Here is a 57,671-nt window from a genome sequence, read left to right as displayed (position 1 = left end):
AGTTACGAGATGCCGCCGCATGCGCGCATGAGCGTGTCGCAGCAGTTGCTTTTGCGGGCTTTGGTGGCGCATTTCTGGGAGAAACCGTATCGCGGTTCGCCGGTGAGATGGGGCACGGAGATTCATGATCGCTGGATGTTGCCGCACTTTTTGTGGGACGATTTCAGTGATGTGATGTCGGATCTTCAGGGCAGTGGATTCCACATGAAAAAGGAGTGGTTTGAGCCGCACTTTGAGTTCCGTTTTCCATTCATTGGTGAGTTTGTGCAAAGAGGGGTGCAGGTAGAACTGCGCAGTGCGCTGGAGCCTTGGCATGTGTTGGGGGAAGATTCCTCGGCCGGATCGGTGGTGCGTTATGTGGACAGCTCGGTGGAGCGTTTGCAGGTGAAGGTTTCGGGAATGATCGGCGACCGTTTTGCCATGATGGTGAACGGGAAACGTGTTCCTTTGCATCCTACCGGGATCAATGGCGAAGGGGTTTGCGGGGTGCGGTATCGCGCATGGCAGCCGCCGAACTGTTTGCATCCGCTGATCGGTGTGGATGCCCCGTTGACGTTTGATCTGGTGGATACTTGGAACCAGCGTTCGATGGGCGGTTGTCGCTATCATGTGGCGCACCCGGGTGGACGCAGTTACGAGACGTTGCCGGTGAATGCGTATGAGGCGGAAAGCCGTCGCCTGGCGCGTTTTGAATCCATTGGTCATACGGGCGGGCCGTTGGAAGTGCCTGCGGCGGTGAAGTCGGGCGAATTTCCTTTCACGCTTGATTTGCGCGAGTGAGAACTCTGGGCATGGGTAGTTGGTGATCTTGGAAGATGATGGCCTGATGATGCAACCCCCACCCGCCAATGTCAGTGTCGCGGCTTTGCTGGCGGCGTGCAGAGCGACCGGTTCGGGCTTCGATGAAGCTCGCGGCGCTGATGGACTGCCGCGTGCAAGCTGGAAGGGCTTTCTCGAGGGGCTGGCCCAGATGGAGGTCAGTGATCTGGCGGTGCGTCAGGAGGAGGCGAGTCGACTGCTGCGCGAGCACGGGGCGACCTACACCATTTATGATGATCCGCAGGCGGCGGACCGGCATTGGAAGCTGGACATTCTGCCGTTGGTGATCGGTGCCAAGGAGTGGGACTGGTTGGAGAAGGCGTTGAAGCAGCGTTCGAAGCTGCTGCGCATGATCGTGCGCGATTTGTATGGTCCGCGTCGCTTGTTGAAGGAGGGTTGGGTGCCTCCGGGGATGCTGTTTGCGAATCCGGGGTTTCTGCGGGCGGCCCATGGCATTGAGCCGGCGGGCGGGATGTCGCTTTTCCATCATGCGGTGGACATCGCGCGTGATTCGAGTGGTCGCTGGCGGGTTTTGGCGGATCGGACCCAGGCGCCATCCGGCAAAGGGTATGCTTTGGAGAACCGGGTGGTTTTGACGAGTTTGTTTCCGGATGAGTTTCGCGATCTGAATGTGGAACGTCTGGCGGGATTTTTCCAGATTGAGCGGGACAGCCTGCGGTCGCTGGCTCCGCAGAACAAGCATGATCCGTTGGTGGTGCTGATGACGCCGGGTCCGCTCAACGAGACGTATTTCGAGCATGCGTATAAGGCGCGGTATCTTGGGTTCACGCTGGTGGAAGGGGCGGATTTGACGGTGCGGGATCGTAAGGTGTTTTTGAAGACGCTCGAGGGGTTGCGTCAGGTGGATGTGATTTTGCGTCGGGTGGATGATACGTTTTGTGATCCTTTGGAATTGCGCAGCGAGACGTGGTTGGGGGTGGCTGGTTTGATGGAGGCCTGGCGGGCGGGGAATGTGGCAATTGCAAACGGAGTGGGCACCGGAGTGGTGGAGACGACGGCGATGCTGCCGTTTTTGCCGGGTCTTTGTCGACATTTGCTGGCTCAGGATTTGACGCTGCCGAATGCGGAAACGTGGTGGTGTGGGCAGCAGAAAGTGTTGCAGCAGGTGGAGGCCAATCTGGAACGTTATGTGATCAAACGCGCGTTTTTGAGTGGCGCAGGACGTCCGGAATTCGGGGCGAAATTGAGTGGGGCGCGGCGCGACGAATTGTTGTCGAGGATGCGGGCGTTTCCGCATGAATACGCGGCGCAGGAGTTGTTGAATCTTTCGACCGCACCGGTGTTTTACGGGGGCAGGCTGGAGCAGCGTCCGTTGGTGTTGCGTTGTTACATTGTGCCCAATGGCGATGACCTGGCGGTTATGCCGGGTGGATTGACGCGGGTGAGTCCGTCACCTCAGGGCATGGTGGTTTCGATGCAGAACGGCGGGGTGAGCAAGGACACGTGGGTGCTTTCGGATTCACCGGTGGAGCAACTGACCTTGATGTTGCCGCCGGTGGTGTCGATGCGTTCGGAGAAGAATGCGGGCGAGGTGCCGAGTCGGGTGGCGGATCATTATTACTGGCTGGGTCGGTATGCGGAGCGCTTGGAAGGGTTTGTGAGGTTGTTACGTGCCGTGGTGCAGCGGCTGGCGGGGGAGGGGAACGAGGATCAGACGCGTGAACTGGAGGCGATGGTGCCGTGGATGGTGGGCTTGGGCTATTTGCCGGATCGTTTTGGCAGTGGGCCAGTTGGCAAGGCATTGCTGGCTCGTTTGGCGGTGTTGATTTTGAGTCGGAAGAAGGATGGCGGGGTGCGTGATTTGCTCGGTCGTTTGCGTTACAATGCGTTTGCGTTGCGTGATCGGATTTCCGATGACACGTGGCGTTTGTGCAACCAGCTGGAGCAGGATTCGCAACCGCGTTCGCAACGCTTCAGTGTGCCTGAGGCGTTGCTGATGCTGAACAAGCTGGTGTTAGATCTGGCGGCGTTTTCGGGAATGGAGATGGAGAATATGACGCGTGGTCATGGATGGAGGTTTTTGGATCTTGGCCGGCGCGTTGAGCGGGCGGACAACTTGATGAGCTGGGTGAAGGCGGCGGTGCATCCTGGTCCGCGCAATGAGGCGGTGCTGGGTCCGTTGTTGGAGATTTGCGACAGTGCGATGACGTTCCGGCGTCGGTATCACACAAGGCCGCAACTGGCGCCGATCCTGGATTTGTTGATCGCGGATGAGACGAATCCGCGTTCGTTGATGTGGCAGTTGCAGCAGATGAGCCGTCATGCGTCGCAGTTGCCGCGTGATGGTCAGGAAGGGAACATCGGGGATGAGAAACGGCAGGTGGATGGGATGTTGTCGATCATTGCGAGCACGCATTTCCCGGCGCTGGCGCAGGCGGAGGATCGGGAGCCGGGCAATCTGTTGTCGCTTTGTGAACACATGAGCACGTCGCTTTCCAATTTTTCGAGATCGGTGACGCAGCATTATTTTGCGCATGCGTTGTCGCGGGTGAGGTGATTTAACTTGATGGAGGATTGACGGAATGATTTACGAGATTAGCCATCGAACGACCTATGTGTATGACGAGCCGGTGTCGATTTCGCATCACATGGCGAGGCTTTCGCCGCGGGCGATGGACACCCAGCGTTGTCTGGAGCATGAGGTGACGATTGAACCGCCGCCGACGGACCGGGCCGGGCATGTGGATTACTTTGGGAATCCAGCGTTGTTCTTTGCAATTCGCGGGGCGCATCGTCGGTTGACGGTGACGGCTCGCAGCAAGGTGGAGGTCAATGTGGGAGGATGGATCGATCATGCCAAGTCGGAGTCGTGGGAGGTCTTGCAGCAGCGTTGCCGGATGGATCGGTTGACCGAGGATGTGATGGCGGGTGAGTTCAGTTTTCCATCGCGATTGATTTATCCGTCGGAAGAATTTGCGGCTTATGCGAGGATCAGTTTTCAGCCGGGTCGCAGCATGTTGAAGGCGGCATTGGATTTGAATACGCGGATCAACAAGGAGTTTGCCTTTGATCCAGCAGCAACGGATGTGGCGACGCCGGTGGATGAGGCGTTCAAAAAACGGCGAGGGGTGTGTCAGGATTTTGCGCATGTGTTGATTGCATGTGTGAGGTCATTGGGGTTGCCGGCCAAATATGTGAGTGGCTATCTGGAAACGTTGCCTCCCCCGGGGAAAGTGAAGCTGGTTGGGGCGGATGCTTCGCATGCCTGGGTGAGTGTGTGGTGCGGGACGCAGTTGGGTTGGGTGGACCTTGATCCGACGAACAATTGCATTCCTGGAACGCGGCACATCACCGTCGCGCATGGTCGGGATTTTCGCGATGTGAGTCCACTGCGGGGGATTGTGATTGGGGAGGGCAGCCATGAGTTGTCGGTGGCAGTGGATGTGAATGCGGTGCCGACGTAAGCAGATCATTTTTTAATTATTACCCCCAATGAAAATCTGCTCCGTTGTTTCGCGTGGTTGGAGGGCTGGTTTGTTAATGATGCTGACGATCGCGGTGGGCGCGATTGGAGAGGAATTGCCTGAGCGCGAGAGCATCTCTGCGGAACAATTCGAAAAGTTCATCGAAGAGGCGATGAAGCGTTATCAGGTTCCCGGAGCGTCGGTGACAGTGGTCAAGGACGGCAAGTCGGTGTTGGTGAAGGGATTTGGATTTCGGGATTTGGAGACAGCGGCGCCGGTGGATGCGGACACGATTTTTCATCTGGCCAGTGTTTCAAAGGTGCTGACGGCCATGGCGGCCGGGGCGGTGGCAGACGCTGGAAAGCTCGGGTGGGATCAACCAGTGGTGGAGGTGTTGCCTGGCTTGCGATTGATGGATGAGCATGCCACCCAAGACGTAACGTTGCGGGATCTGCTGACGCATCGCACGGGTTTGGTGAGTTATGGATTTCCTCCCTACTGGCGGCATCTATTTCCGCGTGAGGAATTATTGAAGCGTTTGCGTTTCATTCATCCGGCTTATTCATTTCGTGATCACGCCGAGTATTCCAATATTGGTTACTTTCTGGCTGGCGAAGCGGCGGCTGCGGCATGGGGTTCGACTTACGAAAAGTTATTGTCGGAATCGGTGTTGGTTCCGGTTGGCATGTCGCGGTCGGGATATTGGGGGGATTTTGATGAAGATAAGAATGTATCGCGGCAATACAGGGTGGTCGACGGGCAGGCCAAGGCGGTGGAGGTGTCAATGCCGGACACCTACGCATCATCGAGTGGACTCAGTTCAACGGCGAATGATCTGGCGAAGATGATGAACGTGTTGCTGGCGAAGGGGAAAAGTGGAGATCGGCAGGTGCTGAAGGAGGAGACGGTGGAAACGATGTTTTCGCCAGTGTTGGCAAGTCAGATGGATTTTGCGGCGGTGCCGCCGATTGGAGCTGACACGGGTTTTTTCTTCAGTCCTGGTTGGAATGTCTATTATTCTGGAAATCGACGCGTGGTGGAAAAAAGCGGGGCGTTGGAGGGCATTCGAGCCAGTGTGATGCTGGTGCCGGAGGAGGAGTTGGGAGTGGCGGTGCTGGCTAATTTGCATCTCACCACGTTTCCTGAAGCCGTGAGGACCAAGGTTTTGCTGGAGGCAGTTGAAGGGGCAAATGGAGAGAAAGAAGATGGCGAGTCAAAGCAACTTCAGGAACGAATCTTCCAGCAGGGCGGCGAGATTGCCAAAATCCTTGCGAACAAACCCAAGCCACCCAGTGATGGCCATCCACCGCGATATGTGCCAGTGAACTATGCGGGAGTGTATGTGAGTGATCTTTTTGGGAAGTGGACGATCAAGGTCGATGCGGAGGCAAAAGGAGAATTTGTTTTAAACGTGGGAACGGAGTCCGGTCAGTGGTCGGGGGTGTTGCGTGGCTGGGATGGAGACACCTTGATGTTTGACTGGCCAGGCGCGCTGACATGGCCCGATCTAGCCGTTTTTAGGTTTTAGCAAGGTCAGAAAGAGGCGGAGGGATTTACGTTGGATGGGTATGAGTTTAAAAGAGTGAAAAGTGAAAAGTGAAATGCGTATCGGGGGCGGAATCCGGCATCTTGTGCCGGGTTTTATGAGTCGTCCAATTGGGACGGGGGTTGCTCAAAACTTCATGGTGATGCTGGCACTCATGTTGAAGGGTTGACCGGGAAGGACGTAGAGTTCGTCGTAGGAACCGACGAAGTGGCGCTTGTCCAAGACGTTGTTGAAGTTGATCTGGGCGCTGAAGTTTTTGCGTTCATAGTAGAGAGCGGCGTCCACGATGCCATAGGCGGGCAGATCAAAGGTGTTGTAGGCGGAGCCAGCCTGGGAGGTAAGATAGCGTCCGCCGATGCCCAATCCAAATCCGCGCAGGGGCCCACTTTGCACGGTGTATTTTAGCCAGGCATTGATGTTGTGATCGGGGACGCCAAGGGTGCGACCACCGACAGGCAGAAGGCTGTCCTTGAGGATTTCGGTCTCGGTATAGCTGTAGGCAAAGATAAAGTCCCAGCCAGGAGCGAGGTTGATGGCGCTTTCCAGTTCGACGCCGCGTGCTCTTTGTTCGCCAGCGGCAAAGGAGTCGAGCGGGTAGGGCGTGGAGAGATCGTCGGTGGCGGCGTTTTCGCGGGTGAGTTGATAGACGGCTAGGGAAGCGGTGAGACGTCCGTCCAGCAGGGACGTTTTGACTCCGGCTTCCCAGTTTTCGCCTTCTTCTGGATCGACGACGTTGCCTTCGGCGTCGGTGAAGGTCCATTGGGGATTGAACGATCGGCTGTAGCTGGCATACGCAGCGACGCCAGGGATGAACTCATAAGTCAAACCCACACGGGGTGTCGTGGCACTGTCTTTGGTGTGGCCGAGGTCGGTGTCATCGAGCGTGGTGGTGTCGTATCGCACGCCGAGGGTCAGGGTAAGCTTGTCGAAAAATTTTGCCTGCTCTTGAATGTAAAGGCCGAACTGATTGAACTCGGAGTAAGAGATGGTGAAGGGATCGGATGAGCGACGGAACGGAACTTGGTAGTTGGGGGAGAAGAGGTCGAAGGGGATGAGTTCGCCGTCGCCAAATCCATCGAGACCAAAACTGCGGTCGACATAATTATAGTCCACTCCGGTGGTGAGATGATGGTCGATCTTCACGGTGGTGAATTTAAAAGTCACGGCGGTGTCCACGGCGAAATTGAAGTGGTCATCAATGACGTTGACCGGTGGGATGAGATACAGGGTGCGTTGGTTGTCGTCGAGATAGGCGGGGTAGAGAATATCGATGCGATGCAGGTTGCTCCAACTGGCGCGCAGGTTCTGGCGCAGTGACACGATGTCGTTGAACTGGTGGTTGAACTCATATCCGGCGGTGCCGAGCCAGCCTTGCACACCCTGGGATTTTCCAGGGATTCCGATGAATCGGTCATGGGGAATCTGGCCGTTCTTGTTGGGGAGGACGGTGCCATGAGCCACCAAAGGAAGTCTGAAGATTTCGTCGGTGTATTTGTAACTGGTGAGGATGGTCAGGCTGGTGTCGGGTCCCATTTTCCAAGTGAGCGAGGGCGCGACGAAGATTCGCTGATATTCGACATGATCGACGAATGATTCGTTTTCCCGATAAAAGGCGTTCACGCGGGCGGACACGTTTTTGGAGAGTGGACGATTCACGTCGAGGCCACTGGTGAACAGGTTGTAGGAGCCGCCGCCGAGGGTGAATTCGGTGAAGGCATCGGGTTGGGGGCGTTTGCTGACCATGTTGATGAGGCCGCCGAGGGAAGCTCCGCCGTAGAGTGTTGAAGCGGGACCTTTGACTACTTCGACCCGTTCGAGGCCCCATAGTTCCATCGGCGAGGAGAAGCCGGTGATCTTTAATCCATCAAGATACGTGACGTCGTCAGCGGCAAAACCGCGGATACGGAATGAGTCCAACACGTCATAAAATCCTCCGGTGGAAACACCAGCGCTGTATCTCAACACTTCATCAAGTCGATGGAAATCGCGGTCTTTGATAAATGCGTCGGTAAGCACGGTGACCGACTGGGGCGTCTCCAGCAACCGGGCGTTGGACTTAAGGGCAGTGATGGAATCCGTGGCTTGGTATCCGTCGGAAGGAGCGGAAGCAGTGACCGTGACGGTTTCCATTTGAGTGCTGTCGGGTGGGGATTGGGCAAGGGCTGGAGAAACGATCAGCAGACTTTGAACGAGGGGGAGGCAATAACGAAGAGACATGGGAGTGAATCTTGATGGGAGGTTGTATTTAATGTTGAGCCGAGGCGGTAGTGTTTGGCGATGGAGCAGTAAACGGAAACAGAGCACACGCAACGAAATTGCGTGTGCTCCAGGATTTAAAAGCAAAGCTAAGTTGCGAGCAGGCGATCAATGGCGGGCCTTACCCGACTTTCATTTCCCATGATTAGCTTTGGCGGCGTCGTCTGAGGATGGCGAGGCAGCCTGCGACACCAATCAGCAGCGCACCCGAAGGTTCGGGAACGGGGATCGGGGCCAGCAACGCTTCGGAGATATCGGCGACGGATCCAAATCCTATAAAAGAACTAAGATCGACGATTTCAGTAATGCCCAAGGCAGCCTCAGTGCCACCTCCAGGGTTGGTGAATCGAAATAGCGATCCACTGTTTGAAAGTCCGTAGAGAAGATCAGCCGCGCCTAGTCCGGCAATCTGAACCACCCCAAATTCGTCAAACGAGAGGTCGTCATCCATAATAACTCCTGCTGCGAAACCTGTTCCATTTTCAATACCTGAGATGGTTCTGCGGATCAGACGGTTCTCTCCGTCGACCACGGTCGAAGTGTAGAGAGTTCCATTAGAAATGACAAAATCTCCGCCGCCATAATCCCCGAAAGGGGTAAGGTCAAAGTTGCTGAAGTTGTCAATGCTGGTGACGGCAGTTCCGCTGGCATTCAAGTTAAGTCGAGTCAGGCTGTCTGTGAGTTGTCCTCCTGTGTAGTAGCTGTTCGACACCGGGTCGAAAGCTCCACGGGGAAAGGCACCGCTGCCTGCGCTGTCTGAATCCGGGAGACCGCCAGCCAAGGCAGCAGTAATGGAATGAACAAGATCGACTTCCCAGACTGAGCCATTCAAATTTCCCTTGTATAGTTGAAACGTGTAGTTGCCAGCGGTCGCGCTAGCACTGTTGTCGTTGTAGGTATAGTTAAAATAAACGTCATTGGTGGTTATATCAATCGCGAGACCGTTGATGTATTCGCGGTAACGACCGGCGGCACCGTAGTTGGAAACATAAGATCCTAGATTTGCCACCCTAGTGCTTGATGTGACCGTGGATGCACCATACGGATTCGCGACGGCGAATTGCACCAAATTGAAATTTGCCGCGTCGGCAGCGCCAGATGTATTGTGCAAACCGTAAAGATAGTGGGTGGTCTGCGCTTTTATTGTCATTCCCGGAGACAGGACGGCAGCGAGGGCACCAAGGACGATGAAGATCGAACGAAATCGATTCGACGATGAGAGGGGTTTGTCGGGAGTTGGGGATGTCATGGCTATTTCAGGTTGATTTGTTTTGAAGCAACCGTCTTGGGATCAGCCGGGGATATGATCACAAGAACGGTTGTTTGGCTGCGATGTTTGTTGGGAGCATCGCGGAGGTTACTTGTGACTCTTCCAGTGGGGGACGGGGGATGGTGAAAGGGTCATAAGGCCAGCGAGCCCAGTAATGGCGGGAACTGGACCAATCACAAACCCGCATAGATTTCCGACATTTGGGGTCGATAATTGCAGGGGGTTTTCAGCTTAAATCGATTTTCTGCCGTGGGGGTCGATTTTTGTGCATGCGTGCGATGGCGATGCGAATTGTTTAGGCGCGTCAATTAGCTAAACTAATCAATAAATTGGATGATAGCACTGCATTGAGGGTTTTCGATTTTTCATCCATCCAGACCGATCTTAAGGAATCGTGGGGCAATTGCTTGGTTATCTCTGCAAGAGATTGATTTCCAATGCTATCTGATGGTTGGATGGAGAAAAGTTTTAGGGAATTGAATTGACGATTTTCACCCATTCATTAGTATATCTGAGCCATTGTCTCAGGAACTTGATGTCGCTTCTGGCATGGATTCTAGGATTTGGCATTAATCTTTTGCTGATGGTGGCATTTTCATGGCAACTGCAAAGTTAAAATCCCCCCCTGATCGATCCGAGGAAGCAGTCTTTTGGCGGTTGTTGGCGAAACACGCCTGCGAGAGATCTTCTAAAGTTGCCATCGATAAGACCTTGAGGTTGATGGGGCGATTGGTGAAGGCGGACAGGGTTTGGATCGCGAGATACAGTGATGACCTGACCCGTTTTTGGAATGTTCATGAATGGGCCAATCGAGGAGTGGAGCCTCATGTGATGGATTTGCAGGGGGCCTCGTCGCAAATGATGTCGTGGGGGCATCAACGGCTGGTGAATCGGGAAGTGATCGAAATTCCCGATGTGGACAAGATGCCGCGGTCGGCGAAGGGCTTGAGGGCAGAATTGAAGCGACAGAAAGTGGGGGCAACCCTGGTTTTTCCTTTGGTTTATCGAGGACGGCTGATTGGTTTCCACGGTTACGATCATCCAAGACCCGTCAAGGGGTGGAGCGCCCACCGTGTTGAGTTCAAGAAGAAAGTGGCGATGCATCTGGCGGGATTGTTGGCGCGGGAGAGAGTTCCCTCGGTCTCAGGAATTGATGCAAGCGCTGATATTGGTGCGGGTGGGCAGCCTGCGAACCTGTCGAGGGTGATCAACGTGAAAAGTGCAAAAACGAGGGTGTCGATCACGGAGGATGAGATCGTGATGTTGCGATCGTTTGGAGACTACACGTGGATTCACCTCATCAACGGGAAACGGTTCATGGAGTTGCGGAGTTTGCGGTCGTGGATTGCGTTACTGGGGCGGGATGACTTTGTCCGGGTGCATCAAAGGTTTGTGGTGCGGGCCGACCGGATTTTGGGGGTGGAAAAAGCAACCGGAGCGGGTTGGAACTTGGCGCTGAAGGGTTGGGCAGATCGGATACCCGTGGGGCGAACCTACCGGCATTTGATCCGGTCGAAGATGGGTTTCTGAGTGGTTGAAACGTTGCCAGCGAGGCCGGTTTGGGGGTAGGATGAGAGATGAAGTTTTTCGTGATTTTGTTGCTGTTGATGGTGGTGAAAACTTCGGCGGAGGATTCACCCTATTTTCGAGAAGAGGTGGGTGAGGAGCGGATGGTTCCGCCGACGGCGAATCGTGGTTGTGGGTTGATGGTGCCGCTGGGGTGGACAGTTGAGGACAAGGCCCGGTATCCGCTGGTGATTTACATGCATGGGGGTGGGTCAAAAGGAACGGATGGTGCGAAGCCGTTGAAGGAAGAGTTGCCACGGTTGCTGGCGACGCCGGAGTTGCGCGAGAAGTTCCGCTGTTTTGTGCTGGTGCCGCAGTGTCAGGATGGCGATGATGCCAGTGGGGAGCGACCCAACAATTGGGTGAAGTGGGACAATCAGCGGTTGAAGCCGCCGTTTTGGTTGAAAAGCGACGAAGAGGCGAGTGACCAGTTGTTGGGGGCGATGGCAGCTTTGGAGGATGTGCTGGCGAGATATCCGGTGGATGTTGCGCGGATTTATCTGACAGGGGTTTCGATGGGTGGCAGTGCCTCGTGGAACTGGGCGTCGCGAGATCCCGATCGTTTTGCAGGGATGGTGCCGGTGTGCGGACTAAGCGATGTGCGTCGCGCGAAGCCTGTAGCGATAGCGAAGGTGCCGGTGTGGACGTTTCATGGAGACCAGGATGATCAGGTGCCGGTGCAACGCACCAGGGACATGGTGGTGGCGCTGAAAAAGGAGGGCAGTGGGGTGAAATATACGGAGTATGCCGGAGGAGGTCACGGCATTGCGAAACGGGTGTGGGGTGAGGATGATCATGCGGCGTTGCGATGGTTGTTCGAACAACGCAAGGTGGTTGACAGGTGAGCGCAAACCATGGGAGGATGGGCCGCATGATGATCTGGAGTAAATTGACGTTGGTTCAGGCGATGATGGTTGGCGTGGTGAGTTCAACTGGTGCTAGTTTGATGGGGCAGACGCTGAAGCCGCAGGGCGAATACATGACGTTTGCCTTGAGCACGGTGGAATGGGGACGAGAGTGGGATTTGTTGCAACTCGTGGAGAGTTTGGAGACTGCGGGAGTCAAGCAGGTGGAGCTTGGCGCGGGACATGGCCATGGAGTGCTGCCGGTGTTGAGTCCAGAGGAAAGAACGGCTTTGCGGGAGCAGTTTGAAGAAGCAGGAGTTGCGGTGGTGGGCATGCGGGTGGATGTGGCGTTTGATGCCGTGGACAAGGCGGCACTGGCGACGGCGGTTGATCAGGTGAAACAGCATGTGCGGCTGGGGCATGATGTGGGCGGCAGCGGCGTGAGGGTTCGTCTTGGGGATCTTAAAGGCGATGAGGCATTGATCGAACAGACGGTGAAAATGCTGCGCGAATTGGGGGATTTTGCCGTGGGATTTGGTCAGGAGATCCGCGTGGAAGCGCAGGCGGGAACGGGAAATGTGGCGGATCTGATCGCGGTGTTGAAAGCGGTGGATCAGGACCAGGTGCGGGCCGCCTTCGGCGTGGGCAATGGCGCTCTGACGGCCAAAGGGGTGGAGGAGGAGTTCAAGCTGGTGCAGGACTATCTTGGATCCGTCGTCTTGGTGGATATGCAGGAAGAGGGTGATGTCGAAGCTTATGATGCGCTGGCGAAGTTGCTGGTGGAAGTCGATTTCGAAGGCCGGGTGTTATTGACCACCAAAGCCGAGGTCGGCGACGCCGTTACGGCAACCGGTCGGCAGAAGGTGTTGTGGGATCAGCGCGTGAAGAAGGCGCGGATGCCTTGATGGGGCACATTGCCAGCGCACGGCTTTGAACTTTCAGAGGGATCTGCAGGTTGTAGAGATTCGACAGAGAACTCGGTCGACAACGTTCCGCTCCTGCAGCCGTTGACCGATGGTTTTGGGGAATTGTGCGACCACGGATTCAATGCTGCTGTCGTGGAGAAGCAGGATTGCGTCGGCTATTCAAGAAGAGCATCCGAACAACGGAGATTGAATAACAATTGGTGGTTTATGCCTCAAAATATGCTGTTTTGTGAGGCATAAAAAGAGCGGCAATAGCTCATGCCTGAGAAATCTGAACTTCCTGATTGCCGAATTAAAATCTATGACCGTTTCGAGGGGCAGTTTAATGAACGTCAGGCAAAGGCCATCCAGCGTGTTCTGAGGGAAGGTCCATCAGGATTCGAGGGTGGTCTCAGTGCTGAAAAATACATTCGAATCACCGGTGCGTCGCGTGCCACAGCTACCCGGGATTTGAATGATCTGGTTGAGAAGAATGCCCTTAAGCGCAGAGGAGAGCTTAAGGGCACGCGGTATCATCTTGATATCGGTGCCAGGGTCTGAAGGGGAGGTGTCGGCGGGTGATCAGTTTTTTGCGGGCTGCCAGATCCCGAGCCGCGTGTTTCGGGGGAACGGATCGTGCTGGGGTCATAGTGATAGCTTGGCTGTGCACTTGTCGGGAAGAATGGCGGCCTGATTGTGGCTAGTTTGTGGCTCTTTTCTTTAGATTGATGAGGTGTTCGGATTGAAGAAGTTTTCCGTCTGCATCCCGGGCTGCGTTGACGAATTCGATGAATACGAATTTCCACAAATGATCGAATTCGGATGGAACTTGAGTATCTAAAAAGCGTGCGCCTTGGGTTAGCAGTTGGGGATTGCGAGCGACTGCAAGACAATTGATGAAACTGATGAAGAATGACTCGGTGATCCGGTTGATTATCTGATCTTTTTCGGTGGGCTTTCGATCACTTTTCGACCAGTCATTTGACCACGCTTCGTATTCGCCCATGATCCCCTGGGCCGAAATGCTTATCGAATTTAACAGAGGGTTCTTTTCCCAATCATGCGCGGTGTCGACGGGGGATCCGCGGACTGCGCCAAGAAGCAGGAAAGATAAAAGGAAGGTATATTGCAGGGATGATTTCATGGCCGATGGTTTCTGCTGAATCTCCCTTGGAGCTCACCTGATTGAACCTTCGGCTCATATGCTGCTCTTCACCAGCGCACGTTTTGGAATTCCCAGTCGGGGACTTTTTTGCGCATTTCTACGAGGTCGTCGCGGTGGGTTAGTCCGCAGGTGAGGAAGTTTTGGTGGAGCTTCTCCAGGGCTTCGTGGTCGAGTTCGACGCCTAGGCCGGGTCCATCTGGGACGCGGACGGAGCCGTTTTCGAAGGGGAGGCGGCCGCCTTTGATGATCTCGTCGGACTGCCAGGGGTAGTGGGTGTCGAGGGCAGAAGTGAAGTTGGGAAGGGCGGCGCCGAGATGGACCATGGCGGCGAGGGAGATTCCTAGATGGCTGTTGGAATGCATGGAGAGATCGCGGCCGATTTCCTGGCATTTGGCGGCGAGTTTCATTGAGGCGGTGAGGCCGCCCCAGAAGTGGTGGTCGCTGAGGATGATGTCTTCGGAATGGTGCTCGACGCTGCCGGGGAGGCAGGCGAAGGAGGTGGTGCACATGTTGGTGGCGAGAGGAGTTTTGAGGGCGCGACGGACGGTGGCCATGTCTTTTTGGCCGCGCACGGGGTCTTCGAGGTATTCGAGGTAGGGTTCGAGTTCGCGACCATACTTGATTGCGGTTTCGACGGTCCAGACGCCGTTGGGGTCGATGCGCAGGGGGGTGTTGGGGAAGGCTTCGCGCAGGGCGATGATGGCATCGACTTCCAGACGGGGTTCGAAGCAGCCACCTTTGAGTTTGAGGGATTGGAAACCGAATTCGGCGACCATGGCGTGGGCCTGGGCAACGATGCCGGCGGGGTCGAGGGCGGCGGCCTGGCGGGCGGCGGGCCAGCCGGTGGCGGTCGGGTCGATGTTGAATTCGAGCGGGCCGCCGGCACCTTCGTATTTGTAGAAGAGGTAGGCGGCGAAGGGGACGAGGTCGCGTTTTTTGCCGCCGAGGAGGTCGACGATGGGTTGGTTGGTGATTTTGCCGATGATGTCGAGGCAGGCGACTTCGATGGCGCTGAAGATGTGGACGAGTTTACGCTGGTCCCAGGGGGTGGCGCCGCGGTTGGCGATGGATTCCTCGCCGAAGTGGCCCTGGATGGCGGCCATGATGTCGGGAAGATTGGAGGGATCTTTGCCGAGGATGAGCGGTCGGGTTTCTTCGAGGGATTGGTTGATGGCAACGGTGCCGGGGATTTCGCTGATGCCGGTGATGCCGTCATCGGTGATGAGTTCGATGACGGTGCGCAGGGCGTAGGGGGCGTGGAGGCCGGCGGCGTTGAGCAGCGGGGGGTCAACGATGGCGATGGGGGTGATGCGCATTTCGGCGATTTTCGGGCCGCTCGTGATGGGGGTGCGCAGGTTGAGGTGAAAGGACATATCGAAAGGCGAAAGGATAAAGGCTAAAGGCGAAAGGATGAAGCGGCTCAGGCGGGGGTGATCCCGGAGAGTTGTTCTAGGAGGAGGGCGAGGGCGCTGTGGTCGAGTTCGCCGTGACCGTCGGCGATGAGTTGTTCCATGCGGGCGGTGACCTGGGCGCTGCCGTCGAGGGGGACTTCAAATTGTTTGCCGGTGGCGAGGGCAATGTTCATGTCCTTGCGGTGGAGTTTGACCTTGAAGCCGGGTTTGAAGTTGCGGTCGATGATGCGCTGACCGTGGAGGTCGAGGATGCGGCTTTGGGCAAAACCGCCGAGGAGGACTTCGCGCATTTTGACGAGGTCGACGCCGGCTTTTTGGGCGAGCGTGAAAGCTTCGGCGACGGCCTGGATGGTCATGGCGACGATGATCTGGTTGCAGGTCTTGGTGGTTTGACCTGCGCCGGGGGCACCAATGTGGACGATGTTTTTGCCCATGGCGGCGAAGAGGGGCTGGGCGCGGGTGAAGGCGTCGGCACTGCCGCCGACCATGATGGAGAGGGCGGCGTTTTGGGCTCCGACCTGACCGCCGGAGACGGGGGCGTCGAGGGCTTCGACGGATTTGGCGGCGAATAGTTGGTGCAGGGCGATCGCGGTTGTGGGGGCGATGGTGGACATGTCGATGAACAGGGAGCCGGGGCGGATGGTGTCGATGATTTGCGCGGCGACGGCTTCGACTTCGGGGGAGTCGGGGAGCATGGTGATGATGATGTCAGAGGCGGCGGCGAGGGAGGCGGAGTCGGGATGGGACTGGGCTCCGGCGGCGGTGAGGGTGTTGGCGGCGGCGCTGGTGGCGAGGACGGCGACAGGGTGGCCGGCTTTGATTAGGTTGAGTGCCATGGGTTCGCCCATGATGCCGAGTCCGATGAATCCGATTTTTTCCATGTTATTGTGTGTGAGTAAAAGTCTTAAGTGAAGGGAATTAGCGGGTGAGGAAGATGAGACGCAAGGGGAAGATGTCTGCTAGGGGAGCATAGTCCTTGTCGAAGGTGACCAGTTCGGCGTCGTGATGGATGGCAATGGCGGTAATGAGGAGGTCGAGTGCGCCGATGTTGATGCGCTGGTCGCGGCATTGCTGGCCGAGGCGGGTGGCGTCACGCCAGATTCGAGGCGGCGTGGAGAGGAGGGGGAGAGTGGCGAACTGGGCGTTGATTTGCGGGCGCTCCTCAAGCGTGGCGTAGCGCAGGATTTCAAAAGCGATGGGCTCGCAGATCGCGGCCTGGGTGTCGAGGATCCAGGGTTGGATGCGAGATTTGAGCGATGGCGGCGTTTTGCGGCGGGTGAAGTCCACCCAAAGGGACGAGTCGATCAATCGCGCCATTGTTCAGCGAGAGTGGTGGAGTGTTGGCGGTCGGCAACTTGTGCGGCTTCGTAGCCTTCGAGTTCGGCAGACCACTCGCCCGAGACGAATTTGGCGGCGATCTCGGCGCGGCGTTGCATCGTGAGGGTATCAGCGAGCAGTTTGCGGATGGCGGGGCCTTTTTTGGTGATGCCGGTGAGGCGGGTAATCTCCTCCAGTTCGGTTTCAGGAATATCGATGGAGATTTTCATGATTTCAAAATAGCATTGTCTGATTTATTGGCAAGGAAAGTCTGATTTGTGGGCGGTTTAAGTCTTAGATGAGAGGGAACAGTTTTGCGCCGATCATGATGACGAGGAGGCCGGCGAGGCCCATGATGGTGAGGAGGGGGGAGAAGGTTTTTAAGACTTCGCTTTCGGTGAGGTTGCTCATTTTGCCAACGATCCAAAAGCCGCTGTCGTTCATCCAGGGGATGAGTTTGGAGCCGCAGGCAATGGAGAGGGCGAGGTAGAGGGGGTGGTAGTCGAGGTTGGCGTCGGTGGCGACACCGGCGAGGATGCCGGCGGCGGTGATCATGGCGACGGTGGCGGAGCCTTGGGCGGTGCGGACGATGGCGGTGATGAAGAAGGAGAGGGGGATGAGGGCCATTTGATAGCCGCTGGTCAGATCGGCGATGCGGGTGCTGATGCCGGTCTGCTGAAGCATGCCGCCGAAGGCTCCTCCTGCGGCGGTGATGAGGATGATGACGCCGGCACTCATGAGGGAGGCGCTGACGGGTTCAAGGATATTGGTGCTGCTGCCGGAGCCTCGGTTGCGGAAGGCGAGGATGAGGAGGGCGGCGAGGGCTCCGCTGGTCAGGGCGGTGTTTTTTTCGCCGAGGAAGCGGATGAGGGTGAGGAGTGGGTGGTTGGCGTCGGCGTAGTAGCTGTCGATGGTGGCGCTGGCGCTGATGAAAACGAGGGGGATGAGGACGGGGAGGAGGGCGAGCCAGAGGTTGGGGAGGCGCGACTCGTCCTGGGCGGCGAGGGCGTGGATTTTTTCGAGGGGGGCGTCAATGGAGTCGCGCAGGGGGATGGGCCAGCGGCGGTTGGCCCAGACGGCGTAACCGTAACCGGCGGCGATGGTGAAGAGGCCGACGATGGTGCCGCCGATCATCATCATGCCGATGGGGATTTTCATTTCACTGACGAGAAAGAGCGGGCCGGGGGTGGGGGGGACGAGGGAATTGGACATGGCGGCACCGCCGGTGATGGCCATGATGAGGAGGATGTAGTTTTTGCCGAGCCGGGCGGCCATGGCTTTGGCTAGGGGGACCATGAGGTAGAAGACGGTGTCGAAGAAGACGGGGATGCCGAGGAAGAAGCTGCCGCCGAAGAAGGCGGCGGGGGCGTTTTTGGGACCGGTGAGGCGGAGGAGGGAGCGGACGATTTTTTCGGCGGAGCCGCTGTCGAGCAGGCATTTGCCGATGATGGAGGCCATGGCAATGAGGATGCCGATGGTGCCGACGGTTTTGCCGAAGGCTTCGGCGATGCGTTCGCCGACATGGCGGTCGGCCATTTGAGCAGCGGCCTGGGCGGACATGCCGCGGTCGATCGCGAACTGTTCGATGGCCGCAGCGGGCGTCATCATGGCGACGGCGAACGCGCCAAGGAGGAGGGCGAGGAAGGGATGGAGGCGCAGCCAGATGATGCCGCCGACGACGAGGATGACGCCGCAGATGATGATGACGATGGGGTCGGCGAGGAAGGGAGGCATGGCGGCTTTGATTTACGATTGAGGCACGTCGCGAGCGGACTGGAGCTTGGCGGCCATGGTGCGGGCGCTGTCGGCGACGAAGGTGGCGTCGGCTCCGCAGGCGATCATGCGGATGCCGAGGTTGTGGTATTTTTGGTAGTCGTCGGGATTGAAGAAGAGGATGCCGGTGGCTTTGTTGGCGTTGTTGGCGGCTTTGACGATGGCGTGGACGGCTTCGAGAAATTTGGGGTGGTCGAACTGGCCGAAGATGCCGAGCTCCATGGTGAGGTCGGCGGGGCCGATGAAGAGGACGTCGACGCCGTCGAGGGCGGCGATTTCATCGAGGTGGCTGAGAGCTTCGATGGTTTCGATTTGGATGACGCCGAGGAGGTTTTCGCGGGCGTCGCGGTAGTAGTCGGCAAAGTCGCGTCCAAAGGCGGTGGCACGCACCATTTTGGCGACGCCGCGGGTGCCGTGGGGTGGGTAGTGCATGCCGCTGGCGACGGTTTGAGCTTCGGCGGCATTGTTGACCTTGGGGCACATGATCCCCTGGGCTCCCATGTCGAGGACACGGTGGATGCGCTGACTGGCGGCGCTTTCAACGCGGACGATGGGGGTGGTGGGGGTGTGCTGGAGGGCCTGGAGCTGGGCGGCGATGTCGGTTTCGCCACCGGCACCGTGTTCGAGGTCGATGAGCACCCAGTCGAAGCCGGCGAGGCCGACGATTTCGGCGGTGAGCGGGGAGCCGAGGTTAAGCCAGCAGCCGTTGACGGTTTCGCCGGCTTTGATGCGTTGTTTGAGATTTTTCATGACGGGATCGAAAGGGTGTTGGGCGGAGAGAGAGTGAGAGCCTATCGGGCAGGCGGGGGATGCCAAGGTTTTTTTATGATGGCAGTCGAGAGTTGGCGTCGATCATTTGTCTTTGGCGACGACTTGTTTGAGCGCCTCTAGCAAGGTTCTGGCAGCGGTGGAGGTGCGGCCACGTTGGGTGAGGACGATGAAGTCCCAGCGTGCCTGTTCATCGCTGATGGGCACGAACGTGACGCCCGGGTGTTGGAACTGAAGGAAGTAGTCGGGCAGCAGGGTGACGGCGGATTCGGACACGACTAGGGAGAGGACGTTGGTGATGCCATCGACGATGGCGGCGAAGCGGGGTTTGAATCCGGCGGTGCGGCAGAGGGAGGTGAGCCAGCGGTTGCGACCCGGCATGTGGTGTTCATCAATGCCGATGAAGTCGCGTCCTTTCAGGTCTTTGAGGGTGATCCTGGTTTTTGAGGCGAGGGGATCGCTGTCGGAAAGAGCGGCGCAGACCCGGAATGAGCCGAGTTTGGTGCTGTGAAATTCGCTGGCGGCGACACTGCCTTCCTGGCCGATGAGGGCGAGGTCGAGTTCACCAGCACGAAGTCCATCGATTTGTTCGCGTGGCGAGAGGTCGTGCAGCAAAAGTTTGACGTCGGGATGGGCTTTGCGCAATCGGGTGAGTGCCGGGGTGAGGATGCTTTGAGCGGCGGAGATGAGATATCCCACGCGCAGTTCCGATCGTTCGCCGCGGGCCTGACGGCGCAGGTTGGCGAGGTTGAGGTCATACGCTTCCATCAGGGGACGCATGGATTTCATCAGCGTGTGGCAAAGGTTGGTGGGTTTGACGCCACCGGTTTCACGTTCCAGCAAGCGGCCGCCGATTTGTTCCTCAAGCGCTTTCATCTGCCGACTGAGGGCGGGCTGGGACAGGCGCAGGCGAAGGGCGGCGCGATTGATGCTTCCTTCTTCGATCACAACCAGCAATGCGCGGATGAGGTCAATCATGAGGCGGGAGGTTATGTTGGTGGTGCATAACCGCAACAGGAAAGCAGCATTACCCGTGAGGTTGGTGAGGGGGCATGATGGGTTTGTAACTTATAACTAATTTTGCCATGGCTGATCGATACATGCATACGGTGCTGACGCCTGCGGTTCTGGAAGCGGAGCGTCATTATTATGGTCGCACTTATCCCGACTTTGAAGGGGCTCCAAAGGTCGATGCGCTGACCGCATCGGAGGTGGCGTTTATTGAAGATCGCGACTCCTTTTACATGGCAACCATCACGGAAAACGGCTGGCCTTATTTGCAACATCGCGGTGGACGGAAGGGGTTTTTGAAGGTTACCGGAGAGAATGAACTGATGTTTGCGGATCATGGGGGCAACCGGCAGATGATCAGCGTTGGCAGTCTTGCGGTGAATGATCGGGTGAGTTTGTTTCTGATGGATTATCCTGCGCGGGAACGGCTGAAGATTCTTGGTCATGCGAAGGTGTTGGATGCGCGTGAACATCCCGACTTGGTGGAGCGCATTGCTCCGCCGGGAGGTCATGCGGCGAAGGTTGAGCGGATCATGGTGATCGATGTTTTGTCTTATGACTGGAACTGTCCGAAGTTCATCACGCCGCGATTTACGCCTGCTGAGATTGAAACGGCCATCGTGCCATTGAAAAACCGCATTGCGGAACTGGAAGCTCAACTGAAAACCTATCAATCCGAATCATGAACCCGCGCCCACCACTCCCTCCTTTTACTGAAGAAACCGCCATTAAAAAAGTTCAAGCTGCGGAGGATGCCTGGAACAGTCGTGATCCGCAACGGGTCTCGCTTGCCTACACGGAGGATACGGAGTGGCGCAACCGATCCCACTTTCTTCGTGGTCGGGCTGAGGTGGTCGAGTTTCTGACGCGCAAATGGGAGAGGGAACAGGACTATCGTTTGAAGAAAACGCTGTGGGCTTTCACGGGGAATCGCATTGCGGTGCGATTTGAATATGAATGGCATGATGACAGCGACCAGTGGTGGCGCAGTCATGGCAATGAAACTGGGAGTTTGATGAGAATGGTTACATGGCGCGGAGGTTTGCGAGCATCAATGATCAGCCGATAGAAGAGAAAGATCGCAAGTTTCGTTGGGAGCGTGTCGCTTAGTTGGTGATGGATGATTGGCGATTCAAATTTTTTGATCGATCTTGGAGGCCGGGTGGGTGTAGAACCAATGGGATGAGAAATCCGTGGTGGAGCTTTGGTGTCTTTGTTTTTGTTTGCAGTTCAGGCTGGGCGGAGGATGCGCTGGTGGAGCGGGCGGAGTGGGGGCGTTTTTTTGAGGAAGCGAAAGCGGAGGGGACGGTGGTGGTGTTGGATGAACGGGGGGAAGGTGGAGGAGCGTCGGGAGTTTATGATGGGGAGAGGGCGAAGAAGCGGTTGACGCCGGCTTCAACGTTCAAGATTCCGCATACGTTGTTTGCGTTGGACGCGGGAGTGGTGCGGGATGAGTTTCAGGTCTTTGAATGGGATGGAGAGCAGAGGCCGATTGAAACCTGGAACCGGGATCAGGATTTGCGTTCGTCGATGCGGAATTCGGTGGTTTGGGTTTATGAGAAATTTGCGCGGGAGATTGGGGATGAGGCGGAGATAGAGTATTTGAAGAAGGTGGGTTATGGGAATGAGGAGGTGACGGGAATGAAGCCGTTTTGGGTGGAGGGGGATTTGGCGATTTCAGCGGTGGAGCAGGTGGCGTTTTTGAAGCGGCTTTATCGGAATGAGTTGCCGTTCAAGGTGGAGCATCAGCGGTTGGTGAAGGATGTGATGATTGTGGAGGCGGGGAGGGATTGGATCTTGCGGGCGAAGACAGGCTGGAGCGGGGAGATTGGGGGGGGGGTGGGATGGGTGGAGTGGCCAACGGGGCCGGGGTTTTTTGCGCTGAATATCGACACGCCGGGGCGGATGGAGGATTTGCCGAAGCGGGAGGGGATCACGCGGGCGGTGCTGCGTGAGGTGGGTGCGCTGCCTTGATGGGGGTGAGAGGGGGCGAAACCGACGGCACGTCGGTGGTCCGACTTGGGGAGCGGCGGGAGAGGGTGCGTTGGGCGGATTGTGACTTGGTGGTGGGTTGAGACCGACGGAACGTCGGTGGTCCGATTTTGGGTTTTTGCCGACGACACGTCGGCACTCCATGGTGGGGGACGAATCGTTAGCGGGGGGAGTTTAGGAGGTCGGTGAACTCGGGCTCGGTGAGGGTTTTGACGCCGAGTTTTTTGGCTTTGTCGAGTTTGCTGCCGGCTTCTTCTCCGGCGAGGAGATAGGTGGTTTTGGCGCTGACGCTGCCGCTGACTTTGCCGCCGTGACTGCGGATGATTTCGGCGATGGTTTCTCTCGGTTGACTGAGGGTGCCGGTGATGACCCAGGTGGTGCCGGCGAAGCGGTCGGAGGCTTGTTCGGTTTGGGGGTTGGTGAAGTTGAGACCGGAATCGCGCAGGCGGGTGATGAGTTGCTGATTGGCTTCGTCGTTGAACCAGGTGTGGATGCTCTGGGCGACGATGGTGCCGATGTCGCTGACTTTTAAGAGGTCTTCGATGGAGGTAGTCGAGAGTTTGTCGATGCTGTCGAAGTGATCGAGGAGGCTGCGGGCGCTGGAGGCTCCGACGTGGAGGATGCCGAGGCCGAAGAGCAGGCGCCAGGGAGGCTGGGTTTTGCTTTCGGCGATGCCTTTGATGAGGTTATCGATGCTTTTGGTGCCCTGCCGTTCCATGCGGGCAAGGGAGAGTTCGTTGAGGTCGTAGATGTCGGCAGGGGTGCGGATGAGGTTGAGGTCGACGAGTTGGGCGATGTTCTTTTCGCCGAGGCTGCGGATGTCCATGGCACCGCGTTGGGTGAAGTGTTCGAGCCGGCGTTTGACCTGTTCAGGGCAGTTGGGATTGGGGCAGCGGATGGCGACCTGGACGGGGTCTTTGACGGCGGGGGTGTTACAGACGGGGCAGGTGGTCGGGACAGGGACGGGGGTTTCGTTGCCGGTTCGCGCGGTGGTGTTGACGGAGATGACGGCGGGGATGATTTCGCCGGCTTTTTCGATGGTGACGAGGTCGCCGATGCGGATGTCTTTGCGCTGAATTTCCTCGTAGTTGTGAAGGGTGGCGTTGGAGACAGTTGAGCCGCTGAGCAGGACGGGGGTGAGGCGGGCGACGGGGGTGAGGGCACCGGTGCGACCGACCTGGATGTCGACGGCAAGGAGTCGGGTTTCGGCTTGTTCGGCCTGAAATTTGTAGGCAATGGCCCAGCGGGGCGCTTTGCTGGTGGCACCGAGTTCGCGTTGTTCCGCGAAGCTGTCGACCTTGATGACGGCACCATCGGTGTCGTAGGGGAGGGATTTGCGTTGGGCGTCGATGGCGTGGGTGGCTTCGAGGACTTGTTCGAAGGTGTCGCATGGCCAGAGGAGCGGGGAGCGGGGGAGTTTGGAGTGGTCGAGGAGTTGGTGGATCTCGCTTTGGGTGTTGAGCTGGGTGTCGCCGGGGTCGCCGAGGCCGTAGAAGAGCACGTGCAACGGGCGTTTGGCAACCTGGCGGGAGTCGAGTTGTTTGAGGGTGCCGGCGGTGGTGTTGCGGGGGTTGGCGTAGAGGGGTTCACCGGCCTCTTCGCGTTCCTGGTTGATCTTGTCGAAGACGGTGCGGGTCATGTAGACTTCGCCGCGGACTTCGAAGGTTTGGGGTCCATCAGCGGGAATGCGCAGGGGGAGGCCGCGGATGGTTTTCATGTTGGCGGTGATGTTGTCGCCCACAGTGCCATCACCGCGGGTGGCGGCGTAGTTGAGGAGACCATTTTCATAGCGCACGGCGACGGCGACCCCGTCGATTTTGGCTTCGACGAGGCAGCGAATGTGTTCGCGTCCGAGGGATTTTTGGAGGCGGTTGTAGAAGTCGCGCAGTTCGGCTTCGGAGTAGGTGTTGTCGAGGCTCATCATGCGCACGGGGTGCGTGATTTGCGTGAAACCCTGGAGCGGGGCACCGCCGACGCGCTGGGTGGGGGAGTCGGGGGTGAGCAGGTCGGGGTGGGCGAGTTCGAGATCCTGGAGTTCGCGGAGGAGGGTGTCGTATTGCTGGTCGGTGATCTCGGGCTGGGCCTGCTGGTAATAGAGCTGGTTGTGGTGCTCGATTTCGCGGCGGAGTTGAAGGATACGGTCAGCGGCGGACATGTTACAAAAGGATGAAGGATGAGGGATGAAGGCTGAAAATTATCGGCTGAGTTTTTTGATGAGGGGGAGGAGATAGGGGCTGACGAAACAGGCGACCACGCCTCCGAGGGTGTCGGCGATCCAGTCGCCGAGATCGTTGCCGCTGCGGTTGGGGGTGAAGGATTGACGGAATTCATCGAGGGCTCCGATGCTGGCGCAGAATAGGATGACGAATAGGGAGATTCGGGCGTGGGTAAAGTGGGGTCGCGAAAATCGTAGGGCGAGATAGAGACAGATGCCGCCGAGAGCGAAGTAGGTCAGGTGCATGACTTTGTCGCGATGCATGAATTCGGGGACGGGGGCCTCGAGTTGGGATTGGGAGGAGAGGTAGAGCAGGGCGGCATACCAGACGACGACGGCGAGGAACCAAGAGAGGGGACGGGAGAGGATGGACATGAGAGAGAGGGAGCCCGGGTGGGTGAAAGTTGGATGAAGTCGGTATGAATTGTTGGTGAATTGGTCGACGGCGATAAGACGCTAAGAGATTCGTCGCGAGCATGAATGTTGGTGAATCGTCTGGATTTGGCAATTGAACGTTTGACGTTGCACGATTGGATGGCGAAGGGAGAAGCGGAGTTGTTGCATCCCTTCTCCGTAAAAAACCCTTATGAAATTAAGCGCCCCCACCCAGAAGTTGTTTGTCGTGTCATTGATCCTAGCGGTGCTGGGACTGATCGGTCATTTTGAGTCGGTCAAATATCTGAGCCAATACAGCTTCTGGCTGGTCGTCGGAGCTTATGCGCTCTTGACGATTGGATGCATGTTCCGAAAGGCCTGATTCAAAATTACCCAAATCAATCGATCGTGGAGCGGTGGTGTTGAGGAGCTGCAAAATCTTTGGAGTTCCAGGGTTTCGGTGCAGGCTTTGCGGCTTCGACTTGAGGAAGTCGATCAGGTGAATTTGGCGCAGAGGAGGGTGAAGTCGTCGGGGAATTCGCTGCTGCCGCAGAGGGCGGCGGCGTGATGGTGGAGGAAGTCGCATTCGCCGCTGGTCATGTTGGCGGTGCCGGCGACGGTGCTCACAAAACTGGCGCTGGTGCCGGTGGTGCCGTCGGCGAGGGGGAACTCGAAAACGCCATCGGTGTAGAGGAAGAGTTTGGCTCCGGGATGGACTTTGGTTTTGGCGGACTGGAAGGTGATGTCGGCAAGAGCTCCGAGGACGGGTCCGTTGGTGGTGAGTTCTTTGACCTGGCCGCGATCAAGGAGGATGGCGGGTGGATGACCGCCGCTGGAGTAGTGAAGCTCCTTTTTGGTGGTGTTGTAGATGCCGCACCACAGGGTCCAGGTGAGTCCACCGTGTTTTTCCATGGGAAAGGTTTGGTTGAGGTGGGTGAGCCAGTCGGCGGGGTCGCGAAGCCAGGGTTCTTTGCGCTCGATGCTGAGGCGGAGGTGGTTGATGAGTGAGACGGCGAGGAGGGCGGCTCCGATGCCGTGACCGGCGACGTCGACGACAAAAAGATAGAGGTGGTCGTGATCGAGCCAGTCGTAACCGAAGACATCACCGCCGAGTCCGCCGCTGGGCTGGTATTGCCAGTGGAGGTGAACAGGTCCAGTGGTCACGGGGGCGGGAAGGAGTCGGGAAAGGTAGCGGGTGGCCTGGGCGAATTCGACTTTGAGGGAGTCTTCGTGGAGTTGGAGGCGTTCGAGGTCCTGGGCGCGGCGGGCGTTGTCGAGGGCGAGGGAGAAAAGGTGGAAGCTGAGGTGGGCGGTTTGTTCGTCGAAGTCAGTCCAGAGCGCGTGGGGCGGGCGGGTGAGTTGGATTTCGCCGCCGGGGTGGGTTTTGGAGAAATGGGGAGTGGCGTGTTGGTAGACGGTGCCGGCGATGGCGGCGGGGTGAAGGGATTGGTCGGATTGGAGAATGGAGAGGGCGACGTGGGTTTCAGGTAGCAGGTCGGCGGTGTATTGGGCGATGAGGGGGAGAATGACGGGCAGGTCGCCGGTGTGCAGGGCGGGGGAGGAGAGCAACGCGCTGAGCTGGTGGAGATGGGTGGTGTGAGCCTTGAGGCTGGTTTGAAGATGGAGGTTTTGCTGGTGTTCGTCGGTGATGTCGTGGAGGGCGAGGAGGAAGGTGTTGGTGGCGTTGTCGCGTCGGAGGAGGGTGCGGAGATGGAGTTCGCGGGGCGGCGGGGATTGGAGGTCGATGCTGGTGGTTTGTTGGTTTTGCAATTGGTCGAGGGCGAGGCGGAGTCGGATGATGCTTTGCGGATCGATGAAGCTGGCGAGGTTGCTGCCGATGGTGAGGGTGGTGCCGAGGAGGGTTTGGGCGCTGGGGTTGAGGAGCTGGATCTGGAGCAGCGGGTCGATGGTGAGCAGGGCGACCGGGTGATTGGTAAGGGTGTTGGGGGAGGATTCTTGAAAGGTTTGACGAAGGCGCAGGTGAAGGGTGTGGATGGTGAGGTCGTTGATGGCGGTGAGGGGCACCGATTCTTCGGGCGTGAGGAGTTTGCCGTTGAGCCGGGTGGCGTTGCGGACGTTGGGGAGGACGGTGAGGTGCCAGAGGTTTTGGACGAGATCGACGCGAAGATGATGGCGGGAGAGCACGTCGCAGGTTTTGAGGGCATCAAGGGCGACGGTGCCGAACCGGCCAATGATGTCGCCAGATTGAAGGGGCCAGGATTGGGCGTCGATTTCAAGATTTAGGCTGCTGGACATGGGAGATGCGACGGGAGGAGGACAGATGAAGTTTTTTTGCAACGTTCCTGAAGCTTGATCATCCAAGGTTGTTGCCATGCTTGCTGTTTGGCAATCGTAAGGAAAATTTAAGCCATGTCTGAAAAATCATCCCCTCCCGATCAGCGTCATGATGCCACGATTTCCACGGTGGTGGACAAGGAACGTGAAATTGAGAAGAAATTAACGGGTCAGAAGGCGCTAAAGGCATTGTTGGAGCATGGGATATTGCTGCTGCAGATGGTGAAGGATTATTTCCAAGGGAACTATCGTGAGGTGCCGTATTGGGCGATTGGAGCAGCGGCGCTGGCCTTGTTTTATGTGTTGAATCCGGTGGATGCGATTCCGGACATCGTGCCGGGACTGGGGTATCTGGATGATGCGACAGTGCTGGCGTTTTGTTTGAAGCTGGTAGAGACCGAGTTGAGCAAATATCGGGAATGGCAGGCAGCGCGGAAGGGCAAAGGGGTGGAGGAATCCAAGAAGCAGGGTGCAGATTCCTGATTTCGACCTATTTTGCGGAAAGCCGCAGGGGGGTGAAGCGCGTAGTCCTATAAGAGGACGTGGCGCATGGGTTGCTGCCGCGGCTTTTCTGAATTGAATCGAAATGAAATTGCGTCGCCTGGTTACTTTTGTTGTTGTGAGTTTGTCTTCCGTGGGGATGGCGATGGTGAAACCTGTGTTTGCGGCGGGAGAGCTGCGTGGTCACCAGACGTTTGAAAAGAGTGTGCTGCCGGTGTTGCAGACCTTTTGTTACGACTGCCATGGGGATGGGATGGACAAGGGCGATTTTGCGATGGACGGGCACAAGGATTATGCGGAGGCGCTGAGCGACAAGAAGATGTGGGATCATGTGCGGGAGATCATGAGCACGCATGTGATGCCTCCGGAGGACAAGGATCAGCCGACATTGGAGGAGCGGAAACTGGTGTTGAAGTGGATTGAAGACGAGGTGTTTTGGGTGGACCCCACGAAGCCTGATCCAGGGCATGTGACGTTGCGTCGAATGAATCGCACGGAATACAACAACACGGTGCGCGATGTGTTGAAGGTGAACTCACGTCCGGCGCGTAATTTTCCGCCGGATGACACGGGTTATGGTTATGACAACATTGGGTCGGTGTTGAGCCTTTCACCGATGTTGATGGAGAAGTATTTGCGGTCGGCGCGCGAGGTCGCTGCGGAGGCGGTGTGGGTGCGTCCGGCGGGGCGTTTTGAGGATGAGTTGAGCGGGGATGAGTTCAAGGTGAGCAGCGGCAGTGGTTCGGAGCGCTATGGGATGATGGCACTGTTTGGCAATGGCGAAATGGTGGGAACGACGGAGATCAAAGAGCCGGGTTTGTATCGGGTGACGTTGTTGCTTTCGTCGAACAAATCGGGGGATGAAAACGCGAAGTATGCGGTGCTGGTGGATGGGAAGGAAGTGTTCAATGGCGAGGTGGAGAAGGAGTTTGATGGCAAGGACATTGATGGCAGCCTGGAGCGGGTGGCGTTTGATTTGAACTTGGAGAAAGGCAAGCGCAGTCTGGCGGTGCGGTTTTTGAATGATCATTTTGATGACAACGCGCCGGACAAACATCGTCGTGATCGCAACCTGTTGCTGAGGTCGGCTCATGTGGAAGGGCCGATCAAAATGAAGGCGGTGGCGCAGTCGCCATTTCTGGAGTGGCTGATGCAGGGCAAGAAGATTAGTCCTGCGCAGCTGGAGATTCAGGGTGACGACTTTGAGAAGCTTGATGGTGGCGGGGTGTTTTTGCAAAACAAGCGGGCGGTGTTCGCCAGCAATGGAAGCGTGAAGCGCGAGTTTGAGCTGCCGTCGGACGGTGAGTATCGGGTGATGTTGGTGGCGAATGCGAACCAGGCTGGGGATGAACGGGCGCGGTTGTCGGTGAAGGTGGGCGATGAGGTGCGCACGCTGGACATCACGGAGCCGGATGGCAAGAATCAAACGCTGTCATTCACGACGAAAAAACTGAAGGCAGGCAAAAACACCATCGTGGTAGGTTTTGTGAACGATTTTTATCTGAATGGCAAGGATCGCAATGCCTATTTGGAAGAGGTGTATATCGTGGGACCCACCGGCTCGGAGACGGCCCAGGTGTTTGAGCCTGCGTTTGCGCGCGAATGGATCAGCCGCATGGGATTGAAGATGTTTCGGCGTCCTGTTGAAGCGGGGGATCTCAACAAGCTGATGGGGCTGGTCGTGATGGCGCAGAAAGAAGGCGCTTCACGGCAGGAAGCGATCAGCCTGGTGTTGGAGGCGATGATGGGATCGTCGAAGTTTTTGTTCAATGGTGCCCCGGATGTGGCGGGACCCGTGGGGAAAGGATCGGCGTTGGTGAATGAGTTCACGCTGGCATCGCGTTTGTCTTATTTCATCTGGAGCAGTGCGCCTGATGATCAGTTGCTGGAGCTGGCGGGCAAGGGTCAGCTGCGGGCCAATTTGAAAGCCGAGGTCAAGCGCATGATCGGTGATTGGAAGGGATGGGCGTTGACGGAAAATTTTGCGGGTCAGTGGCTGCGGCTGCGTGACATCGAGTTGATGTCGCCCCATCAGCGGCGTTTTCCGGAATTTTACAAGGGCAGTCTGCGTCGCGACATGAAGAAGGAGTCGGAGTTGTTTTTTGATCACATCCTGCGCGACAACCGCAGCGCTTTGGAGATCCTCGACAGCGACTACACGTTCATGAACGAGACGCTGGCGAAGTTTTATGGCGTTGAGGGCGTGAAGGGTTCCAAGTTCCAGAAGGTGTCGTTGAAAGGCACGCCGCGTGGCGGGTTGTTGACGCAGGCGGGGATTTTGGCGCTGACGTCGCATCCAACAAGAACGTCGCCGGTGAAGCGGGGTCAGTTTTTGTTGGAGAACGTGCTGGGCACACCGCCGCCGCCGGCGCCTCAGAACATTCCAGAGTTTGGCGAGGATCGCGGGGCCAAGGTGGAGGGAACGTTGCGTCAGCGTTTTGAGGCGCACCGTGCGAATCCGAGCTGCTCCAGCTGTCACGCATTCCTTGATCCGTTTGGTTTCGCGTTTGAGAACTTTGATGCGATCGGACGCTGGCGCGATCAGGACAACAAGGAGGCGGTGGATGCGACGGGCAAGCTGCTGACGGGGGAGAAGTTCAACGGGGCGGCGGAGTTGCGCAAGCTGTTGGTGGATCTGAAACGCGATGACTTCACGCGGACCTTGATTGAGAATCTTTTGATTTATTCGCTGGGCCGCGGGTTGGATTATCCCGACAAGCTGTTTGTCAGGCAGTTGAAGGAGAAGGCGGCAGAGGGTGAGTATCGTCTGCAGGATTTGATTGTTTCGGTGGTGGAGAGTGTGCCGTTCCAGAAAATGCGGGCGACGGTCGCGGCGGCTCCGGCACCAGCAGCACCGACACCGGCGACTCCGTCGGCACCGGTGACTCCCGCTGCTCCGAAGCAGGAGACGGCGCAGAAGTAAGGGATGCGGAACTTGTAGTCTATGGTGTGATGTAGGCACGGAGACGCTCGGATGACAGGCAAAATGCCTGTCACACCCACAGGCTGCAAGCTGTGTCACGGGGATACACAAGGCCGTCAGTCGATTGATTCAAGTTGGTTGAAGGGGATTAATGGTTGATGGTTGGACCTTGGAGTGAGCATGAACGAAATTGAGACCGACTACATTTTGGGAATTGACCTTGGGACGACGAATTCGTTGGTGGGGGTGGTGGACAGTGGGTTTCCCATTTTGCTGGCGGATGCGGAGGGTTCACGATTGACGCCATCGGCGGTGTTTTATGATGGGGATGGGAACGTGATGGTCGGGGCGGCGGCGTTGCGGCGGCGGGCTTTGGAACCTGCGAGGACGGTGACTTCAGTGAAACGTTTTATGGGAAGGCGCGAAGGGGAGGTTGATCAGAATCAGGATGGCTGGCAGCCGGCTTATGATTTGAAAGCGTTGGGGGTGGATGCGGTGCAGGTCTCGAGTGAGATTTTGAAGCACTTGAAGGGCATCGCCGAAAGGGCGTTGGAGACCACGGTGAACCGGGCGGTGATCACGGTGCCGGCTTATTTTAATGATGCACAACGGCAGGCCACGAAGCAGGCAGGGGAACTGGCAGGGTTGAAGGTGGAGCGCATTGTCAGCGAACCGACAGCGGCGGCGCTGGCTTATGGATTGGACAAGATGGAGGAGCGTCGACGGATTGCCGTTTATGATCTGGGTGGCGGCACCTTTGATGTTTCGATTTTGGAAATGCGGGATGGCGTGTTTCAGGTGCTGGCGACGGCAGGCGACACGCGGCTTGGTGGGGATGATGTGGACCGCGCATTGGCGGCGTGGATCTGGAGACAGATGAAGGTTTCGGATGAAGAATTTGAGATGATAGGGGTGTCGAAACAGTCGCGATTGATGACAGCGGCGGAGGAGGCGAAGAAGCGGTTGTCGGTTCAGGATGAGGTGACCGTTGATCTGCCGTTTTTTGAGGGAGAAAAGAGTTATCAGGTGATCGTTAATCTGGCGGACTTTAACAAGCTGGCGACGCCGTTGATTGATCGAACCCGCGCTTTTTGTTTGCGGGCGATGTCGGATGCCGGAGTGAAGACGGAGGATTTGGACGAGGTGATTTTGGTGGGTGGTTCGACGCGAATGAGACTGGTGCGTGAGAAGGTGGCGCAGTGGTTTTCGCGGGAGCCGAATCTTTCGCAGAATCCTGATGAGGCCGTGGCGCTGGGCGCGGTGATTCAGGCGGGCATTTTGAGCGGAGCGCTGAGGAATGTGGTGTTGCTGGACGTGACACCGTTGTCATTGGGAATTGAGACGTTTGGTGGATTGATGAATGTGATCATTCCGCGCAACACGACGATCCCGTGCAAGGCGGGTGAGATGTTTACCAATGCAGTGAATTTTCAGGACGCGATGTTGATTCGCGTGTTGCAGGGCGAGCGCGAACTGGCGAAAGACAACTGGGAGTTGGGCAAGGTGGCGGTGCCGTTTCCGCCGGGTCCGAAAGGCAGTGCGCGGGTGGGGGTGCAGTTTGCTTTGGATGCGAATGGGATCTTGCAGGTGCTGGCACGTGACACGGCAACGCAGACGGATACGGTGCTGGAGATTCAAAGCGCGGCGGTGGATGTGGATGACGCGCAGGTGGAAAAAATGATTTCGGAAAGTGTGGATCATGCGTTTGAAGACATGAATGAGCGGGTGTGGACGGAGGCGAGGTTGAAGGCAGAAGAGTTGCTGGGGGCGGTGGAGGAGGCGCTGGGGTTGTGCGAAGGAATGGTGGAAGCCGACGAGGTGGAAGGGATTCGTCAATGCGCGGCAAATGTGGAAGCGGTTTTGAAGTCGGGGGTGCATGATGCGCGGGTGTTGAAGCAGGCCAACCAGGAATTGGATGATGCGACGCAGACGCTGGCGGTGATGTTGGTGGAGCGTGCGATGGAAGAGGCGATTGAGCGGAAGTTGAGTTAGGCCGGGTCCGTTGATGATCGCAGGGGCGATCTATTAACATGATCAATACCACCAACTCATCATTGCCTGAACCGCTTGGCCCGAATCCAGGCGATCCTGTGCCTACGCCACCACAACAGCCAACGCCACCTCCCGGGCAGCCTGAACCGACGGATCCTACTCCGGCACCACCAGCGCCTGCGCCTCCTGCACCAGCGGCGTGATGTTGATGAGGGTGGTTAAGTGACGTCCGGTTTTCGCGCGATCTGCGATTCATGATGAACCATCATGAAAACCTATCGTCGCACACCAGGAAGAAGTTCAGCAACCATGGCCGGACTGTTGGCCGTGTTAACCATAACAACCGTATCGGCTGAAGTGCTGACGGGACGTGCGGCCTTTGGAGACTGGACCTCTGATGCCCCGGGGGTGCGGCGCAAGATCACGGTCGAGGATTTGCCCAAGCCCCATGAGGTGCCTTCGAGCAAGAATCGTCCGAAAATGGTGGACCGGCCTGAAGACGCATGGCCCAAAGTTCCAGCCGGATTCAAGGTGGAACTATATGCAGAGAAATTGAAGGAGCCGCGGGTGATCGTGACGGCACCGAACGGAGACATCTTTGTGGCGGAGAGCAAGTCGGACAGGGTGAGTGTGCTGCGGGATGAAGATGGTGATGGCAAGCCGGAGTTGAACCAGGTTTTTGCAACGGACTTGAAACAGCCATTTGGCATTGCATTTTATCCTCTGGGAGACGATCCAAAATTCATCTACATCGCCAACACCAACGAGGTGGTGAGGTTTCCTTATAAAAACGGCCAGCTGAAAGTGGAGGGGAAACCGGAAGTGATCACGGAGTTGTCGAGCGGGGGCCAGTTGACGGGAGGAGGGCACTGGACCCGGGACATTGTTTTTTCCAAGGATGGCACGAAGTTGTTCATTTCGATCGGTTCGAAGTCAAACGTGGATGACAACGAGGAGGAGGCTGATCGGGCACGAATTTTTGAATGTGATCCAGATGGAAAAAACAAGCGGGTCTATGCGTGGGGCGTCAGGAATCCAGTGGGGCTGGCGATTCATCCAGAGACGGGTGATTTGTGGACCTCGGTGAACGAGCGCGATGAGTTGGGGGACAATCTGCCGCCGGACTATGTGACGAAGGTGAAGGATGGCGGGTTTTATGGGTGGCCGTGGTTTTACATCGGGGGAAATGAAGATCCTTCGCATGTTGGCAAGAAGGCGGAGTTGAAGGATCAGGTGATTGTGCCGGATGTATTGTTGCAGTCACACACGGCGTCTTTGTGCATGACGTTTTATGATGGAGCGATGTTCCCGGCCGAGTATAAAAATCATGCGTTTGCGGCGCAGCATGGTTCGTGGAACCGGGAACGGCGGACCGGTTACAAGTTGATTCGCATTCCGGTGGACGGTGGTAATGCAACGGGGGAATATGAGGATTTTATGACGGGATTTGTGACAGCCGATGGCGATGTGTGGGGAAGGCCGGTGGGAGTAACGGTTGCCAAGGATGGCTCAATGTTGGTAAGTGATGATGGAGCCAATTGCATTTGGCGGATCACTTACGAAGGTAACAAGTAATGGAGTTATCAGAAAGAGAGGTTGAATTAGCCGAGTCGAAGTTGCTTCGGCGATTTCAACTTTGTCGCGAATGGGCGGTGCTCTTGCTCGTGGGATGGATGTTTTGTCCTCAACTCGTTTATGGGCAGGAGCCGGTCATAGAGCTGGAAACTACCACCGTGGTTTCATCGAGATATCCGACGGTGGAAGAAGGGGGAGGTGGTTTTAGCACGACTTCAATAAATCAGGAGGAGTTGGGCTCGGCACCTCAGGCGCGCCTTGATGATGTGATCAGATCGATTGTTCCGGGCTTTAGTTTGTTCAGGCGCAGCAGCAGTGCGACGGCGAATCCTACGACGCAGGGGGCGAGTTTGCGCAATCTGGGTCCGAATGGCGCAGGGAGGACCTTGGTGCTTTTGGATGGGGTGCCGCAGAACGATCCGTTTGGGGGTTGGGTTTACTGGCAGCGGCTGCCGCCGGGTTTGCTTGGCAATGTGACGGTAGTTCAAGGTGGAGGAGCGGGATTGTTTGGAAACAATGCACTGGGCGGGACAATTTATTTGTCGCGTCGAAACGGACACACGGTGTCGGCGAGTTTGATGGGGGGCGAAAGAGAAACCGCAGAGGGGGTGTTGTTGTTGAGTTCTGCGTGGGGGAATTGGGAGGTGGACGCAGCTTTGCAGGCGCAGCACACGGGAGGTCATCCGGTGGTGAGGGAGGATCAGAGAGGTCCGGTTGATATCGATGCGGATTCGCGGTCGATGTTGTTTGAGTCGGGAGTGGCGACAACACTGGAGTCGGGAGTAAGAGTTTCTGTGCGGGCTTCGTGGTTTGAAGAGGAGCGCGGCAATGGAACGCCATTGACGGGAAATCGGAGCGAGGCGTTGGATCTGAGCCTGGGGATTCGCGGGCCTGAGGGCGAGGTGCAATGGGAGGGCTTGTTGTATTTTCAGGATCGGAGGTTTGAGAGCACGTTCAGTTCGGTGAATGAGGAGCGGACGATGGAGGTTCCGGCGTTGGATCAGTATGCGGTGCCAGCTCATTCGTTGGGGTTCAGTTTCACGACGACTTTTGTGGGAGGATTGCCGATGGCGGGAGCCGGGCGGGATGAGTCGAAATTGATTGTTGGGGTGGATGGCCGCTGGATTGAGGGGGAGACGCGTGAGCGGTTCCGATTCGATGACGGTGGGTTTTTGAACGAGCGCGAGGCGGGAGGAATGCAGAGTTTTTTTGGGGTGTTCGCCGAGCAGAATTGGGCGATGGGGGAGGACGTGAAAGTGACCTTGGGAGGTCGAGCAGATTACTGGAGTGTGACGGATGGACGGCGTGTGGAACGGGTGAGGTCGACGGGGGCGACGTTTTTGGATGAGTCGTTTGATGATCGCGATGGAGTGGCAACCAACGGGAGATTGGGGATTTCTTGGGATGCGCTGGACCGGTTGACGTTGAGGGCGGCGGGTTACAGCGGATTTCGGGTGCCGACGTTGAATGAACTGTATCGTCCTTTTCGGGTGCGCAATGATGTGACGGGGGCGAATGATGAACTGGAACCGGAAAAGCTTTTGGGAGCGGAGGCGGGGATGGAGTGGCGACCGGTGGAGGAGGTGAAGTTGGGTGCGGTGTTGTTTTGGAATCGGCTGAACGATGCGGTGGCGAATGTGACGGTGCTGGAGGGGCCTGGGACGGCACCGGATGGCACGATGATTCCGGCGGGCGGGGTGTTTCGGCAGCGGCAAAATGTGGAGTCGGTCACCACGCGTGGGCTGGAGTTGAGCGGTCAGTGGCAGGCGTTGGACCATTTGAAGATGTCGCTGGCTTATCTCTTTACCAATACCGAGCTGCGTGATTCGTCTTCGCAATTGGATGGTCGCGAACTGGCGCAGGCCCCTGCGCATGTGGTGACGGGGGCAGTGGCGTGGCGTCCACATAAGCAATGGGAGGCGGTGTTGCAGGCGCGTTATGGCAGCGAGCAGTTTGAGGATGATCTGAATTCGATCACGCTGGAGTCGTATGTGGTTTGGGATGCGGCGCTGAATTATCAGATGACGCAGCAACTGAGCGTTGGTCTGGTGGTGGAGAATGTGTTTGATCGAATGGTGGAGACGGGGCGTTCGGCGGATGGGGTGGTGAGCATTGGTGCACCGCGATGGGTGGGGTTGCGGATGAAGTGGGATTGGTGACGGGCGAGTGATTTGACTTTTTGGGCATTTCGATGAACATGGGCGGCTTGCCTGCTGCGATTACTGCTTTCTTTTTCCTGAACCGATCCTTGGTGATCGTTTGGTTCGCTGCTTTTTCGCTGGCGGCAGGCGCGTCGTTTGCGCCAGTTCTAGAGGCTGATCGCCCGGCGGTGGCGGGAGAGACGGCGATTTGTGAGGCCGATGCAGATGTGCAGCTGGTTGGTCGGATTGGGGGATGGATGCCGAAGGCTCCCGTGGATTTTTGGGTGAGGGTTTGGATCGAGGATGTGAAAGAGGTTATCTTTTTGGACCTGGTCTCGGTGGACTGGTCGAATGCCGGCAGACGGGGGCAGATCCTTGGGCGAGCGCCTCCAATCACAGCGGCCTGAATGGTGGTGGTGCGGGTGGCAGGTTTCACCCGGCATCCGGAGGGGGCTGTGGATCCCGGACCGTCGAAATGAATGCGATGGTGGGAACTCGGGTGGCGTATGAATGGAGTGTTTTGTTTGAGCTGGGGATGCCGTGCATCAACGTATGAAGGAACGATATTTATGGCTGGTCAAAAAAAGTTTTCGGGCCTTGAGGCATCGGAAACTACGTCGGCATGTCTGGTGGCAGAAGCTGACAAAGCCGCTTTTTGACCGGGCGTTGTGGGTGCCGTGCCGGGATTCAGTGGCGAAGGGGCTGGCGATTGGATCGTTTTTTGCGCTGATGCCGATGCCGGGACAGGCGTTGATGGCGTCAATTTTGGCGATGGGTTGGCGTGGCAATGTGCCGTTTGCAGTCGGGGCTTGTTTTTTGACGAATCCGTTTACCAGCGTTCCGATCTGGTCGGCGCAGATGTGGCTGGGGAATTTGATTCAGGCACATCTGACGGTGCCGATGCCTGCGATTCTAAACCGCATGGAGACGACGTTGCCAGGATTGGGTCAGGTAAATGCCGGCGGATTTGTGGTCGGGTCGGTGGCGTCGGGTTGCTTGATGGCGTTGGCTGCCTTTGTGCTGACGCATGGTTTTGCGCTGTTGATGCCGAGATACCTGCCGACGCGGCCATTGTTCAAAAGGCGGCGTGAACAGGTTGCTTCAGAAGTTTCAGTGATTAAGGGTTAAACGATTGATATTGATTTTTATTTTATGATGAATGGGTTGTCTTTTTCTTTCCTCGCGCAGATTCAGGCTTCGGGTCTTTTCTGGCCCTGGCTGATTTTCATTGGTTTTGTGATTGCGATGCTGGCGCTTGATCTTGGGGTGTTTCACCGCAAGTCGCACGTGGTGGGATTTAAGGAGTCGCTCAGCTGGTCGGCGGTGTGGATCAGCATGGGACTGGCGTTTTCGTTGCTGGTTTATCAGGCTTATGAGGGCCATTGGTTTGGTCTGGGGTTGATGACGGATGCGGTGGACAAGAAGATCAATGACGGGACACTGGCGGCGACCAAATACCTGACGGCTTACGTGGTGGAGAAGTCGCTGAGTGTGGACAACATCTTCGTCATTTCGATGGTGTTTACGGCTCTGGCGGTGCCGGCGAAGTATCAGCACCGGGTTTTGTTTTGGGGCATTTTGGGGGCGTTGGTGATGCGTGGGGCGATGATCGGGATGGGGGCCTTGCTGGTGCAAAATTTCCATTGGATCTTGTATTTGTTCGGTTTGTTTTTGGTGTTCACGGGGGTGAAGATGCTGCTGGCGAAGCATGAGGAGGAGGCGCATCCGGAGAGAAATCCGGTGGTGAAATGGGTGCGCAAATTTTTCCCGGTGACGCGCGATTTTCATGGTCAGCATTTCATGGTGAGGGCAGGGGGCGCGTGGTCGAAGGAGACCGAGGCGCCTGGTGGCGGAATTGATCCGGTGGTGGCTTCGGCGCCTGACGGGAAGTGGTTGCTAACGCCGCTGGCGGTGGCGCTGATTTTGGTGGAGGTCACGGATTTGATCTTTGCGGTGGATTCGATTCCGGCGGTGTTTGCGATCACGGCGGATCCGTTTCTGGTGTTCACCAGCAATGTGTTTGCGATTTTGGGGCTGCGGTCCCTGTATTTCGCGCTGGCGGGAATGATTGCGAAGTTCCGGTATTTGAAGCCGGCGTTGTCGGTGATTCTGATTCTGGTGGGCGTGAAGATGCTGGCGGCGAAGTGGCTGAAATTGTGGTTGGGCGATTCGTTTAACGTGATTGTGCTGGGCTTGATTCTGGCGATTTTGACCGCAGGCGTGGTGGCATCGTTGGTGGCTGGACCGAAGGAAGAGGAGGTCTAGGAGACCTGGTGTCAGCGAAAGTTTTTAGACGATGAATCCACTGTTGATTGAGATAGGTTTTATAATGGTGCTGCTGGGCGTCAACGGCATTTTCGCGATGACGGAGATCGCCATTGTATCGTCCCGGCGGAGCTTGTTGCAGTCGATGGCCGATGGCGGGCATCGTGGCGCGGCAAAGGCGCTGGAGTTGACGGATAATCCGAACCGTTTTTTGTCGACGGTGCAAATTGGCATTACCCTGGTAGGAATCGTGGCAGGCGCGTTTGGTGGGGCGAGCATCGCGAAACGACTGGCGGCGGTGTTGGAGACGCAGCCGTTTATTGGGGATTATGCGACGCAGATTTCGCTGGCGGTGGTGATTGGTGTGATTACGTATCTTCAGCTGGTGTTGGGGGAGCTGGTGCCGAAGCGGCTGGCGATGCGGTTTCCTGAGCCGATCGCGAGCACCATGAGTGTTCCGATGTCCTGGTTGTCGACGATTGCGTCGCCTGCGGTGGTGATGTTGTCGGTTTCGACGGGCTGGTTACTGAAAATTTTTGGAGTGAAGGACGAGGGAAACAACCGGATGTCGCGTGAGGAGTTCACTGTGATGGTGCGCGAGGGACTGGTGATGGGCAACATCGGACGGGCTGAGTCACGGATGATTCAAGGGGTGTTTGAGTTTGGGGAGCTGGAGGCGTATGACATCATGATTCCGCGTCCGAGGATGATGTGGATCGAAAGCGACGCGACGCATGCGGAGATCTGGCCGATGATCGTGAAGAGCACGCAGGAGGTCTTCCCGGTGTATTACGAGAAGCGCGACGAGCTGCTCGGGGTGGTATCAATCAAGGATTTGTATGCGCAGATGGCGGCGGGTGCGGAGATCAAGTTTGGTGAACTGACTCATCCGCCGTTGATGGTTTCGGAGACGCAGAAGGCGAGTGAGTTGCTGGAAAGTTTCCGCAGCACGGGACAGCGGGCGGCATTTGTGATTGACGAATTTGGAACGGTGATCGGAATGGTCACGGTGATGGATTTGCTGGAGTCAATCGTGGGAGATGTGATGTCGAAGGAGGAAAGGTCGACGATGCCGCTTCGCAAACGGCCGGATGGTTCATGGGTGATCAATGGTCACTATGAGATCGAAAAGCTGCCTGACCATATTGAGGATTTTGTGGCACCGAAGGAGGCGGGTTATGATTATCGGACGGTGGCGGGATGGTTTGCGCATGTGCTGGTGCGGATGCCGAAAGAGGGGGACACGCTGGAGCAGAGCGGCTGGCGTTTTGAGATCATGGACATGGATGGCGCACGCGTGGACAAGGTGATGGCATCACGCGTGGTGGCTGAGCTTGCAGAGAAAGCGGAGAGTGCCTGATGGTTTCGCTGGATCATGTCATGCATCGGGTTGTTTGAAGGGTTGGGACAGGTCGTGGTTGGAGAAAATTTCCTGCCAGCGTTGCCATTTAGCTTCGTCGGCGGGTTTGCCGGTGATGACTAATTCTGGGCGATCTTTGGCTTCGTGGGCGATGCGGCGGATGCATTCAAGGGTGGCGGTGGCGACGATGTCGATATGGAGGTCGAGGCCGGTGGATGGGCGGAAGTCTTCGAGGTGGATGTAGACGATGTTGTCGTCGATGGATTGAGAGATACGGATGCCGGAGGCGGAGATCAAGTTGGCGTCGTCGGAGCGGATGTTGCGGGGGGCGTCGGTGAGAAGTTCGTGGGAATGGGCGACGGCGGCGTAGGGTGGTTTGCCGTGGAAATGGTAGACGAGAAATGGGATGGGCATGATGGAGAAGCCTTTTGGATGAGATTCACTCCCGGTAATGATGGGTTGGTAGGTGGTGACGACGGCGGATTCACCGGCGTGGGCGAGGTGGGTGAGGAGGAGGCACAAGGTGAGGGTGAGGATTCTTAAAGCGGCATTCATTTTTCGAGGGTATCTAAAAATGAGAGGGATGTCATCAAGTCATGTGTGGAGTGATGATGCGTTTTAACACGATGTGAGTTGGGAGAACCTGAGACCGACGAAACGTCGGTGGTCCGACTGAGAGGAGGCCTGGCCGATGACACATCGGCGCTCCATGGTCTGACGACGAAACGTCGATGGAGCTGTGAGTGGTTTAGCTGCTGCGGTCGTCGAGGAACTTCAGGATGTCCTGGGCGAGAGTTTTGCTGATGCCGGGGAGTTTGGCGATGTCTTCGACGCTGGCTTTGCGGAGTCGGGCGACGGAGCCGAAGGCGCGGAGAAGGGTGGTGCGGCGGGCCTGGCTGATTCCGGTGCAGTCGTCGAGGATGCTTTCGGCGACGCGTCGTTTTAGGAGGAGTTGATGGTAGCCGTTGGCCCAACGGTGGGCTTCGTCGCGGATGCGCTGGAGAAGTTTTAAGGCACCGCGATCGTGGGGGATGCGGATGGGTTCTTCGATGCCGGGGCGGTAGACTTCTTCTTCCTGTTTGGCGAGGCCTATGACGGGGAGGTCGTGGAGGCCGAGTTTGTTGAGCTGGGCGACGGCGACTCCAAGCTGGCCTTTGCCTCCGTCGATGATGACGAGGTCGGGAAGGGAGACCCACTTGGGATTTTTGGAGACGATTTCGGATTCGATTTCGGGATGCTCGGATTCGAGTCGGCGCAGGGCGTCGAGAGGATTTTCCTGGGTGAATTCGGCGGCTTCGGCACCGAGTTGGTCGCGGGCTTCGAGGAGGACGCGGGAGTAGCGACGCTGGACGACTTCGGACATGGCGAGGAAGTCGTTCTGGCCGTCGACGATGCGGATGCGGTAGCGACGGTATTTGGCGTTGTCGGAGACGCCGTTTTTGAAGCGGACCATGCTGGCGACACAGTGGGCGGTGCCGATGTTGGCGATGTCGAAACATTCCATGACCAGCGGGGGACGTTCGAGTCCGAGGTATTCCTGAAGCTCTTTGACATCGGCCATGGGGTCGATGGTGGAGGCGAGTCGGAGGTGGGGGGCGCGCTCGAAGGTGCGCATGGGTTTGAGGGTTTTTTGCAGGTGCTCGAACATGTCGCGCAGTTCGGCGGCGCGTTCGAAGTCGAGTTTGGCGGCGGCTTTTTTCATCTCCTCCTCAATGGCGTTGAGGAGGCCTTTGGATTTGCCGTCGAGGAAGTCGCAAGCCTGGCTGATGCGGATGCGGTATTCGTCGGGAGTGACTCGAGCGATGCAGGGGGCGGAGCAGTTTTTGATGATGTCGTTGTGACAGTGCTTGTAGTCGTTGGCGTCGGGATTGGCGGGTCGGCAGACGCGCAGGCCGAACTCGCGATTCATCCAGTTGAGGGTGGTGCGCAGGGCACCGCTATGGGCAAAGGGCCCGAAGTAGCGGGCGTTGTCGTCTTTTTTGAGTCGGGTGAGGCTGAAACGCGGGAAGGGGTCGGCGGGCTGGACTTTGACGAGGAGGTAGCGTTTGTCGTCCTTGAAGCTGACGTTGTATTTGGGTCGGAAGTCCTTGATGAGGCGCATCTCGAGGATGAGGGATTCGCCTTCGTTGCGAACGGTGTGGAATTCGAAGTCCCAGATGGATTCGATGAGCGCGCGGGTCTTGGTGTCGGAATGACGGGCGCGGGAGGGGGTGAAGTAGTTGCTGAGGCGCTTGCGAAGATCGCGGGCTTTGCCGACGTAGATCACCTTGCCAAAGCGGTCGCGCATGACGTAGACGCCTGGCTGATGCGGCACGTCGTGGAGGCGGGCGTTGAGGTCGGGCTTTTCGCGACGTAAGGACACTTTGAAAGGATAAGGGCTAAAGGATAAAGGCTAAATGAGAGCTTGTGAAGGAGATACGCTTTAAGCAAGGGTCGTGGGCGGGATGGGGTTGTCGGGGAGGAGGGAATGAGGGGGACTGACAACGGACAGGATGTCCGTTGCACGGCACAGGCTGGAAGCCTGTGTTACCGACTGGCGGCGGTGTCGGTGCGGAAGAGGCGTTCCATTTCGGCGATCTGCTGGCGGGCGGTGGTGATGTAAACTTCGCCGAACTCGTGCTCCTTCCAGATTTCGACCATGGTGTGAATGCTTTGTTCGTCGAGTTCGTGGAAATGCTGGGACGCGCGTTGGGCTTCGGCTTCGGGGATGCCGAGGAGGGAGAGGGTTTTGGTGGCCATCTCGAGGGAGGTGCCGCTGGCTTCGCGATAGACGTGGGGGACGCCGCGCTGGATCATTTCATAGGTTTGGGTGCGGTCGGCGGCGCGGGCGATGATGGTGAGATGGGGGAAGTGTTTTTTGACGGTGTCGACGATTTCAAGGGCTTTGGGCTCATCGTCGATGGCGAGGACGAAGAGCTTGGCGGAGTCGGCTCCGGCGGCGGTGAGCATGTCGACGCGTGAGGCGTCGCCGTAGAAGACTTTGAAGCCGATCTGGCGGAGGAAGTCGATTTGTTCGGAGTCGAGATCGAGCACGGTGGCTTTGAGTCCGGACATGCGCAGGAGTCGGCCGACGGTGAGGCCGAAGCGTCCGAATCCGGCGATGATCACCTGGCTTTCCTCGGATTCGATGGAGTCCATGGGACGTTCGTTTTCCTTGCGCTGGAGTCGGGGGAGAAGGAGTTTTTCGTGGGCCATCAACAGGAAAGGGGTGATGGCCATGGAGAGGGCGACGGTGGCGGTGAGGGGTTTGGTGAGGGTATCGCTGAGGACGTGGTTGGAGTGGGCGAAGGAGAGGAGGACGAAGCAGAATTCGCCGCCTTGGGCGAGGGCGAGGGTGAAGAGGCTGATGTCCTGTCCGGGCATGCGACTGATGCGGGCGAGGGTAAAGAGGACGAGCATTTTGAGGAGGATCAGCGCGGTGACCCAGGTGGCGATTTGAATGGGTTGTGCGGCAATGAGGGCGAAGTCGAGGCTGGCACCGACGGCGATGAAGAAGACGCCGAGGAGGAGGCCTTTGAAGGGTTCGATGTCGCTTTCGAGTTCGTGGCGGTATTCGCTGTCGGAGAGCATGACGCCGGCGAGGAAGGTGCCGAGGGCGGGGCTGAGTCCGACGCTCTGCATGAGCAGGGCGATGCCGATGACGAGGGTGAGGGCGGTGGCGGTGAAGACTTCGCGGAGTTTGGTGGCGGCGATGTAGCGGAAGATGGGGCGGACGAGGTAGCGTCCACCGCCGACAATGAGGGCGACGGCACCGAGGACGAGCAGGGCGTGCTGCCAGTTGGCGAGCTGGGGTCCGTGGTGGTCGGAGGTGGCGGCGATTTGGCGTGAGGCGAGGATGGGCAGAATCGCGAGGATGGGGATGACGGCGATGTCCTGGAAGAGGAGGACAGCGAAGGCGGATTTGCCGGCTTCGGTTTTGAGCTGGCCGCGCTCGGCGAGGGATTGCAGGACGATGGCGGTGGACGACAGGGCGAGGATGAGGCCGATGGCGATGGCTTCCTTCCAAGTGGTGCCAATGAGGAGGGTGGCGGCGGCGATGATGACCGCGGTGGCGAGAACTTGGGAGCCGCCGGTGCCGAGGATGGGGCCGCGCAGACGCCAGAGGAGTTTGGGGCGGAGTTCGAGGCCGATGACGAACATCATCATGACGACGCCGAATTCGGCGTAGTGCATGACGTCGCCGCTTTCGTCACCGATGAACTGGAGGGCGAAGGGGCCAATGGCGGCTCCGGCGATGAGGTAGCCGAGAACAGATCCGAGGCCGAGGCGTTTGGCGACCGGCACCGCGATGATGGCGGCGAGAAGGTAGATGAAGGCCTGGGCGAGGAAGGAGTGATGCATGACTGGGAGTGCCGACGTGTCGTCGGCTTAATGTGGTGATGAACTGATGACCGACGACACGTCGGTGGTCCGACTAAAGGGAGGAGATGATTGAAATCGAGGAGCGGAGTGGGGACGCTGGGTGAGTGGTTGCCTTTGCCGACGACACGTCGGCGCTCCATGGTTCGCTAGGGAAGCACTTCGCCAATGAGCAGGAGTCCGCCCAAATACCAATGATTATTGGCGTATTTGGCGGGGTTGGCTTCGAGATCGGGGCGGTTGCGCTCGAAAAGGATGTTCTTTTTGTCGGGAGCGCTGGCACTGAGTTGGATTTTGATTTTGTGGAGTCCGCCTTCGGGGGCGGTGAGGACGCGGAAGCTGGAGAGGCGGTCGTAGGTGCAATGGGCGTCGATGCGGTTGACGGGTTTTTTGAGTTCGCCATCGACGGTGATATTGAGCTGGCCGCCGTCGGGTCCGACGAGATCATACATGTCGAGGATGGAGCCGTTGACGGTGATTTCGAGGCAGGCGGTGGGATCGTTGGCTTTCCACAGAGAGGGGACGCGGGCGGCGTGGCGTTTGCCGGGGTTGTCCTGGGTGGGATCGAGCAGCGTCCAGTTGCCTTTGAGCATGGATTTTTGGATGGGGATGAGGCGTGCTTTTTCGGAGTTGTCAGCGCGCAGGGGGGCGATCAATTCATGCGGGGCGGGTTTGCCGATGGGTTTGATTTTTTCCAGGCTGCGGATGACGGCGGCGGCGTAGAGTTCGTGGCCGGTTTCGACAAGGGGGTGAACGCCGTCGGTGGAGAAGACGATTTTGCCGGCGGCGGTGTCGGCATTTTTGTCGGTGGATTGATAGACGAGTTTGCCGTCTTTTTCGAGTTGGGCGACTTCGAGTCCCATGTGGATGCTGGGGATGTGGTAGTGGTTGGCAATGTCTTCCATGGCGGTGGCGGAGCGGGAGAACTTGCCGTTTTTGAGGTCTTCGAGCATGGGGGCGCTGAAGGTGTAGACGAAGCAGATGTCGGTGTTGGGGTTGGCCTGCCAGGTTTGGCGGACGATGCCTTCCATGCTGCGATGGATGGTGGCGGGGTCGGTGCCGGCGTCGTTGACGGCGAATTCGACGAAGAGAAGGTCGGGCTGATGTTTGAGGACGTGTTCGCCGACGCGGAAGACGCCGAGGCCGGAGCCGGTGCCTCCAATGGCGGCGTTGATTTCGGAGACTTGGGCTTTGGGGTATTGGCTTTGGAACCAGGCGAGGGTTTTGACGCGCCACCCGGGGGCGGCGGTGATGCTGCCGCCGAGATAGCCGATGCGGACTTCGCCACCGGTGTTGAGTTTGGCGAGGACGTTGGGGAGGCCGTTGCGAGGGGTGAGTTCGACGGCGGGGGCGAGTTTTTCTTCGGGTTTCTGGGCGGGAAGGGCGAGGGGGAGAAAGGACAGGAGGAGGGTTACGATGATGAGGAACTGATGGCCGACGTAACGTCGGCACTCCATGGGGTAAATGATGACCGGCGATACGTCGGCGTTCCTTGGAGGGGCGATTCGATATTGAGTGGTGAGTGTCATGCTGGAGGCACTCTCCCGTGGCGGGGATGAATCGTCAAGGTTGCGGGAGTGGGGAGTGGTCAATTCGAGGTTCGTGAGAATCACGGCATTTCTGCATGCGCGGTCACGAGGGGGCGTGGGAAGGGTTTGATTTGTGGTCATGGTTGGGCAATTTGGTGAAGATTCTCGTCCGGGATCGCACGATTCTGGCTGGGGTTGGATCAAGAACCTTTTACATGAGCACTGTCACTACTTCGAAGTCATCTAATTCCACCGTTGTTAATTTATCTACCCAGTCGCCTGACGTTGTTCTTGTAGGAGCCGGCATCATGAGTGCAACTTTGGGGGTGATGTTGAAGGAGCTGCACCCGGAGCTGACGATTGAGATTTTCGAGACTTTGGACAGCATTGCGGCGGAGAGTTCGAATGGTTGGAACAATGCTGGGACGGGGCATGCGGCGTTGTGTGAGCTGAACTACACGCCGGAGAAGGCGGATGGATCGATTGATGTGTCGAAAGCGCTGGAGGTGAATGCGCAGTTCAATGAGTCGCGACAATTCTGGGCGTGGTTGGTGGAGCGGGGGATAGTGAAGGACCCGGACACCTTCATTCAGCCGGTGCCGCATATCAGTTTTGTATCGGGGGAGAAGGATGTGGCGTTTTTGCGCAAGCGCTGGGAGGCGTTGCGGGTGCATCCGGGATTTGGTGAGATGGAGTATTCGGAGGATGTCAAGGTGTTGACGGAGTGGATGCCGCTGGTGATGGAGGGGCGCGATCCGATGGTGCCGGTGGCAGCGACGCGCATGTTGGGCGGGACGGATGTGGATTTTGGATCACTGACGCGGGCGTTGATTGCGCATTTGAAATCAATGCCGGGAGTGAGTGTGAATCTGGGTCATGTGGTGACGGATTTGAAGCGCAGTCGGGACAAACGCTGGCGGGTCAGTGTGAAGGAGCGGGCCACGAGGAAGCGTCGCAAGGTGAGCGCGAAATTTGTGTTTCTCGGCGCGGGTGGCGGGGCGTTGCCTTTGTTGCAGATGTCGGACATTCCCGAGGGCAAAGGTTTCGGTGGGTTCCCGGTGAGCGGACAGTGGTTGCGGTGCGACAATCCGGTGCTGGCGGCGCGGCATGATGCCAAGGTGTATGGCAAGGCTTCAGTGGGGGCGCCGCCGATGTCGGTGCCGCATTTGGACACGCGGGTGATTGATGGTCAGCGGTCGTTGTTGTTTGGTCCGTATGCGGGATTCACGACGAAGTATTTGAAAAACGGTTCGCCGCTGGATTTCCCGTTTTCATTCCGTCCGGACAATTTGATTCCGATGATTGCGGCGGGGATGGGCAACATTCCGCTGACGGAATATTTGATTGGTCAAGTGGTTCAGTCACCGGAGGAAAGGCTGAAGGCGCTGAAGGTTTACCTGCCGAAGGTGGATGGGGCGGACTGGCGATTGGAGGAGGCGGGGCAGCGGGTGCAGGTGATCAAGAAGGACCCGGTGAAAGGAGGCATTTTGCAGTTTGGCACCGAAGTGGTGGCGGCGGGGGATGGCAGCATCGCGGCATTGTTGGGGGCTTCACCAGGAGCTTCGACGGCGGTGAGTATCATGCTGACGCTGATCAAACAGTGTTTTGAAGAGAAGTTTGAGTCGGCCGAGTGGCAGGAGAAGGTGAAGGCGATGGTGCCGACGAGGGGGGAATCGATGTCGCAGAATCCGCAGTTGCTGAATCAGATGCATGCGTGGACGAGTGCGGTGCTGGGACTTTAGGAGGGACCTGGTTCCTGTGGCCCGACGACACGTCGGCAAAAAAGAAACGGCATTCGAGGGACGCTCGAATGCCGCTTGAGGCAAATATAAGTGTTGGCGTGATTTGTCTGGTTATTTAGGCATCACCATTTCGGTGTAGCCAGCGGGAGTGGCAAATTCGGAATCGTCCACCGGGGTTTTTTTGGCGGAATCAAGGGTGGTGGTCATTTTGGTGCCGGCGATTTCAGCGACGGTTTTCATGACCATGCCGTCGATGGCGGCCATGGGATTGGGTTGGCCGCTGGCTTTGGTTTGAACATCGAGTTCGGCCTTGATGGCGGCGTAGTCGGGGTAGTCTTTGGTGGCCCAGATGGTGATTTTAGAACCGGCGACGTCGACGGTCCAAACGGAACAGTTGTATCCGCCGACTTTTTCGGTTTTGCCGGTGTCGACAGGTTTCATGGAGAGGTCCTCCGTGGCGGTGGCGGCTGCGGCTTTGAGCTGGGCACCATCGCCCTTGATGATGGTTTTGTTGGGGTGCATCAGGGTGATGCTGTCGAAGGTTTCGGTGTCAAGAATGGAGGTCATCTGGTCGCCGATATCGGTGCGAAGTTTGCTGCCCTTCATCTTCATGGTCATCTTGGAGGTCGGCTGCACGGAGCTCTCGATGGTTTGCTCGATGACGATGTCAGCATGGGCAATGGAGGTGGCGGCAAAGGCAAGCGCAAGGCCGAGGAGAAGTTTGGTTTTCATGAAGAGCGGGAAGTATCTATGGTTCAGTTTGATTTTCAATGGAGTGTCTGGTCCGAACATCTGAGCGAGTCATGGATCGGTTGAAAAGCGGATGTGCCATTCATCATCGCCGTGACAAATGAATTGATCTTTTTTTCTCGTCACACTTTCACATGGAAGGATAAACAATCCATGTTCTAATGGTTTTATTATGATCGCAAAATTGAGTAAAGTTGTTTTGTTGGCCGGGTTGATATCGACTCCGGTGCTGGCCGAGACGCGGTATGCCTATGTGCCGTATGATGCAGGGGAAGATCACGATGCCCGGGTGGTTACGGAAAAGGGCGAGAAGGAGGGGTTGGTGGCCAAGGTCAAAGGGGGGAATGATCCCGCGCTTTCACCAGACGGGACGCAGTTGCTGATCACCTTGTTTCTCAAAGAAGGTCGCAAGCTGGCGATCGTGGACCTGGCGACGGGAGAACAGCGCCAGTTGCCGATTGAGGGTCGTGAAGTTTATGGGGGAAGCTGGTCGCCAGATGGTGATTTGATTGCGTTTCATCACCTCGGGGCGAAGCACTGGAAGGTGGGCGTCATCAAACCGGACGGCACGGGATTCAGGCTTTTGGGAGACGGGTTGAAGGCGGACGAAGATTTGTATCTCGCAGGATGGAACTTGAAAACGGGTGAACCCATGGCGCATGACATGAAGGCGCTGGTGCAACTGAAACTCGATGGCGCGGTGGCATGGAGCAAGGGGTTGCAGGATTTGTTTGGGCAGCCTTATGCGGCGAGCGACTGCAACTTTTGGGTGTTGCCGGATGGGAAAACCGTGGTGGGCAATTTTGTAGTGATGGAGGACGAGATCAAAGACATCCAGGGGCCATCGAACTGCCTGATGAAAGCTGATCTTGATCTGGAAGCGGGCAAGCCGGAGAGGATCAGTCCCAAAGGACTGCACGTTGGGCAGCCAGTGGTGAGCCTGGATGGAAAGTCAGTGGTGTTCACCGGATTCACGGGAGACGATATTAAAAAAGGCGAGGGAGATGTCGTCGACATGACGATGCGGGTTTACCGGTTGAAGCTGGAGGACAACTCGATTGAGACGCTGTTTCCGAATGCGTGGTTTCCATCGGTCAGTCGTTAATGGACAAGGGGAGGTTTCAGCGCCCAAGATGGGGGAGGTCGTCAAGGGGCTTGGTAATATGAAAACACTGCGGTAGACGAAGCATGGCAACAGCTCGGGAAAGTCGAGCGCCATGGCGTGTCGGTTTAACTTTCAGGATTAGTGGAACTTATGACTAGAAGTGAGGGGATTAACGGTTTGATGGTGAAAGTTTCAAACCTAGGTAGAGATAAATCGCCAGCGATTAGAATAACTTATTAAGTAAATCATTGAACGTTACAAGTCGGGATTTTTGTGTCCAGTTGTTATTGACTGACTTGCCTGAAATTCGACCAACTGCAGAGATTATTGAAAGGCCTCGAAGACAAAGATGATTAAATGGCGATGCAGCAGTCGGAAGTGTTGAACGAAGCGAAGTCGAAAAAACTTTAAACTAATAGGTTGATATTACACCTTGCTAAAGTAATGGATTTAATTGATGTGCCGATTCGTGCCCTCGTGAACGTGGCTGATGAAATGAGATGTTTTAATATAGTTATGCGAACTGAAGATATTTTACCTCGACGGAAAGTTGTGAGCATTGCTGTGGTGACATCAGTATTTCTCATCAATGCATTGCAGAGCTTCGCGGTTTTACCATTTGATATATCTACCAACAATAGTGGTCAGATCAGTGGCGCGTCCTGGTCGGGCAACGGAACGGTCCAAGCAAATTTGGACGCGGGCAATTTTTTGACCGGTGGGATCAACAAGGACGTGCTGGTGCAGGATTTTTCGGCGGGAACGTTCACGATTGATGCTGGGTCCATTTATCCGACGAACCGGGTTTCCAGTGATTTTGGGGCCACCATCTCCTTTGCGTTGACCGGGGGCACAGCAGATCTGCAGGTGGTGAATTCCATCAACTATGATGGTGGAAACGAGATGTATAACAGCTTCGGACTGACAGGTTTCGCTGGGAACGTAACGCAAATCAGCATGACCATGAGCTACACCCAACCGATTGCGTCCCGTAGGGATATCGCAACCACAGTGCTTAATGGACTGCCCATTGGCGGTGCGCTGGGTTTGGTGAGTGCGGGGAGCGGTTTGAGTCCGAATGACTTCAATGTTTCGATGGCTTTTGGTGGCGTGCATCCCGCGCCAACTGCGTCAGGCCAGTTTGTCGTTGGACTACCCGCCAATGCAAACCCGCTTGCGTCGTTGGGATGGGCGAACCGCAATGAAGCCGGGGCGACGACTTTCTTGTCCAATGGATTTACTGGTCTGATTCAAACGTTAGGTCAGACGAGCGAGCACTTCCTTTTGGTCCGCGGATATGACTACAGCGGAGGCAACAATTTCGTGACTGCCACCGATGCCGATCTTTTGTATATTTATTCGATGACTTGGAATATCAGCCTGGACGGGGGAGCTGCATTCGCGGCGGGAACCGAATTTACGGTTTCCATGGATGGTCAGCAACATGCCAACTTTTCCAACGTCCCACCTGTCCCAGAGCCTTCCAGTGCCTTTTTTGTGGGTGCTGCAGGCATTCTCTTGATCGTGGGGCGTCGGCGCCGGATGGGTCGCGCCTGAAGTGATGCGGTCGCGGCATGGAGGAAAAGGCACGCAGAACGGTGAATGCCTTTTTTGAAAGCATCGACAAGTGGTTTGGGAACGAGCCCCGGGCAGCCTTGGTGCTGATTGTCCTGGTCGTGGGGTTGGTATTTGGTCAAGCGGTCCACTTTGGATTTGTGCCCTACGATGACCCGGAGATGGTGCTGGGGAATGGTTACGTCAATGGTGGGCTGACGGTGGAAGGGATACGATGGGCATTGACCTATCATGATTCCGGGCTGCAAGTGGCTCATGCGGGTGTGGAGAATCTTTGGCATCCGCTGACTTGGATTTCGCACATGACGGATGTGCAGGTGTTTGGAGTTGAGCGGGCGGGGGGACATCACTTAACCAGTGTTTTGCTGCATTGTCTGACTTCTTGGATGGTGTATCTGTTCGCATGGAGGCTGACGGCATCACCCCTGGCGGGTTTGGTGGCGGCGCTGCTGTTTGCGATTCATCCGCTGCATGTGGAATCCGTCGCGTGGATCAGTGACCGGAAGGGGGTCTTGAGCGGGCTGTTTTTCTTCAGTTCGTTGTGGATGATCGTGACGGGGAGGCGGTCGTGGGCGTGGATGTTTTTCCTGGCTGCGATGATGGCAAAACCTTCGACGGTGATTTTGCCGGTGCTCGCGATTCTCGCTCTGGGTTGGAAAGCGGGTGAACGATCATGGGGATGGCGGTTTTGGTGGACGAAACTGATTGAATGGCGGTGGTGGTTCGGGATTGCCTTGGTGATCAGTGTGATGACGTTGTGGTTTCAGGGAAAGGGAAGTCATGGGGAGTGGATGCATCATCTTTCGTTGAGTTATCGGTTGTTGCACCTGCCGGGTGGTTTGTTTTTTACTTTATGGCATCTGTTCGTGCCATTTGGGTTGACGTTTCACTATGCTTATCCAGAGGATAATTTGTGGGTGTCGCTATTGTTTTGGGTATTGCTGATCTTCGGAATGCTAATGGTATGGTGGTGGCGCAGGAGATATCCGGATCTATTTTTCGCTGCTATGTGGTTTTTGGTCGGTGCGCTGCCTTCTGCCGGAATTTTTTATGTGGGGACCAGCTATACCGCTGATCGGTATAGTTACTTACCACTTACTGGAGCATTTCTTTTCTTTGGTCTTTGGGTGGCGGGTCGTGGTGGAAAGTTTTATAAGGGGAGAGTGGGGTTTGCTGGATTGCTGTGTTGTGGCTTGATGGTGCTTTCTTATCGGCAATGTGCCACCTGGCGCGATGGATGGACCTTGTTGACTCACGCGGAGCGGATTCAACCACGTAATCCGGTAGTCTTGGGTAATCTTGGTGCGATGCACCAAAGGTCGGCGCAACATCGGGAGGCGATGGATCTTTTTCGGCGTGCATTGAAGATAGCTCCCGAAGATGCCCGGGTTTGGTATAACATGGGCAACAGTCTTCGTGACAGCGGGGAGCCGGTCGAGGCGATTGAGGCATTTCGCCGGGCGGTTAATTCTTCGCCAGGGTTTGCGAATGCCTGGCGCAATCTGGGGCTGGTGCTTTGTGCGCCAGGGAATCCACAGCGTGACGTGCGTGTTGCGCGCGATGCTTTTGCCCGTGCTTGTGAGCTGACTTCAAGAAATGATGCGATTCCGCTGGTGATGTTGGCGGAGATGGAGTTCGAGTTGGGGAACGTGCCTGAGGCGCGCAGAGTGCTGGAAGAATTGCAGGGGTTTCGTCAGTTGGATTTGAAAGTGCAGCAAGCGGTTAGTCGTCTGCGAACAAGGTATGGGGATTGACTTGCCGCGGTGGCGTTGAAATTCAATGGTTTGCCTGCCGACGGCGTCGGGTGATGGCGAAGCTGAGGGCGAGGAGCAGCAGAAGGACGCGGCTGGGTTCGGGGACGACAACGAGGACGCCATGGGTGGCGAAACTTTGCATGTCCCAGAGAAGTCCGTAGCTGGAGATGTCGGGGAGGTCGAGGTCGTAGATGCCATCGGTGGAGCCGTCGCGATAGAATTCTCCTGATGGTCCAAGGTTGGCAGACGCGAGGAAGCTGGTGGTCCAGTCGATGAGGTTGAAGATTTGACCGTAGGCAGGAACAAAGCCGTCGGAGAACACGCGGAATTGAGCGCCGTCTTGTTGGGTAAGGGTGCCGGTGATGTTGAGCTGGTCGTGCTCTTTCTGGCCGACTCCATTGGTGGAAACGTAGGTGAGGTAGCCTGCAGAGCCGACGAGGTTGCCGTCGAAACTGTTGGTGCTGACAAAGGTAGGCGTGGTGATTTGCAGGTCAACGAAGGATCCGGCATTGAGAGTGAGTCCGCTGGCGAAGGTGAGTCTTTCGGCTTCATGGTTGACGCCGGTGCCGGGGGCGATGATGGAGCCGGAGAGGGCGACCGTGGGACCGGTGACGGTGCCGGCGCCTTCAATGGTTTGACCGGAGGTGAGTTGGTAGCCACCGGTGACGGCGGTGACATTAAAAGTGGCACCTGACACAACCGTGATTTTCTCGGAGTTGTTGATGGAGCCGTTGGCACCAAGGGCAAGCGTGCCGGAGGCGATGGTGGTGTTGCCGGAGTAGGTGTTGGTGCCGTTAAGGGTGAGCTGGCCGGCACCCGTCTTGAGGAGGTTGTCGGAGCCGGTGCCGTTGTCGGTGATGGTCCCGGCGTAGGCGAGGGTTTGACCTGCTGTGACGATATCAAGAATGCCGGTGCCGGAGCCGGTTTCGTCGCCGAGGGCAATGCCGCGGGAAGCGTTGAGGGTGACATTCGCACTGGCGGAAAGGGCACCATCATTGAGAACGATATTGGCGGCCGTGGTGGTAGCGGGTGCGATGCCCAAAGCGTTGTCGGTGCTGATGCGCAGGGTGCCTTGATTGACCGTGATGGCTCCGGCGGCAGTCCAGTCGAGGGTGCTGCTGTTGTTGCCGGTAAGGGCGAGGGTGCCGATGCCTTCTTTGATGATGCCGCCGCTGCCGCTGATGGCACCGGAAATGGTCTGGGCAATGGTCGGGTTGCTGTTGACGGTAACTTCATGCGTTTGGTTGCTTCCCCAGCCGATCGCTCCAGAAAGGGTCAGGGCGGCGGGGACGACGGGTCCGCGAACGCCCATGGTGAAGTCGCCAACAATGGTGACGGCGTTGGTGACGGTGCGGGCGGTGGCGTCGGCGGTGATGGTGGTGTTGTCGCCAATTTCGAGGGTGCCGGTGCCAAGGGCGGCGGCGTTGGCAATGACGAGACCGCCTTCTTGGAGGTCGATGCCGCCGTTGAAGCTGTTGGCCGCGCTCAGCTGGAGAAGGCCTTCGCCGGTTTTGATGATGCCGACACCGGTGCCGGAGATGATGCTGGCGATGTTGAGGGCGGCTTGTTCGGGGGAGAGGTATTCGCCATCGTGCATGATGGGAGCGACGTCGATGGTGCGGGTGGCGGCACCCAAGGCAAGGGTTCCGCCGGTGATGGTGGCGGTGCTGGCGACATTGGAGGAGGTGACGGAGATGTCGCCGTCAAGGGTGAGGATGCCGGTGCCGACGTTGATGGTGGGGTTGACATTGCCGCCACCGTTGTTGTTGATGGCGATGTCGTCGAGGGTGTTATTGCCGACGAGGGTCAGCACGGAGGAACCGTTGAGGGTGATGTCTTGTTGGGCGATGGTGCCGTTGACCTGAATGACGTTGCTGCCATTGAGGGTGAGTCCTCCACCCACGAGGTTGCCTGCGGCGGAGGCATTACCGATGCGTAGTTCGGAGCCGTTGACGATGGTGCCGCCGGTGTAGCTGTTGAGGTTGCTGGCGAGGGTGACGGGGTATTTGCCGAAGTTGGTGCCGTTGACGATGAGTCGGAGCGGTTGGCCACCATTGTTGGGGTTGTCGATGATGGCGGAGTTGATGGTGAGCGCGTTGGCAGTGTTGTTGTTTTGATAGTAGATGAAGAGGTCGACGGGAGCGGTGGGCGTGGTGCCGCCTGCGGTGAGTCGCCCTTCGTTGGGGACTGATCCAATCATGGGTAGGGAGGTGATGTTTGCGTCCTGGCTGACGGCGAGTGCACCGCTGGTGAGGTTGAGGATGTCGGTGGCAGCAGCGAAGGAGACGACCGGGGAGTTGACGGTGGAATTGGAGACGATGTTGAGGGCGTTGATGTTGAGTCCACCGGAGGCGACCGCAGCTGAGGCGGTGATGCGGATGTTTTGGTTGGGTTGGGCGGTGGCGGGCAGGGTGGTGCCGTCATACTGAGCGAACCCGGCGGCGTTGAGGGCGCCAAAGCCGCCTGCACTATCGTAACTGACAAACTCAAGGGGGTTGGTGTTGAAGTAGGCGGTGTAGATGGCCCAAGGACCAACGAGGTTGTTGGTGTTGGTAAATCCGCCGCTGACGAGAATGTTTTCGGAGGAGCCAGCCGTGCTGGCGATGATGCCGAGCCGCTCGGAGCTGGTGCCGGAGTAGGACTGGCCGAAGTTGACGGTGGCTCCGCTGCTGGCATCGCGGGTGAGTGAGGTGAGGGTGAGAATGGAGGCTTGTGGCATGAGGTTGCCATTGTTGCTGCCAGTGGCTGAGGTGATGGTGTTGAGGCCCTGGGCGAGGGAGACGTTTCCGACGGTTTCGGTGGTGGTGCCTCCGGCACGTCCGTAGAGGCTGAGGGTTCCGCCGCGAAGTGTGATGTCGATGTCATCAGCGATGCGGTCGGAGTTGTCGGAGAGGAAGTGATTTTCGAGTCGGAGGGAGCCGTATTGGACGTCGATGCCGGAGGTAAGGGAAAGGGCGCCGTTGTTGCGGATGCTGGTGATGCCGCCGTTGATGAGGGTGGAGCCGGTGTGGGCGATGTTGCCGCTGAGGGCGAGGGTGTTGGTGTTGGAAATGATGAGCGAGACTGCTCCGGTGATCTGGCCTGCGAAGGTGCTGCTGGAGGTTTGGTTGGCGACGAGGGTGGCGGGGCCGTTGGTGGTGGTGATGGTGCCTCCCGTTTGGGGGATTTCGTTGTTCGAGCTGCCCAGGCTTCTGAGGATGCCGACGTATTGGGTGGTGCCGTTGAGGTCGAGGGTTCCGCCGGTGTTGACGTTGAGGATTTGTCCGCCGAGGAGGGTGTGATCGCCGCCGTTCAGCTTGAGGGTGCCCTGGTTGATGGTGGTGGCTCCGGTGTAGAGGTTGGAGGCACCGAGGGTGACGGTGCCGTTGCCAGTCTTGGTGAGGCCGGCATTGAAGTTTGCCACGACGGAGGTGATTTCCAGGTCGGAGAGGGCGTGAATGATGAGTTCGCGATTGGAACTGGTTTGGAGGATGCCGCCGTGGATGCCGGTGTTGCCGGTGGTGGCGAGGAGGCCGCCACTTTCGAGGGTTAGGGTGGTGAGTGGTTGGATGTCGATGCCGCCACCGTCGCCGAGGTTGAGCGAGTTGATGGTGTAGGGGGCGAGGGTGCCTTTGGATTCGATGACCGCGATGTTGGAGTTGGATCCGGCGACGCCATTGACGAGGCCGTGAACGTAACTGAGTTGTTCGTCGGCGTTCAGGAGGCGGATGCCATTGGTGGGATCGTAAGTGGCGAAGCCCTGGCCGAGGCCGGTGGTGGTCTGGTCGACCAAAGCCCAGGAGAGGATGCCGCGATTGGTGGTGTTGGCGGCTCCGGTCTGTCCGATGAAGGTGGGAGCGGTGGTGGCTTTCATGGTGGCGACGCCAGCGCCGGGGGTGTTGCCGAGGTTGTCGCCACGGTAGAGGGAAGTGCCCTGGGCGTTGCGGTTGAAGGAGCCGCTGTTGACTTGGAAGGTGAGGGATTGCGTGTCGTGGGCGTCCAGGGTGAGGGTGGAGGCGGTGTTGCCGGTGAGGAGGTTGCTGCCGGAGATGGTTTCGATGGTGGTGGCGGAGGCGTCGCCGATGATGGTGAGGTTGCCGCCGAAGTGGATACCGCGAGCGCCAAGGCGGTTGTCGAGGTGACCGTTGGTGTTGTCGAGAACGAGGGTGGCGCCGGGGCTGATCTGCCAGGCGCTGCCGGTGCTGAGTTTGCCTTCGGTGCCGCTGAGGATGAGGGTGCCGTCGTTGACGATGGCGGCTCCGGTAAAGGTGCTGGAGCCGGTGAGGTTCCAGGTGCCGCTGCCGAGTTTGGTGAAAGTGTTGGCTCCAGTGGCGATGCCAGCGGCGAGGGTGCCGTTGCCGCCGCCGGTGAGGGTGAAAGCGAAGTTGTTGTTGAGGAGACCGGAGGCGTGGAGGGTGTTGTCGCCGGTGATGGCGGTGGTGTTGGTGAGGTTGAGGTTGCCGCCGGTTTCAACGCCGATGGAGGAGAAGCCGTTGAGAGTGATCTTTCCGCTGACCGTGTTGGTGCCTGCTCCGGCAAGGCTGTGGAGGGCACCGGAGTTGCTGACGCCGGTGTTGAGGAGGTAGAGGTCGTCCGCGATGGTGATGCCAGCAGCGCCGCCATTAAGATGGAGGGCAGATTCCTGGTTGTTGACCCAGGTGGAACCGGCGGTGGTGCCGAGAGCGCCGCTGTTGGAGGCTTTGACGACGCCGTCCTGAATGGTGATGTGTCCGTCCCAGGTGCTGTTGTTGGCGTTGATTTCAAAAGTGCCGTTTTCGGATTTGAGGAAGCCGTTGTTGCCTTGGAAGGCGGTGTTGAGGGTGAAGGTTTTGCCGGCGACGACCTGGATGACGTTGTTGATGGAAACGTTGTTGCCGAGTTGAAGGGTGCGGTCGGTGTAGAAGGTGTCGAGGGCGCGGAAGGTGGAGGCCGAAGTGGCTTCGGTGAGTTTGATCTGGTTGGCCAGGTTGCCGAGGGCTCCGTCGCTGGAAGCGGCCAGGACGCCGCCGGTGATGTGGAGGTTGCCGGTGAAGTCGTTGGTGTCGTTGGTAAGTTGAACGGTGCCGGCACCGCGAATGGTGAGGTGGGAGGTGCCCGTGACTTTGCCGGAGAGGGTGAGGCCCTGGGTGAGCGGGGAGACGGAGGAAGAGCCGATGTTGAGGGTGG

Annotated in this window: 42 protein-coding genes and 2 pseudogenes (2 of these 44 running past the window's edge); 25 read left to right on the top strand and 19 right to left on the bottom strand. The window is 57.4% G+C overall.

Annotated features, from left to right (window positions below; all coding sequences use genetic code 11):
- The 4 genes in view from FEM03_RS17820 to FEM03_RS17805 are tightly spaced (at most 46 nt apart) and all read left to right on the top strand, a layout consistent with a single transcriptional unit that may run on beyond the window.
- A protein-coding gene (locus tag FEM03_RS17820) for a transglutaminase family protein (protein WP_138087641.1) crosses the window boundary here: on the top strand, positions 1-780 show its final stretch. It extends 2,652 nt beyond the left edge of the window; only the last 780 of its 3,432 coding nucleotides appear in the window; its start codon lies beyond the left edge, outside the window; the stop codon is at positions 778-780.
- A gap of 46 nt (positions 781-826) precedes the next feature.
- Complete coding sequence (locus FEM03_RS17815) at positions 827-3,337, top strand: circularly permuted type 2 ATP-grasp protein (protein WP_138087640.1); 2,511 nt, start codon at positions 827-829, stop codon at positions 3,335-3,337.
- 25 nt (positions 3,338-3,362) lie between these two features.
- A complete protein-coding gene (locus FEM03_RS17810; RefSeq protein ID WP_138087639.1) occupies positions 3,363-4,244 on the top strand; it encodes a transglutaminase family protein in 882 nt (293 codons plus the stop codon).
- A gap of 28 nt (positions 4,245-4,272) precedes the next feature.
- On the top strand, positions 4,273-5,772 hold the full coding sequence (locus FEM03_RS17805) for a serine hydrolase domain-containing protein (RefSeq protein ID WP_138087638.1): 1,500 nt from the start codon (positions 4,273-4,275) through the stop codon (positions 5,770-5,772).
- Positions 5,773-5,916: 144 nt separating this feature from the next.
- Here FEM03_RS17805 and FEM03_RS17800 read toward each other — a convergent pair whose 3' ends face one another.
- Together FEM03_RS17800 and FEM03_RS17795 are read right to left on the bottom strand one after the other, a co-directional pair.
- The gene (locus FEM03_RS17800) at positions 5,917-8,007 is read right to left on the bottom strand and encodes a TonB-dependent siderophore receptor (RefSeq protein WP_138087637.1); all 2,091 of its coding nucleotides are present in this window, start codon (positions 8,005-8,007) and stop codon (positions 5,917-5,919) included.
- Between the two features lie 184 nt (positions 8,008-8,191).
- Complete coding sequence (locus tag FEM03_RS17795; RefSeq protein ID WP_138087636.1) at positions 8,192-9,295, bottom strand: PEP-CTERM sorting domain-containing protein; 1,104 nt, start codon at positions 9,293-9,295, stop codon at positions 8,192-8,194.
- A gap of 618 nt (positions 9,296-9,913) precedes the next feature.
- Between FEM03_RS17795 and FEM03_RS17790 the strand changes: the two genes are divergently transcribed.
- The 4 genes and pseudogenes from FEM03_RS17790 to FEM03_RS17775 all read left to right on the top strand — a co-directional run.
- Positions 9,914-10,846, top strand: a complete 933-nt coding sequence (locus FEM03_RS17790) for a GAF domain-containing DNA-binding protein (protein WP_138087635.1) — start codon at positions 9,914-9,916, stop codon at positions 10,844-10,846.
- 47 nt (positions 10,847-10,893) lie between these two features.
- Positions 10,894-11,727, top strand: coding sequence for a carboxylesterase family protein (locus FEM03_RS17785; protein WP_138087634.1), 834 nt, complete (start codon positions 10,894-10,896; stop codon positions 11,725-11,727).
- A gap of 26 nt (positions 11,728-11,753) precedes the next feature.
- Positions 11,754-12,632, top strand: coding sequence for a sugar phosphate isomerase/epimerase family protein (locus FEM03_RS17780; RefSeq protein ID WP_166442958.1), 879 nt, complete (start codon positions 11,754-11,756; stop codon positions 12,630-12,632).
- Positions 12,633-12,941: 309 nt separating this feature from the next.
- Positions 12,942-13,193, top strand: a pseudogene (locus tag FEM03_RS17775) (DUF4172 domain-containing protein); the annotation flags it as partial.
- Positions 13,194-13,332: 139 nt separating this feature from the next.
- Here FEM03_RS17775 and FEM03_RS17770 read toward each other — a convergent pair.
- The 8 genes from FEM03_RS17770 to FEM03_RS17735 all read right to left on the bottom strand — a co-directional run bounded on the left by FEM03_RS17770 (position 13,333) and on the right by FEM03_RS17735 (position 20,045).
- Positions 13,333-13,776 (bottom strand): hypothetical protein, encoded by a 444-nt coding sequence (locus FEM03_RS17770; RefSeq protein ID WP_138087632.1) that lies wholly within the window; start codon positions 13,774-13,776, stop codon positions 13,333-13,335.
- A gap of 68 nt (positions 13,777-13,844) precedes the next feature.
- Positions 13,845-15,170, bottom strand: a complete 1,326-nt coding sequence (locus FEM03_RS17765) for an enolase C-terminal domain-like protein (protein WP_138087631.1) — start codon at positions 15,168-15,170, stop codon at positions 13,845-13,847.
- Positions 15,171-15,217: 47 nt separating this feature from the next.
- Positions 15,218-16,090, bottom strand: coding sequence for an NAD(P)-dependent oxidoreductase (locus tag FEM03_RS17760; RefSeq protein ID WP_138087630.1), 873 nt, complete (start codon positions 16,088-16,090; stop codon positions 15,218-15,220).
- A 37-nt stretch (positions 16,091-16,127) separates the two neighbouring features.
- Positions 16,128-16,526: a PIN domain-containing protein gene (locus FEM03_RS17755; protein WP_138087629.1), complete on the bottom strand. Its 399-nt coding sequence runs from the start codon at positions 16,524-16,526 to the stop codon at positions 16,128-16,130.
- Positions 16,514-16,756 (bottom strand): hypothetical protein, encoded by a 243-nt coding sequence (locus FEM03_RS17750; RefSeq protein WP_206171062.1) that lies wholly within the window; start codon positions 16,754-16,756, stop codon positions 16,514-16,516. Before FEM03_RS17750 ends, FEM03_RS17755 begins: the two co-directional genes overlap by 13 nt.
- Before the next feature lie 64 nt (positions 16,757-16,820).
- Complete coding sequence (locus FEM03_RS17745) at positions 16,821-18,260, bottom strand: GntP family permease (RefSeq protein ID WP_138087628.1); 1,440 nt, start codon at positions 18,258-18,260, stop codon at positions 16,821-16,823.
- 12 nt (positions 18,261-18,272) lie between these two features.
- Positions 18,273-19,049, bottom strand: coding sequence for an HpcH/HpaI aldolase family protein (locus FEM03_RS17740; RefSeq protein WP_138087627.1), 777 nt, complete (start codon positions 19,047-19,049; stop codon positions 18,273-18,275).
- A 102-nt stretch (positions 19,050-19,151) separates the two neighbouring features.
- Positions 19,152-20,045: a LysR family transcriptional regulator gene (locus tag FEM03_RS17735; protein WP_138087626.1), complete on the bottom strand. Its 894-nt coding sequence runs from the start codon at positions 20,043-20,045 to the stop codon at positions 19,152-19,154.
- A 107-nt stretch (positions 20,046-20,152) separates the two neighbouring features.
- On the opposite strand from FEM03_RS17735, the gene FEM03_RS17730 reads away from it, so the two are divergent.
- The 3 genes and pseudogenes from FEM03_RS17730 to blaOXA all read left to right on the top strand — a co-directional run bounded on the left by FEM03_RS17730 (position 20,153) and on the right by blaOXA (position 22,052).
- Positions 20,153-20,764: a pyridoxamine 5'-phosphate oxidase family protein gene (locus FEM03_RS17730; protein ID WP_138087625.1), complete on the top strand. Its 612-nt coding sequence runs from the start codon at positions 20,153-20,155 to the stop codon at positions 20,762-20,764.
- A pseudogene (locus tag FEM03_RS25850) lies at positions 20,761-21,188 on the top strand (nuclear transport factor 2 family protein). Before FEM03_RS17730 ends, FEM03_RS25850 begins: the two are co-directional and overlap by 4 nt.
- A 72-nt stretch (positions 21,189-21,260) precedes the next feature.
- Positions 21,261-22,052: a class D beta-lactamase gene (gene blaOXA / locus FEM03_RS17720; protein WP_138087624.1), complete on the top strand. Its 792-nt coding sequence runs from the start codon at positions 21,261-21,263 to the stop codon at positions 22,050-22,052.
- A 178-nt stretch (positions 22,053-22,230) separates the two neighbouring features.
- On the opposite strand, the gene ligA is transcribed toward blaOXA, so the two are convergent.
- Positions 22,231-24,225, bottom strand: a complete 1,995-nt coding sequence (ligA, locus tag FEM03_RS17715; protein ID WP_138087623.1) for an NAD-dependent DNA ligase LigA — start codon at positions 24,223-24,225, stop codon at positions 22,231-22,233.
- A gap of 39 nt (positions 24,226-24,264) precedes the next feature.
- Positions 24,265-24,660, bottom strand: coding sequence for a VanZ family protein (locus FEM03_RS17710; protein WP_138087622.1), 396 nt, complete (start codon positions 24,658-24,660; stop codon positions 24,265-24,267).
- Positions 24,661-24,871: 211 nt separating this feature from the next.
- On the opposite strand from FEM03_RS17710, the gene FEM03_RS24520 reads away from it, so the two are divergent.
- Entirely contained in the window at positions 24,872-25,042 is a 171-nt protein-coding gene (locus tag FEM03_RS24520) for a hypothetical protein (protein WP_166442957.1), read from the top strand.
- A 113-nt stretch (positions 25,043-25,155) separates the two neighbouring features.
- Here FEM03_RS24520 and FEM03_RS17705 read toward each other — a convergent pair whose 3' ends face one another.
- On the bottom strand, positions 25,156-26,916 hold the full coding sequence (locus FEM03_RS17705; RefSeq protein ID WP_138087621.1) for a SpoIIE family protein phosphatase: 1,761 nt from the start codon (positions 26,914-26,916) through the stop codon (positions 25,156-25,158).
- A 114-nt stretch (positions 26,917-27,030) separates the two neighbouring features.
- Here FEM03_RS17705 and FEM03_RS17700 point away from each other — a divergent pair, with 114 nt between their 5' ends.
- The 9 genes from FEM03_RS17700 (at position 27,031) to FEM03_RS17660 (ending at position 39,712) form a co-directional block, all read left to right on the top strand.
- Entirely contained in the window at positions 27,031-27,438 is a 408-nt protein-coding gene (locus FEM03_RS17700) for a YkvA family protein (RefSeq protein ID WP_138087620.1), read from the top strand.
- A 136-nt stretch (positions 27,439-27,574) separates the two neighbouring features.
- Positions 27,575-30,379: a DUF1592 domain-containing protein gene (locus tag FEM03_RS17695; protein WP_166442956.1), complete on the top strand. Its 2,805-nt coding sequence runs from the start codon at positions 27,575-27,577 to the stop codon at positions 30,377-30,379.
- Between the two features lie 180 nt (positions 30,380-30,559).
- The gene (locus tag FEM03_RS17690; RefSeq protein WP_166442955.1) at positions 30,560-32,371 is read left to right on the top strand and encodes an Hsp70 family protein; all 1,812 of its coding nucleotides are present in this window, start codon (positions 30,560-30,562) and stop codon (positions 32,369-32,371) included.
- Positions 32,372-32,638: 267 nt separating this feature from the next.
- Positions 32,639-33,946, top strand: coding sequence for a PQQ-dependent sugar dehydrogenase (locus tag FEM03_RS17685; protein WP_138087618.1), 1,308 nt, complete (start codon positions 32,639-32,641; stop codon positions 33,944-33,946).
- 77 nt (positions 33,947-34,023) lie between these two features.
- Positions 34,024-36,105 carry a TonB-dependent receptor plug domain-containing protein gene (locus FEM03_RS17680; RefSeq protein ID WP_206171061.1) on the top strand — a complete coding sequence of 694 codons (2,082 nt, stop codon included), beginning with the start codon at positions 34,024-34,026 and terminating at the stop codon, positions 36,103-36,105.
- A 20-nt stretch (positions 36,106-36,125) separates the two neighbouring features.
- Positions 36,126-36,494: a hypothetical protein gene (locus FEM03_RS17675; RefSeq protein WP_138087616.1), complete on the top strand. Its 369-nt coding sequence runs from the start codon at positions 36,126-36,128 to the stop codon at positions 36,492-36,494.
- Between the two features lie 145 nt (positions 36,495-36,639).
- Positions 36,640-37,215, top strand: coding sequence for a DUF2062 domain-containing protein (locus tag FEM03_RS17670; RefSeq protein WP_138087615.1), 576 nt, complete (start codon positions 36,640-36,642; stop codon positions 37,213-37,215).
- Positions 37,216-37,242: 27 nt separating this feature from the next.
- Positions 37,243-38,352, top strand: a complete 1,110-nt coding sequence (locus FEM03_RS17665) for a TerC family protein (protein WP_138087661.1) — start codon at positions 37,243-37,245, stop codon at positions 38,350-38,352.
- Positions 38,353-38,383: 31 nt separating this feature from the next.
- Positions 38,384-39,712 carry a hemolysin family protein gene (locus FEM03_RS17660; protein WP_138087614.1) on the top strand — a complete coding sequence of 443 codons (1,329 nt, stop codon included), beginning with the start codon at positions 38,384-38,386 and terminating at the stop codon, positions 39,710-39,712.
- An 18-nt stretch (positions 39,713-39,730) separates the two neighbouring features.
- Here FEM03_RS17660 and FEM03_RS17655 read toward each other — a convergent pair whose 3' ends face one another.
- From FEM03_RS17655 to FEM03_RS17640, 4 genes are all read right to left on the bottom strand, one after another.
- Complete coding sequence (locus tag FEM03_RS17655; RefSeq protein WP_138087613.1) at positions 39,731-40,267, bottom strand: DUF4132 domain-containing protein; 537 nt, start codon at positions 40,265-40,267, stop codon at positions 39,731-39,733.
- A 193-nt stretch (positions 40,268-40,460) separates the two neighbouring features.
- On the bottom strand, positions 40,461-42,074 hold the full coding sequence (locus tag FEM03_RS17650; RefSeq protein WP_138087612.1) for an excinuclease ABC subunit UvrC: 1,614 nt from the start codon (positions 42,072-42,074) through the stop codon (positions 40,461-40,463).
- 164 nt (positions 42,075-42,238) lie between these two features.
- The gene (locus FEM03_RS17645; RefSeq protein WP_138087611.1) at positions 42,239-44,053 is read right to left on the bottom strand and encodes a monovalent cation:proton antiporter-2 (CPA2) family protein; all 1,815 of its coding nucleotides are present in this window, start codon (positions 44,051-44,053) and stop codon (positions 42,239-42,241) included.
- Positions 44,054-44,220: 167 nt separating this feature from the next.
- Positions 44,221-45,600, bottom strand: a complete 1,380-nt coding sequence (locus tag FEM03_RS17640) for an SGNH/GDSL hydrolase family protein (RefSeq protein ID WP_240772826.1) — start codon at positions 45,598-45,600, stop codon at positions 44,221-44,223.
- Positions 45,601-45,815: 215 nt separating this feature from the next.
- Between FEM03_RS17640 and mqo the strand changes: the two genes are divergently transcribed.
- Positions 45,816-47,342: a malate dehydrogenase (quinone) gene (gene mqo / locus FEM03_RS17635; RefSeq protein WP_138087610.1), complete on the top strand. Its 1,527-nt coding sequence runs from the start codon at positions 45,816-45,818 to the stop codon at positions 47,340-47,342.
- Positions 47,343-47,453: 111 nt separating this feature from the next.
- Here the strand turns inward: mqo and FEM03_RS17630 are convergent, their stop codons facing one another.
- Entirely contained in the window at positions 47,454-48,074 is a 621-nt protein-coding gene (locus tag FEM03_RS17630) for a DUF4412 domain-containing protein (RefSeq protein ID WP_166442953.1), read from the bottom strand.
- A gap of 202 nt (positions 48,075-48,276) precedes the next feature.
- Between FEM03_RS17630 and FEM03_RS17625 the strand changes: the two genes are divergently transcribed.
- The 3 genes from FEM03_RS17625 (at position 48,277) to FEM03_RS17615 (ending at position 52,526) form a co-directional block, all read left to right on the top strand.
- Entirely contained in the window at positions 48,277-49,197 is a 921-nt protein-coding gene (locus FEM03_RS17625) for a TolB family protein (RefSeq protein WP_166442952.1), read from the top strand.
- A gap of 444 nt (positions 49,198-49,641) precedes the next feature.
- Positions 49,642-50,754, top strand: coding sequence for a hypothetical protein (locus tag FEM03_RS17620; protein ID WP_138087607.1), 1,113 nt, complete (start codon positions 49,642-49,644; stop codon positions 50,752-50,754).
- Positions 50,755-50,912: 158 nt separating this feature from the next.
- The gene (locus FEM03_RS17615; RefSeq protein ID WP_166442951.1) at positions 50,913-52,526 is read left to right on the top strand and encodes a tetratricopeptide repeat protein; all 1,614 of its coding nucleotides are present in this window, start codon (positions 50,913-50,915) and stop codon (positions 52,524-52,526) included.
- A 22-nt stretch (positions 52,527-52,548) separates the two neighbouring features.
- On the opposite strand, the gene FEM03_RS25670 is transcribed toward FEM03_RS17615, so the two are convergent.
- Positions 52,549-57,671 carry the 3' portion of an autotransporter-associated beta strand repeat-containing protein gene (locus FEM03_RS25670; RefSeq protein WP_138087605.1) on the bottom strand. 2,596 nt of this gene lie beyond the right edge of the window, so the window shows 5,123 of its 7,719 coding nt (coding positions 2,597-7,719); its start codon lies off the right edge, out of view; its stop codon occupies positions 52,549-52,551.

The sequence above is a fragment of the Phragmitibacter flavus genome, assembly GCF_005780165.1.
Taxonomy (GTDB): domain Bacteria; phylum Verrucomicrobiota; class Verrucomicrobiia; order Verrucomicrobiales; family Verrucomicrobiaceae; genus Phragmitibacter; species Phragmitibacter flavus.
Note: the sequence above shows the minus strand (reverse complement) of the source record. Positions and strands in the feature narration are given on the sequence as shown.

Bases quoted from the DNA above. Each gene is read 5' to 3' on its own strand.
- FEM03_RS17815 (WP_138087640.1), top strand. From the start codon at position 827: ATGATGCAACCCCCACCCGCCAATGTCAGTGTCGCGGCTTTGCTGGCG.
- FEM03_RS17810 (WP_138087639.1), top strand. From the start codon at position 3,363: ATGATTTACGAGATTAGCCATCGAACGACCTATGTGTATGACGAGCCG.
- FEM03_RS17805 (WP_138087638.1), top strand. From the start codon at position 4,273: ATGAAAATCTGCTCCGTTGTTTCGCGTGGTTGGAGGGCTGGTTTGTTA.
- FEM03_RS17800 (WP_138087637.1), bottom strand. From the start codon at position 8,007: ATGTCTCTTCGTTATTGCCTCCCCCTCGTTCAAAGTCTGCTGATCGTT.
- FEM03_RS17795 (WP_138087636.1), bottom strand. From the start codon at position 9,295: ATGACATCCCCAACTCCCGACAAACCCCTCTCATCGTCGAATCGATTT.
- FEM03_RS17790 (WP_138087635.1), top strand. From the start codon at position 9,914: ATGGCAACTGCAAAGTTAAAATCCCCCCCTGATCGATCCGAGGAAGCA.
- FEM03_RS17785 (WP_138087634.1), top strand. From the start codon at position 10,894: ATGAAGTTTTTCGTGATTTTGTTGCTGTTGATGGTGGTGAAAACTTCG.
- FEM03_RS17780 (WP_166442958.1), top strand. From the start codon at position 11,754: ATGATGATCTGGAGTAAATTGACGTTGGTTCAGGCGATGATGGTTGGC.
- FEM03_RS17770 (WP_138087632.1), bottom strand. From the start codon at position 13,776: ATGAAATCATCCCTGCAATATACCTTCCTTTTATCTTTCCTGCTTCTT.
- FEM03_RS17765 (WP_138087631.1), bottom strand. From the start codon at position 15,170: ATGTCCTTTCACCTCAACCTGCGCACCCCCATCACGAGCGGCCCGAAA.
- FEM03_RS17760 (WP_138087630.1), bottom strand. From the start codon at position 16,090: ATGGAAAAAATCGGATTCATCGGACTCGGCATCATGGGCGAACCCATG.
- FEM03_RS17755 (WP_138087629.1), bottom strand. From the start codon at position 16,526: ATGGCGCGATTGATCGACTCGTCCCTTTGGGTGGACTTCACCCGCCGC.
- FEM03_RS17750 (WP_206171062.1), bottom strand. From the start codon at position 16,756: ATGAAAATCTCCATCGATATTCCTGAAACCGAACTGGAGGAGATTACC.
- FEM03_RS17745 (WP_138087628.1), bottom strand. From the start codon at position 18,260: ATGCCTCCCTTCCTCGCCGACCCCATCGTCATCATCATCTGCGGCGTC.
- FEM03_RS17740 (WP_138087627.1), bottom strand. From the start codon at position 19,049: ATGAAAAATCTCAAACAACGCATCAAAGCCGGCGAAACCGTCAACGGC.
- FEM03_RS17735 (WP_138087626.1), bottom strand. From the start codon at position 20,045: ATGATTGACCTCATCCGCGCATTGCTGGTTGTGATCGAAGAAGGAAGC.
- FEM03_RS17730 (WP_138087625.1), top strand. From the start codon at position 20,153: ATGGCTGATCGATACATGCATACGGTGCTGACGCCTGCGGTTCTGGAA.
- blaOXA (WP_138087624.1), top strand. From the start codon at position 21,261: ATGAGAAATCCGTGGTGGAGCTTTGGTGTCTTTGTTTTTGTTTGCAGT.
- ligA (WP_138087623.1), bottom strand. From the start codon at position 24,225: ATGTCCGCCGCTGACCGTATCCTTCAACTCCGCCGCGAAATCGAGCAC.
- FEM03_RS17710 (WP_138087622.1), bottom strand. From the start codon at position 24,660: ATGTCCATCCTCTCCCGTCCCCTCTCTTGGTTCCTCGCCGTCGTCGTC.
- FEM03_RS24520 (WP_166442957.1), top strand. From the start codon at position 24,872: ATGAAATTAAGCGCCCCCACCCAGAAGTTGTTTGTCGTGTCATTGATC.
- FEM03_RS17705 (WP_138087621.1), bottom strand. From the start codon at position 26,916: ATGTCCAGCAGCCTAAATCTTGAAATCGACGCCCAATCCTGGCCCCTT.
- FEM03_RS17700 (WP_138087620.1), top strand. From the start codon at position 27,031: ATGTCTGAAAAATCATCCCCTCCCGATCAGCGTCATGATGCCACGATT.
- FEM03_RS17690 (WP_166442955.1), top strand. From the start codon at position 30,560: ATGAACGAAATTGAGACCGACTACATTTTGGGAATTGACCTTGGGACG.
- FEM03_RS17685 (WP_138087618.1), top strand. From the start codon at position 32,639: ATGAAAACCTATCGTCGCACACCAGGAAGAAGTTCAGCAACCATGGCC.
- FEM03_RS17670 (WP_138087615.1), top strand. From the start codon at position 36,640: ATGAAGGAACGATATTTATGGCTGGTCAAAAAAAGTTTTCGGGCCTTG.
- FEM03_RS17665 (WP_138087661.1), top strand. From the start codon at position 37,243: ATGAATGGGTTGTCTTTTTCTTTCCTCGCGCAGATTCAGGCTTCGGGT.
- FEM03_RS17660 (WP_138087614.1), top strand. From the start codon at position 38,384: ATGAATCCACTGTTGATTGAGATAGGTTTTATAATGGTGCTGCTGGGC.
- FEM03_RS17655 (WP_138087613.1), bottom strand. From the start codon at position 40,267: ATGAATGCCGCTTTAAGAATCCTCACCCTCACCTTGTGCCTCCTCCTC.
- FEM03_RS17645 (WP_138087611.1), bottom strand. From the start codon at position 44,053: ATGCATCACTCCTTCCTCGCCCAGGCCTTCATCTACCTTCTCGCCGCC.
- FEM03_RS17640 (WP_240772826.1), bottom strand. From the start codon at position 45,600: ATGACACTCACCACTCAATATCGAATCGCCCCTCCAAGGAACGCCGAC.
- mqo (WP_138087610.1), top strand. From the start codon at position 45,816: ATGAGCACTGTCACTACTTCGAAGTCATCTAATTCCACCGTTGTTAAT.
- FEM03_RS17630 (WP_166442953.1), bottom strand. From the start codon at position 48,074: ATGAAAACCAAACTTCTCCTCGGCCTTGCGCTTGCCTTTGCCGCCACC.
- FEM03_RS17620 (WP_138087607.1), top strand. From the start codon at position 49,642: ATGGATTTAATTGATGTGCCGATTCGTGCCCTCGTGAACGTGGCTGAT.